Annotated in this window: 66 protein-coding genes, 3 tRNA genes and 1 other RNA gene (1 of these 70 running past the window's edge); 19 read left to right on the top strand and 51 right to left on the bottom strand. The window is 32.8% G+C overall.

The annotated features are described in order from the left end of the window. Positions 1-1,498: the 5' portion of a ribosome biogenesis/translation initiation ATPase RLI gene (locus KO361_03595; protein MCC7574650.1), read on the bottom strand. It extends 260 nt beyond the left edge of the window; 1,498 of the gene's 1,758 nt are visible here — the first part of the coding sequence; its start codon is at positions 1,496-1,498; the stop codon falls past the left edge of the window. 157 nt (positions 1,499-1,655) lie between these two features. Between KO361_03595 and KO361_03590 the strand changes: the two genes are divergently transcribed. Beyond that, positions 1,656-3,536, top strand: coding sequence for an ATP-dependent DNA helicase (locus KO361_03590; protein ID MCC7574649.1), 1,881 nt, complete (start codon positions 1,656-1,658; stop codon positions 3,534-3,536). 71 nt (positions 3,537-3,607) lie between these two features. Beyond that, positions 3,608-4,234, top strand: coding sequence for a winged helix-turn-helix domain-containing protein (locus KO361_03585; protein ID MCC7574648.1), 627 nt, complete (start codon positions 3,608-3,610; stop codon positions 4,232-4,234). 1 nt (position 4,235) lies between these two features. On the opposite strand, the gene KO361_03580 is transcribed toward KO361_03585, so the two are convergent. From KO361_03580 to KO361_03535, 10 genes are all read right to left on the bottom strand, one after another. Further along, a complete protein-coding gene (locus KO361_03580; protein MCC7574647.1) occupies positions 4,236-5,477 on the bottom strand; it encodes a hypothetical protein in 1,242 nt (413 codons plus the stop codon). Further along, positions 5,474-6,277 carry a transaldolase gene (locus KO361_03575; protein MCC7574646.1) on the bottom strand — a complete coding sequence of 268 codons (804 nt, stop codon included), beginning with the start codon at positions 6,275-6,277 and terminating at the stop codon, positions 5,474-5,476. Before KO361_03575 ends, KO361_03580 begins: the two co-directional genes overlap by 4 nt. 50 nt (positions 6,278-6,327) lie before the next feature. Further along, positions 6,328-7,176, bottom strand: coding sequence for a glucokinase (locus KO361_03570; GenBank protein MCC7574645.1), 849 nt, complete (start codon positions 7,174-7,176; stop codon positions 6,328-6,330). Between the two features lie 65 nt (positions 7,177-7,241). Then, on the bottom strand, positions 7,242-8,288 hold the full coding sequence (locus tag KO361_03565) for a transketolase family protein (protein MCC7574644.1): 1,047 nt from the start codon (positions 8,286-8,288) through the stop codon (positions 7,242-7,244). Beyond that, a complete protein-coding gene (locus KO361_03560; GenBank protein MCC7574643.1) occupies positions 8,288-9,055 on the bottom strand; it encodes a transketolase in 768 nt (255 codons plus the stop codon). The genes KO361_03565 and KO361_03560 overlap by 1 nt, the downstream gene beginning before the upstream one ends. 82 nt (positions 9,056-9,137) lie before the next feature. After that, positions 9,138-9,773 carry a hypothetical protein gene (locus KO361_03555; protein ID MCC7574642.1) on the bottom strand — a complete coding sequence of 212 codons (636 nt, stop codon included), beginning with the start codon at positions 9,771-9,773 and terminating at the stop codon, positions 9,138-9,140. A 55-nt stretch (positions 9,774-9,828) separates the two neighbouring features. Next, positions 9,829-10,800: a nicotinamide-nucleotide amidohydrolase family protein gene (locus tag KO361_03550; protein MCC7574641.1), complete on the bottom strand. Its 972-nt coding sequence runs from the start codon at positions 10,798-10,800 to the stop codon at positions 9,829-9,831. Positions 10,801-10,819: 19 nt separating this feature from the next. Continuing rightward, positions 10,820-11,293, bottom strand: coding sequence for a TIGR00270 family protein (locus tag KO361_03545; GenBank protein ID MCC7574640.1), 474 nt, complete (start codon positions 11,291-11,293; stop codon positions 10,820-10,822). A 21-nt stretch (positions 11,294-11,314) separates the two neighbouring features. Beyond that, positions 11,315-12,022 carry a P-loop NTPase gene (locus tag KO361_03540; GenBank protein MCC7574639.1) on the bottom strand — a complete coding sequence of 236 codons (708 nt, stop codon included), beginning with the start codon at positions 12,020-12,022 and terminating at the stop codon, positions 11,315-11,317. 18 nt (positions 12,023-12,040) lie between these two features. Continuing rightward, positions 12,041-12,475 carry a hypothetical protein gene (locus tag KO361_03535; protein ID MCC7574638.1) on the bottom strand — a complete coding sequence of 145 codons (435 nt, stop codon included), beginning with the start codon at positions 12,473-12,475 and terminating at the stop codon, positions 12,041-12,043. 84 nt (positions 12,476-12,559) lie between these two features. Here KO361_03535 and KO361_03530 point away from each other — a divergent pair, with 84 nt between their 5' ends. The 3 genes from KO361_03530 (at position 12,560) to KO361_03520 (ending at position 14,652) form a co-directional block, all read left to right on the top strand. After that, positions 12,560-13,516 (top strand): hypothetical protein, encoded by a 957-nt coding sequence (locus KO361_03530; protein MCC7574637.1) that lies wholly within the window; start codon positions 12,560-12,562, stop codon positions 13,514-13,516. Positions 13,517-13,666: 150 nt separating this feature from the next. After that, positions 13,667-14,092, top strand: coding sequence for a peptidylprolyl isomerase (locus tag KO361_03525; GenBank protein ID MCC7574636.1), 426 nt, complete (start codon positions 13,667-13,669; stop codon positions 14,090-14,092). A gap of 14 nt (positions 14,093-14,106) precedes the next feature. Continuing rightward, positions 14,107-14,652: a VTT domain-containing protein gene (locus tag KO361_03520; GenBank protein MCC7574635.1), complete on the top strand. Its 546-nt coding sequence runs from the start codon at positions 14,107-14,109 to the stop codon at positions 14,650-14,652. Position 14,653: 1 nt separating this feature from the next. Here KO361_03520 and KO361_03515 read toward each other — a convergent pair whose 3' ends face one another. Further along, positions 14,654-15,841: a redox-regulated ATPase YchF gene (locus KO361_03515; protein ID MCC7574634.1), complete on the bottom strand. Its 1,188-nt coding sequence runs from the start codon at positions 15,839-15,841 to the stop codon at positions 14,654-14,656. 122 nt (positions 15,842-15,963) lie between these two features. Between KO361_03515 and KO361_03510 the strand changes: the two genes are divergently transcribed. The 5 genes from KO361_03510 (at position 15,964) to rnhB (ending at position 19,415) form a co-directional block, all read left to right on the top strand. Then, entirely contained in the window at positions 15,964-16,827 is an 864-nt protein-coding gene (locus KO361_03510; GenBank protein MCC7574633.1) for a M23 family metallopeptidase, read from the top strand. A 61-nt stretch (positions 16,828-16,888) separates the two neighbouring features. Beyond that, positions 16,889-17,374 (top strand): hypothetical protein, encoded by a 486-nt coding sequence (locus KO361_03505; protein ID MCC7574632.1) that lies wholly within the window; start codon positions 16,889-16,891, stop codon positions 17,372-17,374. Next, complete coding sequence (locus tag KO361_03500; protein MCC7574631.1) at positions 17,355-17,822, top strand: hypothetical protein; 468 nt, start codon at positions 17,355-17,357, stop codon at positions 17,820-17,822. Before KO361_03505 ends, KO361_03500 begins: the two co-directional genes overlap by 20 nt. A 7-nt stretch (positions 17,823-17,829) precedes the next feature. Then, complete coding sequence (locus KO361_03495) at positions 17,830-18,762, top strand: tRNA-dihydrouridine synthase (protein MCC7574630.1); 933 nt, start codon at positions 17,830-17,832, stop codon at positions 18,760-18,762. Beyond that, positions 18,759-19,415, top strand: a complete 657-nt coding sequence (gene rnhB / locus KO361_03490) for a ribonuclease HII (protein MCC7574629.1) — start codon at positions 18,759-18,761, stop codon at positions 19,413-19,415. The genes KO361_03495 and rnhB overlap by 4 nt, the downstream gene beginning before the upstream one ends. Positions 19,416-19,425: 10 nt before the next feature. On the opposite strand, the gene KO361_03485 is transcribed toward rnhB, so the two are convergent. Beyond that, positions 19,426-19,617 carry a hypothetical protein gene (locus tag KO361_03485; protein ID MCC7574628.1) on the bottom strand — a complete coding sequence of 64 codons (192 nt, stop codon included), beginning with the start codon at positions 19,615-19,617 and terminating at the stop codon, positions 19,426-19,428. A 1-nt stretch (position 19,618) separates the two neighbouring features. Beyond that, positions 19,619-23,104, bottom strand: coding sequence for a chromosome segregation protein SMC (smc, locus tag KO361_03480; GenBank protein ID MCC7574627.1), 3,486 nt, complete (start codon positions 23,102-23,104; stop codon positions 19,619-19,621). 139 nt (positions 23,105-23,243) lie between these two features. On the opposite strand from smc, the gene KO361_03475 reads away from it, so the two are divergent. The 3 genes from KO361_03475 to KO361_03465 all read left to right on the top strand — a co-directional run bounded on the left by KO361_03475 (position 23,244) and on the right by KO361_03465 (position 24,138). Continuing rightward, positions 23,244-23,349, top strand: a tRNA-Lys gene (locus KO361_03475). A gap of 257 nt (positions 23,350-23,606) precedes the next feature. Next, positions 23,607-23,765, top strand: a complete 159-nt coding sequence (locus tag KO361_03470; GenBank protein ID MCC7574626.1) for a preprotein translocase subunit Sec61beta — start codon at positions 23,607-23,609, stop codon at positions 23,763-23,765. 25 nt (positions 23,766-23,790) lie between these two features. Continuing rightward, positions 23,791-24,138, top strand: a complete 348-nt coding sequence (locus KO361_03465; protein ID MCC7574625.1) for a nascent polypeptide-associated complex protein — start codon at positions 23,791-23,793, stop codon at positions 24,136-24,138. A gap of 8 nt (positions 24,139-24,146) precedes the next feature. On the opposite strand, the gene KO361_03460 is transcribed toward KO361_03465, so the two are convergent. The 4 genes from KO361_03460 to amrS all read right to left on the bottom strand — a co-directional run bounded on the left by KO361_03460 (position 24,147) and on the right by amrS (position 27,133). Beyond that, the gene (locus KO361_03460; protein MCC7574624.1) at positions 24,147-25,187 is read right to left on the bottom strand and encodes a helix-turn-helix transcriptional regulator; all 1,041 of its coding nucleotides are present in this window, start codon (positions 25,185-25,187) and stop codon (positions 24,147-24,149) included. A 64-nt stretch (positions 25,188-25,251) separates the two neighbouring features. Continuing rightward, positions 25,252-25,518 carry a PRC-barrel domain-containing protein gene (locus tag KO361_03455; protein MCC7574623.1) on the bottom strand — a complete coding sequence of 89 codons (267 nt, stop codon included), beginning with the start codon at positions 25,516-25,518 and terminating at the stop codon, positions 25,252-25,254. A gap of 85 nt (positions 25,519-25,603) precedes the next feature. Continuing rightward, a complete protein-coding gene (gene amrA, locus KO361_03450; GenBank protein MCC7574622.1) occupies positions 25,604-26,146 on the bottom strand; it encodes an AmmeMemoRadiSam system protein A in 543 nt (180 codons plus the stop codon). Further along, entirely contained in the window at positions 26,147-27,133 is a 987-nt protein-coding gene (gene amrS, locus KO361_03445; GenBank protein MCC7574621.1) for an AmmeMemoRadiSam system radical SAM enzyme, read from the bottom strand. Positions 27,134-27,238: 105 nt separating this feature from the next. Here amrS and amrB point away from each other — a divergent pair, with 105 nt between their 5' ends. Further along, positions 27,239-27,994, top strand: a complete 756-nt coding sequence (amrB, locus tag KO361_03440; GenBank protein MCC7574620.1) for an AmmeMemoRadiSam system protein B — start codon at positions 27,239-27,241, stop codon at positions 27,992-27,994. A gap of 10 nt (positions 27,995-28,004) precedes the next feature. Here the strand turns inward: amrB and gap are convergent, their stop codons facing one another. Further along, positions 28,005-29,081 (bottom strand): type I glyceraldehyde-3-phosphate dehydrogenase, encoded by a 1,077-nt coding sequence (gene gap, locus KO361_03435; protein MCC7574619.1) that lies wholly within the window; start codon positions 29,079-29,081, stop codon positions 28,005-28,007. Positions 29,082-29,248: 167 nt separating this feature from the next. Between gap and KO361_03430 the strand changes: the two genes are divergently transcribed. Beyond that, positions 29,249-29,512, top strand: a complete 264-nt coding sequence (locus KO361_03430; GenBank protein ID MCC7574618.1) for a DUF1653 domain-containing protein — start codon at positions 29,249-29,251, stop codon at positions 29,510-29,512. Positions 29,513-29,542: 30 nt separating this feature from the next. Here KO361_03430 and rnz read toward each other — a convergent pair whose 3' ends face one another. Beyond that, positions 29,543-30,445 carry a ribonuclease Z gene (gene rnz / locus KO361_03425; protein MCC7574617.1) on the bottom strand — a complete coding sequence of 301 codons (903 nt, stop codon included), beginning with the start codon at positions 30,443-30,445 and terminating at the stop codon, positions 29,543-29,545. A 49-nt stretch (positions 30,446-30,494) separates the two neighbouring features. Beyond that, positions 30,495-30,956: a hypothetical protein gene (locus tag KO361_03420; GenBank protein ID MCC7574616.1), complete on the bottom strand. Its 462-nt coding sequence runs from the start codon at positions 30,954-30,956 to the stop codon at positions 30,495-30,497. A gap of 116 nt (positions 30,957-31,072) precedes the next feature. Here KO361_03420 and ffs point away from each other — a divergent pair. Continuing rightward, an RNA gene (gene ffs / locus KO361_03415) (signal recognition particle sRNA) lies at positions 31,073-31,347 on the top strand. A gap of 2 nt (positions 31,348-31,349) precedes the next feature. On the opposite strand, the gene KO361_03410 is transcribed toward ffs, so the two are convergent. From KO361_03410 to KO361_03350, 13 genes are all read right to left on the bottom strand, one after another. Continuing rightward, positions 31,350-32,075, bottom strand: a complete 726-nt coding sequence (locus KO361_03410) for a hypothetical protein (GenBank protein ID MCC7574615.1) — start codon at positions 32,073-32,075, stop codon at positions 31,350-31,352. A 98-nt stretch (positions 32,076-32,173) separates the two neighbouring features. Next, positions 32,174-32,368: a DNA-directed RNA polymerase subunit N gene (locus KO361_03405; protein ID MCC7574614.1), complete on the bottom strand. Its 195-nt coding sequence runs from the start codon at positions 32,366-32,368 to the stop codon at positions 32,174-32,176. A gap of 6 nt (positions 32,369-32,374) precedes the next feature. After that, the gene (locus KO361_03400) at positions 32,375-32,776 is read right to left on the bottom strand and encodes a 30S ribosomal protein S9 (protein ID MCC7574613.1); all 402 of its coding nucleotides are present in this window, start codon (positions 32,774-32,776) and stop codon (positions 32,375-32,377) included. A gap of 10 nt (positions 32,777-32,786) precedes the next feature. Continuing rightward, the gene (locus KO361_03395; GenBank protein ID MCC7574612.1) at positions 32,787-33,203 is read right to left on the bottom strand and encodes a 50S ribosomal protein L13; all 417 of its coding nucleotides are present in this window, start codon (positions 33,201-33,203) and stop codon (positions 32,787-32,789) included. A 5-nt stretch (positions 33,204-33,208) separates the two neighbouring features. Beyond that, positions 33,209-33,568, bottom strand: coding sequence for a 50S ribosomal protein L18e (locus tag KO361_03390; protein MCC7574611.1), 360 nt, complete (start codon positions 33,566-33,568; stop codon positions 33,209-33,211). A 42-nt stretch (positions 33,569-33,610) separates the two neighbouring features. Next, positions 33,611-33,696 (bottom strand) — tRNA-Leu (locus KO361_03385). Positions 33,697-33,699: 3 nt separating this feature from the next. Beyond that, entirely contained in the window at positions 33,700-34,476 is a 777-nt protein-coding gene (locus tag KO361_03380) for a DNA-directed RNA polymerase subunit D (protein MCC7574610.1), read from the bottom strand. A gap of 9 nt (positions 34,477-34,485) precedes the next feature. Further along, entirely contained in the window at positions 34,486-34,884 is a 399-nt protein-coding gene (locus KO361_03375; protein MCC7574609.1) for a 30S ribosomal protein S11, read from the bottom strand. 8 nt (positions 34,885-34,892) lie between these two features. After that, on the bottom strand, positions 34,893-35,630 hold the full coding sequence (locus KO361_03370) for a 30S ribosomal protein S4 (protein MCC7574608.1): 738 nt from the start codon (positions 35,628-35,630) through the stop codon (positions 34,893-34,895). Between the two features lie 11 nt (positions 35,631-35,641). After that, positions 35,642-36,091 (bottom strand): 30S ribosomal protein S13, encoded by a 450-nt coding sequence (locus KO361_03365; protein MCC7574607.1) that lies wholly within the window; start codon positions 36,089-36,091, stop codon positions 35,642-35,644. Positions 36,092-36,254: 163 nt separating this feature from the next. Next, the gene (locus KO361_03360) at positions 36,255-36,491 is read right to left on the bottom strand and encodes a hypothetical protein (protein ID MCC7574606.1); all 237 of its coding nucleotides are present in this window, start codon (positions 36,489-36,491) and stop codon (positions 36,255-36,257) included. 44 nt (positions 36,492-36,535) lie between these two features. Next, entirely contained in the window at positions 36,536-36,883 is a 348-nt protein-coding gene (locus KO361_03355; GenBank protein ID MCC7574605.1) for a hypothetical protein, read from the bottom strand. A gap of 177 nt (positions 36,884-37,060) precedes the next feature. Next, complete coding sequence (locus KO361_03350) at positions 37,061-37,291, bottom strand: hypothetical protein (protein ID MCC7574604.1); 231 nt, start codon at positions 37,289-37,291, stop codon at positions 37,061-37,063. A 210-nt stretch (positions 37,292-37,501) separates the two neighbouring features. On the opposite strand from KO361_03350, the gene KO361_03345 reads away from it, so the two are divergent. Continuing rightward, positions 37,502-38,128, top strand: coding sequence for an alpha/beta hydrolase (locus tag KO361_03345; GenBank protein ID MCC7574603.1), 627 nt, complete (start codon positions 37,502-37,504; stop codon positions 38,126-38,128). On the opposite strand, the gene KO361_03340 is transcribed toward KO361_03345, so the two are convergent. The 11 genes from KO361_03340 to KO361_03290 form a co-directional block, all read right to left on the bottom strand. Next, entirely contained in the window at positions 38,129-38,536 is a 408-nt protein-coding gene (locus tag KO361_03340; protein ID MCC7574602.1) for a hypothetical protein, read from the bottom strand. Positions 38,537-38,611: 75 nt separating this feature from the next. Continuing rightward, complete coding sequence (locus KO361_03335; GenBank protein ID MCC7574601.1) at positions 38,612-39,619, bottom strand: hydroxyacid dehydrogenase; 1,008 nt, start codon at positions 39,617-39,619, stop codon at positions 38,612-38,614. 83 nt (positions 39,620-39,702) lie between these two features. Beyond that, a complete protein-coding gene (locus tag KO361_03330) occupies positions 39,703-40,878 on the bottom strand; it encodes a type II secretion system F family protein (protein MCC7574600.1) in 1,176 nt (391 codons plus the stop codon). A 9-nt stretch (positions 40,879-40,887) separates the two neighbouring features. Next, entirely contained in the window at positions 40,888-41,685 is a 798-nt protein-coding gene (locus tag KO361_03325; protein ID MCC7574599.1) for a type II secretion system F family protein, read from the bottom strand. Positions 41,686-41,709: 24 nt separating this feature from the next. Then, complete coding sequence (tadA, locus tag KO361_03320) at positions 41,710-43,395, bottom strand: Flp pilus assembly complex ATPase component TadA (GenBank protein MCC7574598.1); 1,686 nt, start codon at positions 43,393-43,395, stop codon at positions 41,710-41,712. A gap of 5 nt (positions 43,396-43,400) precedes the next feature. Further along, on the bottom strand, positions 43,401-44,549 hold the full coding sequence (locus KO361_03315; GenBank protein ID MCC7574597.1) for a hypothetical protein: 1,149 nt from the start codon (positions 44,547-44,549) through the stop codon (positions 43,401-43,403). A 118-nt stretch (positions 44,550-44,667) separates the two neighbouring features. Continuing rightward, positions 44,668-45,618, bottom strand: a complete 951-nt coding sequence (locus KO361_03310) for a hypothetical protein (GenBank protein ID MCC7574596.1) — start codon at positions 45,616-45,618, stop codon at positions 44,668-44,670. After that, entirely contained in the window at positions 45,615-48,386 is a 2,772-nt protein-coding gene (locus tag KO361_03305; GenBank protein ID MCC7574595.1) for a VWA domain-containing protein, read from the bottom strand. Before KO361_03305 ends, KO361_03310 begins: the two co-directional genes overlap by 4 nt. Continuing rightward, entirely contained in the window at positions 48,383-48,877 is a 495-nt protein-coding gene (locus KO361_03300) for a hypothetical protein (protein MCC7574594.1), read from the bottom strand. The genes KO361_03305 and KO361_03300 overlap by 4 nt, the downstream gene beginning before the upstream one ends. Further along, a complete protein-coding gene (locus tag KO361_03295) occupies positions 48,874-49,287 on the bottom strand; it encodes a hypothetical protein (protein ID MCC7574593.1) in 414 nt (137 codons plus the stop codon). Before KO361_03295 ends, KO361_03300 begins: the two co-directional genes overlap by 4 nt. Before the next feature lie 19 nt (positions 49,288-49,306). Continuing rightward, on the bottom strand, positions 49,307-49,750 hold the full coding sequence (locus KO361_03290) for a hypothetical protein (GenBank protein MCC7574592.1): 444 nt from the start codon (positions 49,748-49,750) through the stop codon (positions 49,307-49,309). 213 nt (positions 49,751-49,963) lie between these two features. On the opposite strand from KO361_03290, the gene KO361_03285 reads away from it, so the two are divergent. Next, positions 49,964-50,416 carry a hypothetical protein gene (locus KO361_03285; protein MCC7574591.1) on the top strand — a complete coding sequence of 151 codons (453 nt, stop codon included), beginning with the start codon at positions 49,964-49,966 and terminating at the stop codon, positions 50,414-50,416. Between the two features lie 77 nt (positions 50,417-50,493). Here the strand turns inward: KO361_03285 and KO361_03280 are convergent, their stop codons facing one another. Together KO361_03280 and ahcY are read right to left on the bottom strand one after the other, a co-directional pair. Next, on the bottom strand, positions 50,494-51,459 hold the full coding sequence (locus KO361_03280) for an adenosine kinase (protein ID MCC7574590.1): 966 nt from the start codon (positions 51,457-51,459) through the stop codon (positions 50,494-50,496). A gap of 40 nt (positions 51,460-51,499) precedes the next feature. Beyond that, the gene (gene ahcY / locus KO361_03275) at positions 51,500-52,903 is read right to left on the bottom strand and encodes an adenosylhomocysteinase (protein ID MCC7574589.1); all 1,404 of its coding nucleotides are present in this window, start codon (positions 52,901-52,903) and stop codon (positions 51,500-51,502) included. A gap of 105 nt (positions 52,904-53,008) precedes the next feature. Here ahcY and mgtE point away from each other — a divergent pair, with 105 nt between their 5' ends. Then, positions 53,009-54,346 (top strand): magnesium transporter, encoded by a 1,338-nt coding sequence (gene mgtE / locus KO361_03270; GenBank protein ID MCC7574588.1) that lies wholly within the window; start codon positions 53,009-53,011, stop codon positions 54,344-54,346. Positions 54,347-54,362: 16 nt separating this feature from the next. On the opposite strand, the gene KO361_03265 is transcribed toward mgtE, so the two are convergent. The 4 genes from KO361_03265 to KO361_03250 form a co-directional block, all read right to left on the bottom strand. Continuing rightward, complete coding sequence (locus tag KO361_03265) at positions 54,363-54,878, bottom strand: hypothetical protein (protein ID MCC7574587.1); 516 nt, start codon at positions 54,876-54,878, stop codon at positions 54,363-54,365. Positions 54,879-55,029: 151 nt separating this feature from the next. Further along, a tRNA-Met gene (locus KO361_03260) sits at positions 55,030-55,104 on the bottom strand. A gap of 540 nt (positions 55,105-55,644) precedes the next feature. After that, on the bottom strand, positions 55,645-56,151 hold the full coding sequence (locus tag KO361_03255; GenBank protein ID MCC7574586.1) for a hypothetical protein: 507 nt from the start codon (positions 56,149-56,151) through the stop codon (positions 55,645-55,647). Positions 56,152-56,209: 58 nt separating this feature from the next. Then, positions 56,210-57,671: hypothetical protein (locus KO361_03250; protein MCC7574585.1), on the bottom strand; the 1,462-nt coding region annotated here is incomplete at its 5' end.

The raw sequence follows: 57,671 nt of genomic DNA, 5'->3' as shown, positions 1-57,671 counted from the left end.
TACCTGAATGAGACATTAATTCACCTATGATTTTAGACATGCTAAGACGTTGCTCAACGTCTAAGTACGCGCTAGGCTCGTCCAAAACATATAGATCTGCGTCTTCACTTAAGCATTTAGCAATAGAAACGCGCTGAAGCTCACCACCAGATAACTCTGATAATTTCTTATTTAATAAGGACTTAATTTGTAAAGGACTAATTATTTGAGTATCAAACTTCAAAGCGTCACGCAGATAAACCATGACTAATTCATCGCTTTTAAACAAGTATTGAGGCTTATAAGAGATTCTTAATTCTTCTAAGACTTGCTCATCAACTTTTATTTCGCCAGTGATAAGACGCGCAAAAGTAGTTTTACCAATACCGTTCTCTCCAAGAACTCCTATGACGTCTCTACGCATAATTTCTCCTTGATTAACATTTAAAGAGAAACGACCAACATCATACTTTAAGTTCCTCCAAGAAGTCAGATGAGTCTCAGAAGCGACTTTCTCATCAGGACTATCATCAAACACTATTTTATGATTCCTAAAACGCATATTCTCATCACGAATATAACCATCTAAGTAAATATTAATTCCTGCTTTAGTAGACTTAGCCAAACTAGTAATACCATATTCTCCTTCTACACCATACATTAAATGAATCAAATCAGCTAAATAATCCAAGATGATGATGTCGTGCTCAATGACTAATACGGCGACGTCTTCAACAGCTAAGCTCTTAATGAATTTACTAATCTTAATTCTTTGCTTAATATCAAGGTAAGACGTTGGTTCGTCAAATAAGTAAAGATTTGCTTTCTTCAAAACAGTAGCAGCTATAGCGACGCGTTGAAGCTCACCACCACTAATCTTAGAAACATCACTCTCAAGAATCTTTGACAATTCAAGAACATCAACTATTTCATCTAATTTATCAGTTTCATTAACTTTATTCAACAAATCCCTAACAGACCCTTTAAATTGTTTAGGAATCAGATCTACTTGCTGAGGCTTATACGCAACTTTTATTTCGCCAGATTCTAGTTTTTCAAAAAAAACCTGAGCCTCTGTGCCTTTAAAACGCTCAATTAAGTCCTTGTAACTAGCTTCTTTATCCTTAACACCGAAGTTAGGTTTTAGTAAGCCTGCTAAAACATTCATAGCAGTAGATTTACCAACACCGTTCCTACCAATAATACCTACGACTTTTCCAAAAATAGGAATGGGTAATTTGTACAAAGAAAAACCATTAGGTAAAAATCTGTGAATAGGGTCTTGATTAAGAGCTTCAGGAAGATTAATCATGCTTAAAGCCTGAAAAGGACATTTATTAACAGCTATCCTATCCGCGTCAGTAATTACTGACTCATTAATTCTGACTTTGCCATCATCATCTTTAACAATAGCTTCTTTACCAGCCCTATTACTAGGACTGACTCTCATACACAAATAATCACCGCACCCCACAGGGTTACAACGATCCTTTTTAACAACAATGATTCTATTACGCATAAAAATAAGAGAAACAACTACTTTTTAAAAGAGTTTTTGTTTTTCTTAATAAAACACTGGACACTCACGAAGAACAAGTTTTTAAAACCAAAAAAAAGCAATAAAAAATGAAAGGCAACCATTTAAATATTAAATAAGAATTCAAAAAAATAACAAAATGATTAAACAAAAAGAAAAAAACAAAGATTTCTTCCCATACGAAAACATAAGAGGAGTACAAGACATATTAATAAAAGCAGTTAATCACGCAGTCACGTCAGGACATAACTTGATAGCACACGCACCAACAGGACTAGGAAAAACCGCTGCTAGCATAAGTCCCGCATTAAAAAAAGCTGTTGAATCAGGAAAAACAGTTTTTTTTCTAACTTCCATGCATACTCAACACTTAATAGCTCTAGAAACAGTTGAAATAATAAATGAGAAATACAACGAAAAAATAATTTGCGTAGACATAGTAGGAAAAAAACATATGTGCTTACAAGAAGGCGTAGATAATATGAGCACGAAAGACTTCGCGGAATACTGCAAAATGTTAAGAGAAGATAAAAGATGTGATTATTATTCTAAATTAAAAAGTGGAGAAGAACAATCATTCGAATCAAAAACCGCTACTTCCGAACTAATCAATAAGAGTCCTTGTTCAACTCATAAAGTCATAAATACATCAAAAAAACACGGATTGTGTCCTTACGAAGTATCAATGAACATAGGAAAAAAATCAAACATAATAGTAACAGATTATTATTATTTGTTCCACCCAAAAATAAGGGATTCATTCCTTAGAAAAACCAATAAAGAATTAGAAGACGCCATAATAATAGTTGATGAAGCTCACAACTTACCCACTAGAATAACTGATTTGGCAAGCCAAAGATTAACAAGCATATCATTAAAAAGAGCAATGAGTGAAGCTCAAGAAATAAAAGCAAATAACTTATTTGTTTCATTAAGAGAAATACAAGGAATACTATCTGATTATTCAAAGAAAAAAGAAGAAATATACATCGAAAGGAATGACTTCGTAGACAGAGTAGACAAAATAACTAATTATGAAGAACTAATAGAGGACTTAGAAGAAGCAGCTGATGAAATAAGAAAAGAAAAAAAACAATCTTATTTAGGAGCAATAGCGAGTTTCTTAAATGAATGGTTAAACAACGATGAAGGTTACACAAGGATATTCTCCATCGTTAAAGGATTCAAAGAAGACATATTAGTTCTTAACTATAAATGCTTAGATCCCTCAATAATAGCGAAACAAGTACTACCTTTTGCTCATTCAACAATACTAATGTCAGGGACACTTAATCCTACTAATATGTACTTAGACATCTTAGGATTTGAAAAAAACAGAACAGAAGAATTAGTTCTAAAAAATCCTTTTCCTGAAAATAACAAAATAAACATGATAGTTCCAAAAACATCAACTAAATACGCGACTAGGAACGAAGAACAATACAAAGAAATAGGAGAAACCGTTACTAAGATGATAAACAACATACCTGGTAACAGCGCAGTATTTTTTCCCAGCTTCAAACTAAGAGATTCAGCTTACACATACATGAAAGATTGTAACAAAACCATTTTCTTAGAACACTCAGGAATGGCGAAACACGAAAAAGAAGAATTACTAGAAAACTTCAAAAAATACAAAGACGAAGGCGCAGCACTATTAGGTGTAATAACAGGGAGTTTCGGAGAAGGAATAGATTTACCAGGAGATTACTTGAAAGGAGTCATAATCGTAGGATTACCATTACAAAAACCAGACTTAGAAACAAAAGCACTAATAGATTATTACGATAAAAAATTCGGAAAAGGATGGGACTACGGATACTTATTCCCTGCTTTCAACAAAACACTACAAAGCGCGGGGCGATGCATAAGAAGCGAAACAGACAAAGGCGTAATAATATTCTTAGATGAAAGATACTCATGGAATAATTATTATAGGTGCTTCCCCATAACTTGGAACATTAAACAAACAATGATGTACGAAAACGAAATAAAAAAATTCTTCGAAAAACACGAATAAAAAAAAAAGAGTTCTAACAAAATAGAACTTATCTTAAAGTATTTAAATCCCTGAATATTAACAAAGCTAAAATGACAACTAATTCATTCGTTTTAATGTCTTTAAAAGAAGACAAAGTCAAAAAGATGACTCAAGTACTAAATAATGATACTTGTAGAAAAATCTTAGACTACTTATCAAACAATGAACGAGCGACCGCTACAGAAATCTCGAAGAAACTAGGAATGGCCATGAGCACCGTTCATTATAACTTAAAACAATTAAAAGATAATAATTTAGTAACAAGTGACGAATATCACTATTCAGAAAAAGGAAAAGAAGTCGTACATTACGGATTAGCAAACAAATACATAATCATCGCTCCTAAAGAAGATAAAACAGTGATGGATAAATTAAGAAATTTTTTACCAATAACTTTATTCACAGCTTTCACAGGAGGACTAATATACTTATTAGAAAGCAACTGGGAAAAAATAATGAATTTGTTTCCAAGACAAAAAATGTTATCAGGTAGCTTTCAAGTAACAGACATGGTTATGACAACAGAAACAGATATGCTCGCAGAACCAGCCATGAGAGTAATGGACGCAACTATTAGTGAACCAACAACAGGTATGATTATAGCGCCATGGTTCTTAGCAGGCGCAGCATTCACGATACTAATAATGATAGCATATGAATTATCAAGAAAAAAATGATTCATTGAAGCAATTTACGAGTTTCTTTTTTATAATCTTCAACGCTAGGTTGATCAAAAGGATTAACACCTATTAAGTGAGCAAGAAGAATTATTTCAAGCATCTTCGTTTGCATAAAAAAACCAATTTCGTACTCAGACTTTTTTTCTAAAACATAATGATTAAAAGGTAACTTGTTTAATTTAAAAGCGGACAAAGTACCTTTTAAGATAGCATCCATGACTTCTTGAAAGCTTAATCCTTGAATATGTTTAAGAATCCCATCTTTATTCTTAGGAATTATTAATTTAGACTGATTCTTTAAACTAACAAAACTAGTAAATTTATCCCTAGGACCCCCAAGATAAAGCTGACCAACAGAATGCAAATCAGTACTACCAACTGAAACAGTAGGAGTAATACCTGCAAAAACTTTTTTACCAGAAACAGAAAACTTCTTACCTATGCTTTCACCCATTAATTGACGAAACCACTTACCTAAAGATTCTAAATCATTACTAAATAAAAACAAGTCATTAATAACTTTATTTTTTTTGTAATTAGTATAAATATCCAAAGCACCTAAATAAGCAAAATTAGTCTTATCAAAACTCTTCAAAGAATCATTAGCACCACGAAGCAATTCCTTAACATTAATACCTGCGAATAATAAAGGAAACAAACCAACCGAACTAAAAACAGAGAACCTACCACCAACCTTCTTAGGAATAAACAAAGAATCAAAACCTTTCTTATCCGCAAGAACAGATAAAGCAGAACCCTCATCACTAATAGTAACAACTCTTTCCTTCCTCTGCTTTAATGGAATCTTACTAAGTAAAACTTCGAAGTTAGCAACAGACTCAGTCGTAGTACCAGACTTACTAATAAAAACTAACAAGAAATTTTTCTTTTTACAAATACTTAAAATGTTGTTAATATTATCAGAATCAACCGTGTCAGCAAAAAAAACTTTTTTGTTATTAATCAATAAATAATTCTTACCCTTAACAGCTTCAAGAATAGCTAAAGCGCCAAGATTAGAACCACCTATACCTATAACTATCAAATCAGAAAACTTCTTTTTTTTCTTAACAAGAACAGAAACATCCCTTAAAATATTCTCATCCTGAGGAAGAAGCAAAGAAGAAAAATCAGAATCATAATTCTTAAACAAATCCTCTTTAATAACAGAAATAAAATCTAAAAGTTTTTTCTCATCAACACTTGAATACTTAGACGAATAATCTTTTACGAACTTCATTTTTTAGTTAAACCCTCATATTCCTTAACAGTATCCTCTGAGAACTTCTTTACGCCTTCAAAAGTTTTTTTGTGAACAACTAATTTCTTAATAACAGAAAAAGGCAAAGTAGCAATGTGAGCACCAGCCTCAGCACACTCCCGTACTTGACGAGGATTCCTAATAGACGCAGCAATAACCTCTGTGCTCAAACCATGCTTCTTAATAATCAAAGAACACCTACGAACCAAATCAACACCAGAAACAATACCTTCATCATTAAGAACTACGCCTTTACTACTAAGACCTTCAGCAGGAAAATAATCATCCTTAGAATACTTAACACTAGCAGAATCCCTAATGAAATCATCCAAACGACCAACAAAAGGACTAACAAACTTCGCGCCAGCCTTAGCAGCCAATAAAGCTTGCTCAGGAGTAAAAATAAGAGTTGCATTAACAGGAATCTTTAACTTAGAAACCTCAGAAATGGATTTCAAACCAGAAAGCAAAGAATCTTCATCATCAGACAAACAAATAGGAATCTTAATACAAACATTCCTCGCAGTATGATTAAACATCTTAAACAAAGCCTTAGCCTCAGCAACAACTTCCTCAACATTAGACTTAGTAACTTCTAAACTAACAGGAAAAGGCTTAGCCGCTTTAAGAATAGACCTAATATATAATTCTAAATCACCTTGATTTTTCTCAACGGCCTTCTTAAGCAAAGAAGGATTAGTAGTAACACCTTCCACGACGCCCCAAGAGAAAGCCTCCTCGACTTCAGACAAAACCGCACTATCTAAAAATAATTTCACTGTAAAAACCTCTTAATAAAAACACAATACTAACAAAGAACCTTTTCTTTTTAAATATTTTTATGAAAAAAAGCAGAAGCCGCACCTTTCAAACCCGCATATTTATCCTTAATCAAAGAAACACGAGGCTTCTTAGACAAAACAGACAACTCATTCAAAAATTCTTCTGACTTAATTATTTCAGGATTCTTCCTAGCAATTCCTCCAGCAATAAAAACTTTATCAGGCAACAACTCTAAAGAAGAATTCTTAACGAAACGACCATAAAACTTAGAAAAATCTTTAATAACTTTTTTATTAACAACATCCTTATTATTAGAAAAAATATCACTAGGAGAAAAATTATTACTCAAAACCCTGTTCTTCTTAACATAGTACTGTTTAAGCATGCTCAAACCCCTACCCGAAACTAAGTCCTCATAACTAGGATGACGCTTTAACTTCTTAGAAAAAAAATCCTTAATATTTTCTTCACCAGAAAAAAAAGGAAAATCAACACCTCCTCCTTCAGTACCCATGACTTTATCAGAAACAACTACTTTACCCAAACCAGTACCCGCACCAATCACCAAGCCCTTACTAGTTTTGTCCTTAACAAAGAAACCAAGAGCTTCAAAATCATTAAGCAACAAAACATCTTGCTTAACCAAATCAGATAATTTCTTAGAAGAAATAATTTTATCAACATTACTAAGACTAACCCTCCCATTAATAACAGGACCCGCAACAGCTAAACTAACACCCTTAACGTCGTACTCATCAAGAAAATTAGACAACTCCTCATATATAACAACGTTCTTAGTTTTAAATTCCTTAACCTTTAACAAATCAGAACCCTGAATGACTCCGAGAAAAGTATTAGTACCTCCAACGTCCCCAACCAATAATTTTTTAACCACGAAAAACACCTAAACAAACAACAACAAGATTAGCTCATTAATAAATTTTATTAAACAAGCAAAAGTTATTTATGTTTAACAAATCTCTTAGCGCTTTTTTTAACAACTTTCTTTTTAGAAAATGATTTCTTAACAACTCTTTTAACATTTTTTTTATTTCTTAATAACTTCAAAGCCTTAGTAACAATTCTTTCAGAATTCAAACCATGCTTCCAAAACAAATCATTAAAATCGCCTGACTCACCAAACTCATCATTAATCCCAACGAAGTCACCTTTAACAGGCTTAGACCTAATTAAAACCTCAGAAATAGCAGAACCAAGACCTCCACTGATTTGATGATCCTCAACAACCAAGAAGCAACCACACTTATTAGCAAATTTAACAACGGATTCCTCATCCAAAGGTTTAATCGTGTGAATATTAACAACAGCCACACTGAAACCCTTATTTTTTAAAATAACAGACGCTTTAATAGCTTCAACGAGAATAGGACCACAACCAAAAATTACTAAGTCCTTACCATCAACCAATACTTGAGCACTTCCTAACTTAAAAGAACTAGACGCAGTAGTAATCAAAGGAGACTTCTGACGATTCAACCTCAAATAAGACGGACCCCTTCTTTTATACAAAGAAAAAACGGCTTTCTCAGCCTGCAAAGCATCACAAGGAACCACAACTACCATGTTAGGAATAACCCTCATCAAAGCAACATCTTCAAGAGCCTGATGAGTAGCACCATCCTCACCAACACCCAAACCCGTATGAGAACCCACAACTATTACTGGTTGATCATTATACGCAATAGTAGTACGAATCTGCTCCCAATTCCTACCAGGACTAAACATCGCAAAAGAAGAAGCAAAAACAACCTTATTCATAGAAGCAATACCTGAAGCGACACAAACAAGGTTCTGCTCAGCCACACCAACTTGAACGAATCTATCAGGAAAAGAATCCTTGAAGTTATTAACACAAGTAGAACCCCCAAGATCAGCAGTTAAAACCCAAACATCATTAAACAAAGAACCAAGTCTCAACAACCCCTTACCAAAACCTCTACGAGTAGAATCAAATTCAGGACTAGAAAAAAAAGACTTCCTAATCATTAAGCAACCCTCCTCTTACTCAACTCAAAAAGAGCTTTCTCAGCCTCATCTTTACTAGGAGTCTTACCATGCCACTCATAATTATTCTCCATGAAACTAACACCTTTACCAGGAACAGTATTAGCAACAATAACCAAAGGACCCTTTCTATGATGCTTAGATTTATCAAGAGCATGAACAACCTGATCCATGTTATTACCATTAATCTCAATGACGCCCCAACCAAAAGACAAATATTTTTCCTTCAAAGACTTCAAAGGCATAATTTCTTCGGTGCTACCATCAATCTGAATCCTATTCCTATCAACAATAACCACTAAATTATTCAATTCATACTTAACACAAAACAAAACTGATTCCCAATGATTACCCTCTTGATGCTCACCATCAGAACAAACACAAACAACCCTATTAGACTTATCTTCACGCTTTAAAACCAAAGCCATACCCGAAGCCTGACCAAGACCAGAACCAAGAGGACCAGAAGAAGATTCTAAACCAGGCAAAGAAAACCTATGAGGATGACCCTGAAGCCTAGACCCAAACTTTCTAAGACTAAACAATTCATCCTTATCAAAAAAACCCTTATTAGCAAGAGCCGCATAAAGAATAGGGCAAACATGACCATTACTAAGAACTAAAAAATCACGATTCTCATCCAAAGGATTCTTAGGATTAACATTTAAAAAATCAAAATATAACGCCGCAAAAATATCAGCCAAACCAAGAGGACCCGCAGTGTGACCAGATTTAGACTCAGTTAACATATTAATAACATCATGCCTAAGCGTGTTAGCAACAAATTTTAAACCATGAATACGCGCAACCAAAAAAAACAACCTCTCTTTTTTAATTTAATAAACTTAACAAAGCCTTTTCAGGATCTTCATTATCACTTATGTACGAACCTGAATTAATATAATCAGCACCTGCTTTAAATAATTTACTGGAATTACCAGGATTAACTCCGCCATCAACTTGCACCTTAGCAGAAGGATTAACACTCTTAATAAACTTAATCCTAGAAAAAGTCGAAGGAATAAGACTTTGTTTTTCCTTACCAGGATGAACACCCATAACTAAAAAGAAATCAAAACCTCTAACTAATTCCTTAGATAAAACAGTCCCAGGATTAACAGCAAGAACAGGCCTAATTTTTTGTTTCTTTAATTTATTAAAAAAAATCAAAGCATCATTTTTATCCTCAAAAGATTCCAAGTGAAAAATTATTTTCTTAAAACCCTTACTTCTAATTTTAGTCCAAAACTTTTCAGGATCACTAACCATTAAGTGAGCTTCAAAAATATTACTGAACTTAGAAAGAACAGGAACGTGTCTTGGAAGCACGGATTTAGAAGAAACAAAAGAACCATCCATGAAATCAACTTGTAAATTCTTAGAAACCTTTAATAAAGAATCCAACCTAGAACAAAACTCTTTCTTATTATGAGAAAAAACTGTGGGAATAACACTTGATCTACGCAACTAATTCACCTAATAACAAAAAAGAAAAGAAGAATATAAAAACATTACTAAAAAATTACTCGAACAAATCCTTTCTTAACAATTCATAAATTAATTTCACAGCTTCAGAAGACGCCTTATCAATTATCTTATTTCTGTCTTTAAACTTAAAAAAAAATTCTTTAACAAAAGCCTCGCGCTTATTCGCAACAGCAATAAAAACCTTACCCGACTCCTTATCAGAAGGATCAGCGTAACCAGTAGTACCCACGGCGTAATCAGAATCAAATAATTGAAGAGCACCAAGAGCCATCTCAACCGCGGTTTCCTCACTAACAACACCTTTTTTCAAAATAGTTCTTTCATTAACACCAAGAACACTTTTTTTAATCTTAGGAGAATAAGCAACAACCCCTCCCTTAAAAAAATTAGAAGAACCAGAATAACTAATCAAAGCCCTACTAATAGCCCCACCAGTACAACTCTCAGCTGTACTAATAGTTAATTTATTAGTATTAAGCAAATAATGAACTTTCTTCCTAGAATCATGCATCTCCTTTAAACGATCAAAAGCACTAATAATCTTAAGATAATTAAAAACAGCCAAAGGCAAACCCTTCCTACTCTTAGAATTAAGAAGATTCATCCTTATATCTTTAGCCTTAATACCTTTAATCCTATCAAAACGCTCATCATATTCATGAAGCTCAACATCTTCTTTCCTAAAAAGTTTTTTAACCCAAGGATTACCCGTGAACAAAACATCGAACTTGCCCGCTTTCTTCTTAACGATACTAACCCATTCAGCATCATCAGGAACATCCGGAACAAAAAAAACTTCGTAATTAACAACACCTATTTCATCAAGGCTTCTACGAATCATCTCCACGCGCTCATCAACAGTGAAAGGATCATCACGCTGATGCGCCTTATGAATAGACCCAATAATTATTTTAACAAAGAAACCCTTATGATGATACTTCTTAATAATAGCAAGATGACCAGAATGAAACGGCTGAAACCTCCCAATAATAAGCATGTACCTCATAAAAAATCACTAAACACAATTATTTCTTCTTCCTAGTTTTAAACTGAATCAAATCACCAAGAGTGACAGGACCTTGATCCTTCAAAGATTGCTGACCCGAAACAGATTCCTTATAATTTTCTAATAATATTAAACCAAGACGCTTTTCAAGCTTCTCAGCCACCTTAAAACTAGGCTCAATTTTCTTATTTTCTATTTGCTGAATCAAAGACTCTTTCTCATTAATAGACTTTGCAAGATCCTCCTGTTTCAACCCAAGCTTTTCACGCTTATTCTTAATCAAAGAATTATAATTATCAACAACTAAAATAACAGGTTCATCAGCCTTAACAAATTTTTTAGATTCACGAAAATTAATAACAGGTTCATCATTAACAACCACTTTATTAATTTTCTTACCATAAACAGCGCACTTATCACACGCAACTAATTTAGAACCTTCCATTTCAACATTAAAAAGCTCTCCTTTACTACCACAAATATCACAATTCATAACTAACCCCCCCAAAAAAAATTAGTTCTTAATACTAAGCCTCTTAGCCAAATCACGATACTGCTTAGCAATCTTCTTACCTGGAAACATATAAACATAAGGCTTCTTCTCATGCATAGACCTAAAAAACCTAAAATCCTCAGGGATAACACTAAGCGCAGGCATACCTAAGAAACTCTGAATGTCTTCCTTATGAACAAAATACTTACCCTCTTTGTACTTATTAACAACCAAACCAGTAATTATCTTATTCATCTTCTTAGCCAAATCAAGAACTCTCTTTGATTCCATCAAAGAAGCACGATCAGGACCCGTAACAATAAAGACTTCATCACAAAGCCTTAACAACTGAGACGTATTATGACTAAGACCTGCAGAACCATCAACTATTATGTAATCAGCAAATAAATGCAAATCTTGCAAGTGCTTAAACAAAGAATCATAATTAACATTATTAGAATAAATAGAAAAATCAGCAGGAATAATCTTTAAACCAGATTCGTGCTCGTGAATTGCTTTAATCAACGCTTTATTATCATGCATGACGTCATGAAGAGTAACAGGATAAAACGCTTCACCAAGATGAAAACCAAGAGAAGGAGAATCAAAATTACCATCAATAACAATAACATCCTCACCTTCATTAACCAAAGACAAACCAAGATTAATCGCGTGAGTCGTTCTACCAACTCCTCCTTTTCCACCAAGCACAGCTATGAATTTAGCCATAAATAACCTCTTAAAACCTCAATACAAAGTGTAACCAGCATCAATACCAGTCACATTATTAATATCTTCAACAACGACTTCTTCCTTTTTTAAATAATCACAACCTTCAAAACAACTAACAGATGAAGTAACACCATCAATCTTGAAAGTAACATGATTAACAGTACCAGTTCTTATATTAGTAAATAAAATTTCGGAGTGCCAATCACCCCCTACTTTATAAGTATTAACCCTGCTATGCCTAGAACCTAGAGCCGAAGCATAAGCCGCGGAATAAGTATCAACAGCTGTTTCAGCTTGCCTCTGCAAAATCTTAGGCTCCACAACCAAAGGACACTTATCTTCATCGCGCTCAACAGAACCATCATAACAAACATATTTAGTACAACCACTAATAAGAAGCATAGCAAAAACCAAAATTAACAAATAAGTCTTAGTCAACAATCTCACCATGAAATAAATACAATATTCTTCTTTTTAAATATTTTACGACAAAAATGAATAATAATATAAATAAAGCAACAAGAAACAAGAATTATGAAGCATTCACAACAAGTACTAATAATATTCATGGTTTTATTCTTAGTATCACAAATAATAGGCTTGCTAATAGTTAATCAAGGATCAGAAGTCATAAAAATAGTAAATGAAGAAACAAAAGAAATAGAAAAAACAGAAGTGATATTTAGCAACACAACAGTAGGAGAAAGACCTGAAATAGAAGGCTCAGAAACAATTATAACAATAATACTAGGTGTGACAATAGGAACAATACTTCTTCTTCTACTATCAAAGTTTAAAAAAGTCAAATGGTGGAAGCACTGGTTTTTCTTCGCTACAATAATAACTATGAGCATATCCCTAGGAGTTATGTTTAATCATTTCGTTGCGTGGATCATAGCAATAATACTAGGCGCTTGGAAAATATACAAACCTAATTTCTTAATACATAACTTCACAGAATTATTTGTTTATCCAGGAATCGCTTTATTATTAGTTCCATTATTAAACGTTTTTTATGCATTCACATTACTAATAATAGTCAGCGCGTACGATGCTTACGCCGTTTGGAAAAGTAAACACATGATAACCATGGCGAAATTCGCGAAAGACGCGAACTTATTTCCAGGACTAGCACTTTCTTACAATGTCAAAACAGGAAAAATAAACAAAAAAACTGAAACAAACAAAAAATCAAATAAAAAAATTATGAAACAAACAAAAAAAGAAATAAGAATAGGCATACTAGGAGGAGGAGACTTAGCATTTCCCTTAATATTTGCTTCAACTTTCTTAGTTTTTATGCTACAACAAGGTTATTCAAGCGCGACAGCGATTGCTTATTCACTAATAATATCTGGCTTCGCAGGAGCATCACTTTTATTATTGTTTTTGTACGGAAAAAAAGACAAATATTATCCTGCTATGCCTTTCATAAGCGCAGGATGTTTCATAGGATACTTAGTAGCAGTTTTGCTAATTAACATTTTTTAAACATTTTAAAAAAATTAAAATAATAATGCTTTTTAAGACAAAAAACTTATAAAAAAAGCCATATTTTGGTTAAAAAAGGACAAAAAGATTCTTATTCTAAAAAAAAAAAATTTAGAAGTGAGAATAATTGTTCGGGGAGATGAAACAAAAATGGAAGTAAAAAAAGGAAATAAAATCAAGATACACTACACAGGAACATTAGATAATGGACAAGTATTTGATTCCTCAGAAGGAAGAGAACCATTAGAATTCGAAGCAGGAAGTGGAAAAGTAATCAAAGGATTCGACGCGGCAGTAATAGGTATGAAAAAAGATGAAGAAAAAGAAATAACAATAAAACCTGAAGATGCGTACGGAGAAAGAAATGAAGAATTAAAACAAAAAATACCAAGAGAAAAAATGAATATTCCTGGAGAAATAAAACCAGGAATGACTTTAGCAGTTACCGCGCCTGACGGACAACAATTCCCAGTAGTAGTTGCAGGCGTAGAAGAAGAAAACATAATAATAGATTTAAACCATCCTTTAGCAGGACAAAATTTAACGTTTAAAATAAAAGTTATTGATATACAATAAAAGAAGTAAACAACATGTTACAAAGATTAAAGTATTTGTTAAAAAAATATTATCCTTTGCTCATAATTAGCATAGGCATAATGATAGGAATAACACTTGTGACTGTACCCTTAATGGATACTTTAGCAGATAACTTAACTCTTAAATACTTCATAGTCGTGCAATACATAGGATATCTTTTTTTTATTCTTTCTTTTGTAGAACTAATGTTTATAAAGTTCATAATGGCAGGGTTTGACCCTTTAACAATATGTTTCTTCGCAGTAACGATGGCTCTATTAGCACAAACAACTGATTACTTCATAGGATACATATTTAGCAATAAAGTAACAAAGAAAATAATAGGACAAAAAAAATACGAAAAATCAAAATATAAAATAGAGAAATATGGTGACTTAACAATCTTCGTGTTTAACGTATTACCCTTATCATCACCTTTACTAGTAACAGTTGCTGGAATGCTAAGATATAAATTCAAAAAAGTACTAATATATTCATTCTTAGGATTAACAATAAAATACGTAACAATTGCTTTATTCATAAAACACTTCGTGCTATGACTTATTTATGACTAATTATTTCTACTACGTCACCAAAACTAAGAACATGCTCTTTACCAACAGTCCTCTTAGTCTTAACATCGATGGCACGAATAAAATTCTTTCCAAAATCACTATGAATCTTAAAAGCAAAATCAAGCGCGGTACTACCTTTCTTTAAAAGAAAACAATCAGGCAAAACATTACCATGCTGATCCTCTAATTTATTAACGCCGCCTGGAAAAATAGGAATATATTCTAAAACATCAAAAACAGCTTTATTAAGCGCGTCCTGAACACCAGTACCATGAATAAGCACATTATCCTTAATAAAATCCAAAGCTTTCTTTTGCTTATCACTTAAAGAACCAATAATTTCAAACTCCTTATTACCTGGAACATAATTAATCAATTTGTGTTTAGCAGCCTCCTTCAAAGCCAACTCTGATTCCGCGCTACAAGGAACAAAAAGAGTATCAGGAAAACGCTTTTTCAAAGATTCAAAATTATTTAATGCTCCTTTAACATCAATTTTATTAGCAGCCACAATCATAGGCTTCGTTTTTTTTCTAAGCTCAGACGCAAATAATAACAAATCATCCTCTGACCAAAACCGAAGTTTTTTATCAGCTAAATTAGTATCAACAATGATGCTTTTAATCATTTCTTCATCACTACCCAAACCCGAAAATTGCTTATTAAGCGCTTTATCAATTTCTTGATTAGTTTGAGTAACAGACCTAGAAAATTTATCCCATACTTTTTTTAGAATGCTTAAATACCAATAATCAAGTTCTTTTTCTAAAAATAAAACATCCTCTGCTGGATCACGAGAACCAGGAGGAACCGGCTCGCCTTTTTCATTAGTGGAACCTGAAACATCAATAACATGAATGAGTAAATCCGCTTGATTAAGATCATTTAAAAATTCAAGACCCATACCTTTACCTTCATGAGCTCCAGGAACAAGACCTGCAACGTCAATCATGTTAACAGGAACAAAACGCTTATGATTAATACAATAACCAACTCTAGGGTTACATTGCTTACTAAAAAAAGAATCCGCACAATCAATTTTAACAAACCCAATACCCGAATTAGGTTTAATAGTTGCGAAAGGATAATTAGCAATCTCAACATCTGCTAAAGTACTAGCCTTAAAAAAAGTACTTTTACCAACATTAGCTTTACCTACGACGCCTATAATCATGAGCAACAGTAACAAAGACTTTTTTAAATAATTATGCTTTAAAAAAAACACTTAAAACCTTCATGACTATTATAAAGTAGCAAAACATTTATATTTGTTTTTTTATTTTAAAAAAAAAATCAATGAAAAAACTCAAAAAAACCCTAAAAATAATAGCAATACCTTCAATTTTAACCTTGAACTTCATATTAAATAGTTATAACGCGAACAAATACGAATATTCAACAACGAGTAACGAAGTTTCTAAAGAACTAAAAACGCACAATTTAGAATCCGAAATTCATTCAGCACTGAACTATTTAAATATAAATGTATATGAAGATAATCAAAAAACAATAGGAACAAATTTCTACGACTTTTACAGATACATATACTCAGACATAGAAGATGACGCAGTACCTCCAAGATTTGAAGAAACACATAAAAAAACAAAAGAAGACATGAAAAGAGGTAAAGAAATAAGAAAAAAATTAGAACAAAAATACGATTTATTATTCGAACTAAATAACGTAAACATAAACAAAAATATTGAATGGCACGAAATGATACAAGGATATTACACAGCGCCAAGAAATAGTTATAGAAAAAGAGTTCATGAAGCCTTAGATTTATTCACAAAAGAAGGCAACAAAGTTTTAGCCCCATTTAACGGATTAATAATAGCGTCAGGAGATAATTGGGAAGGCCAATTTATAAGAAGAGAAATATCAGATTGGAACGGTAAAGGATTAACACCTAGAGCAGGAAACGCACTCATAATATACAACCCTCTAGAAAAAGGATACATGTTAATATCACATTTAGAAGAAAATATTCCTGTTAGCGCAGGACAAATAATATTCAAAGGTCAAATAATAGGAACTGTAGGAAATAGTGGTAGCGCATCAATACCCGGACACGGAAAACACATACATGTTGCATATAAATTACCAAACGAAGAAGGATTTCTAAGAGGAATAAATTTTTATGAAAGACTAAAAAAATAAAAAGTTTAATAAAAAAACACTACAAATATTTATATATACAGAAGAATTCACTTATAATCTAATGGAGAAACACCAGGAGCTTAGGGAACAAGCAAAAAGAAACATACAAGTCGCCGACCACATGATAACTATGAGCTACCCAATGTTTAAAGACCCTAAAATCTTAGTTTCAGCTGTTAAAACTTTACTAAAAGCAGGAGATAATGCAATAACGAGCATGCTAGAATATGAACGATTATTCAAAAGAATACCTATTTACCACGATTCTATTGATGTAAAAATTAATTTGTTCAAACAAAAAATTATGCCTTTGTACAAATTAAGCAATACCCACTTAAAATTATTAAATTCCTTAACAGATTTATCAAAAGCTCATAAAGAGAGTAGTGTGGAGTTTCCTAGAAAAGACAAATTCATAATGTGTTCTGAAACTTATGAAATGAGAACATTAACAATTGCTGATTTAAAATCATTAATAAAAGAAACAAAATTATTAGTAGAAGACACGTACAAGGTGACAAGTAAAAATGATAGAATCTTTAAGTGATGCAAAAGAAGAATTAAAAAGAGTAGACCATTTAATATATGTAAGTTTGAAATACACTAGAACAGCTGACGTATTCGTAAATACTATTAGTAGAATGATAGATGCTTACAATCACATGTTTGATGCACTAATAAAGTATTGTGTAGAAAACAAGATGACAAAAGAAGAAATGCCAGGCTCACCTATAGAGAAAGGAAACTTGATAAAAAGCATTTTCAAAGAAGATGAACAAATCATTGATAACGTGAATTTATATTTCTTATTAAGAAAAATATTTCGCGCGAAGATACATGAAAAAACTCAAGAATATAGACGACACGTAACGATGAAAGTCATGGTTGATGGAAGAGAAGAAATAATAAACATAGACATCATAACTAATTATTATTTTTTTCAAAATGATTTATTTAACAGAATAAAAAACATGATAATACCTCCTGAAGATTAAAAAAAAGATGTTTAATAAACCAAGAAAACAAGTATTCTTAGCGCCACTAGCAGGAATAAATGATCCAGCATTCAGATTAATGTGTGAAGAACAAGGAGCAAACGCTACATTCACAGAATTAACAAGCATAGATTTTCTTTATTCTGAAAAACAAGAAGCTCTAAAAAAAATACTTAGAGCAAAAAAAGAAAAAAAAGTTGGTTTACAATTATTCGGAAAGAATCCTGAAAAAATAAAAGAAGCAATGAATTACACTGAAAACTTTGACTTCATAGATTTCAACGCGGGCTGTCCTGCTAATAACATAATAGGACAAGAAGCAGGAGCTGACTTGCTAAGTAAACCTGTTTTGTTAAAAAAAATGCTTCAAGAAATAATAAACAACACCAATAAACCAGTAACACTGAAGTATAGATTAGGAATAAATAAGAATAATGAGACTTATTTAAAAATAGGAAAAATGGCGGAAGACTTAGGTGTAAGCATGATTACGCTACACGCAAGATACGCTGATCAAGGATATTCAGGGATTGCTAATTGGGAAAAAATAAAGAATTTAAAAGAAAAAATTAACATTCCAGTAACAGGAAACGGAGATATTAACAAAGCAGAAAAAGCTAAAGACATGTTTAAAGAAACAAGTTGTGATCACGTAATGATAGGACGATGGGCGATGGGGAATCCTTGGTGCTTTAATCAAGTAAAAAGTTACTTAGAAAAAAATAGTTATTCAACAATAACCGAAACAAAGAAACTCAAAGGATTTCTTAAATACGTTAAAGAAGCAAAAAAATACGAAGTTCCCCTACCTAGAATAAGGATTCAAGCAATGCAATTCACCAAAGGAATAAAAAAAGGCGCAGAATTAAGAAAAAACATAGCGACATCAAAAGAAGAAGAACAAATAATAAATACTATAACTGATTTTTTAATAAAATGATAATAGCAGGCGTAGAAGAAGCAGGAAGAGGCCCAGTAATAGGCCCGATGGTTATGACTATATGCGCAATAGAAGAAGAAAAAATACCTGAACTAAAAAGAATAGGTGTAAAAGATTCAAAATTAATAACACCTAGTAACAGAAAAATAATTCTTGAAAAAATAAAAAACATGTGTTATCACGAAACAATAATCATAGAACCTGGAGAAATAGATGATGCCTTAAACAACGAAGAAATGAACCTTAACAAATTAGAAGGAGTAACCTCTGCTAACCTAATAAACGAATTACAAAAAAAAATAACGATAAACAAAACAATACTAGATTGCCCCTCAAACAACATAAAAGCATACAAAGAATACGTATCAGAAAGAATAAAAAACAAAACAGAAATAATAGCAGAACACAAAGCTGATCTTAATCATGTAATCGTAGGAGCTGCGAGCATAATCGCAAAAGTAACAAGAGACGAAATCATCGAAGAAATAAAAAAACAAAACAACATAGAATTTGGAAGCGGATACCCCAGTGACCCAAGAACTATTGATTTCTTAAAAAAAAACTGGAACAAATACGACTTCTTCAGAAAAACATGGAGCACATACAAAAAAGTAGCAATGAACAAAACACAAAAAGCACTAAACGAATACTAAAAAAAGAGAATTATTTACCACGAACTTTTTCATCATTGCTTTTCTTAATTTTTTCTTGATCCTTTTCTAATTTCATAAATTCTTCATTCATACGCTTCGCTTTTTGCAAAGCCTTCTTATTAATAAAATAAATAACAAGAAGAATAGCACCAATAGAAAAAACAGCAGCCACAATTTTTATAATTAATTCCTCAAACAACATTTTAAATCTTCAAACTCGTAATTTTACTTTCGCCGTGCTCATTCATACTAATACCAAAAAGCGTATCCGCTTCACTAATCACAGCATCATTATGACTAATCATGATGTACTGAGCCCTATCACTATACTGCTTAACAAGCTTTGCTAAACGCTCAGAATTCTTCTTATCAAGCGCAGCATCCACCTCGTCCAAGATGTAAAAAGCCGCAGGATCATGCTCCTGAACCGCGAACAAAAACGCTAACGCAGTCAAAGTCTTCTCACCACCACTCAAACTACGAATATCCATGTACTTCTTACCAGACAACTTAACCTTGATATTAAGACCTCCATCAAAAACAGATTTTGGAGTTTCCAAATCAAGAGTCGCCTCACCCTTAGTAGAAAGCGTATTAAATATTTCCTTAAAATTATGATTAACAACCTCATAAGTCTTCATGAATAATTCTTTCTTCTTACTATCAACCTCGTTAATCATAACCAAAACATCCTCTTTCTCCAAGCGAAGCTTTTCTTTCTTCTCATTAAGCTTCTTATACTCAACCTCAACAGAATCATAAATCTCAAGAGCACGCATATTAACAGAACCAAAATCATTAATCATAACTTCAAAATCCTTAATCTCTTTCCTAATAACATCCAAAGACTTATCCTTATACGGACTAATACCCTCATACAATTTTGCTTCCTCACGAAGACCAGCAAGCTCAGCCTTCAAACGAGCATTATCAATATTATTAACATTAATCTTCTGCTCACGCTCCCTAACATAATCATTCTCCTTCAAAATACTATTCTCAAACTTATTAACATCATCACTCAAAGCATTACGCTTATTAAACAAATCCTTAAACTGAGCATAAAACTTCTTTTCCTTCTCCTCTTTAACACTAAGATCCTTCTCCTGCGACTTAATCAAAGAAGACAATTCCTTCTTCTCATCAACAAAACCCTTCTCCTCCTTATCAAGTTGCTTAAAAATCTTAGAAATGTTCTCCTTCTCAGGACCAAGAATACTACTAATCTGAGAATCAGAACCTTTAATGTCTAATCTCAAACCAAGAATTTGCTCCTTCAACTCAGACTTCTTCTGCTCATAACTAGTAAGCTCAGCCAACAAAGCAGGATTCCTCAACTGATTAATCTGATCACGAAGCTTCTGCTTCTCAATCTTAGCACGAGCAAGCTCAGAATTAATTTTACTAATCTCAGAAGAAACCTTTTCATACTGCTCATCAAACTTCTTAAGCTCAATATTAAGAGAACTCTTCAAATCCTTATCAGCATCCAAATCATCTGATTCAAGCCTTAAAGACTTCTCAGACTTAATGATGTCACCCTCAAGATTAGCCTTAAATTCACGTAAACGACTAATCAACTCATCATTATCCCTACGCTTCTGAGACAACCTAGCATTAACAGATTCTAAATCACTAATCTCAGATTGCAAACGAATAATTTCCTCCCTAGTCTCCTTCTCAACAAAACCCGCTTGCTTAGACCTAAACCTATGACCACCTTGCATCGCGCCACTAACATCAACCAAGTCACCAGACATAGTAACCATGCGATTACCACCAATACCTAATCTACGAGCAGCACTAATATCCTCCACTACCAAAGTATTACCAAAAACGAACTGAAAAGCCTTCTCAAACTTCTTATCAAAAGAAACCAAATCCAAAGCCAAACCAACAACACCAGAAGACTTAAGCTTCCTCAAAGAATCATTAATCTCAGGCGCCTTAATCTTATTAAGAGGAATAAAAGTAGCAACACCCACTTGGGACTTCTTAAGATGAGCAATACACTTAGCAGCAGTCTCATCAGTATCAACAACCACGCTATTAATCCTAGCGCCTGAAGCTATTTCCAAAGCCAAAGAATATTTAGAAGAAACATTACCAAGCTCAGAAATCACACCATAAACACCTTTAAGATTAAGATCAAGAACCGCCTTAATAGCCTGACCACCCGCGGTTTGTTCTCTAAGCGCAGCAGTCCTAGCCTCAAGCTTAGCAAGATCCTCTTTCCTAACCAATAACTTAGAATGAGCATTAGACAACTGAGCAACAATAGAAGAATCCTCAGACAAAGCCTGATTAAGCTCAGAAGCAGTCTTCTTAAAATCAAGCTTCATCTTCTTCAAAGCATCAAGAGCATCCCTATGCTCCTTCTTAACAGATAACAACTTACTAATTTTTTCATCAATAGAAGAAAGCTTAGACTCAACCCTGTCCTTCTCACGAACAACAACTTGTTGCTCCTCCCTAAGCTTATTAACTTGCTCTTGCAAAGACTCAATAGTCTTATCAGCATCCTCTATGCTCTTATCAATCTCAGAAGCATTCTCCAACTTATTCTTCTTACGAAACTCCTCAATTTTCTTATCAATCCTATCAATCTCAGCTTCCTTAGAACTAATCAAAGCCTCAGCATCCTTCTTAGCCTTATCAAGAATTTTTAATTTACTCTCAACATCCTTAAAACTAGCAGATAAATCCGAGCGCCTAACACTAATCTTCTCAATCTCAGCATCAACACTCTGAACCCTTTGTTTATTCAAAGCCAAATCAACCTTGAGCTTCTCAACCTCTTTATGAAGAGCAACCTGCTCCTTCTCACCCTTCTCCTCGATTTCTAAATTAATATCATCAATCTTCTTCTTACACTCATCAATTTTCTCCCTGAACTTCTGAACCTTACCCTCAGAAACCTTTATTTCAGAAGATAACTTGCTAATTAAATTATCAATATCCTTAGATTGTTTATCCTTCACAGATATCTCAGAAAAAATAATCGTAGCCTTATTTCTCTTAATCTTTTCATCCAACTCCCTAAACTTCAAAGCCTTATCCCTATCTTGCTTTAACTCTTTAAGATGAGCCTTTCTCTCAGAAAGAATAATCTCAGCTTCATTCATTTTATCCTCAACGCGTTGCAATTCACGAAGAGCCTTCTGCTTCTTCTGCTCATAAACACTAATGCCCGCGATTTCCTCAACTATTTGACGACGCTCAACACTAGACATCTCAACTAAACGAACAATGTCACCCTGCAAAATAATGTTATAACCATCAGGATTAATCCTTGCACGACTCAACAAATCAAGAATCTGATTCCTAGTAACAACTTTATCATTAAGCTTATACACTGATTGACCACTACCACGAACAATCCTAGTAATCTTCACAACATCAAACTCTTTACCAAAAACATCACTAGAATTATCAAAGAAAATAGAAACTTCACCCTCCTTAGCAGGACTCTTAGACTTACCACCATTATAAATAAGATTAGCAGTTTTCTCAGCCCTAAGACCCTTCGCACCAGCCTTACCAAGAACGAAACACAACGCATCAAGAATATTAGATTTACCAGAACCATTAGGACCAAGAACACAATTAAAATCTTCACTAAAAGGCACTTCTGTTTTTTTAGCAAACGATTTAAAACCCCTCAACTCAATTTTAAGTATTCTAGTCATCTAAAAACACACCTACACAAAGAAGAAACACTAGTAAATAGTATTTAAATGTATTCATTTTTTAAGACCACGAGCAAGTAAAAAAAAAAAAACTAAAAAAACGAAGATATAAATAAGATGAACTAATCCTACAAAGCATGGGCTTGTAGCTCAACGGCTAGAGCATTCGGCTCTTAACCGAAAGGTTGCGGGTTCGAAAAAAATAACTAACTAAGAAGTTATAAACGAAAATCCCGTCAAGCCCATACTTTTAAACATTAAGCTTCAAATAATTTTCTTTACAAGAATCATTACAAAAAGACTTACCCTGAAACAAAACAGATTCAGCGACGGAAATAGCCTTTCCACAATTACCACATCTAACAACTGGAATCATGATAAAAAGAAAAGAACTCATCATATATAACTCTTTCCCATAACTCTTAATAATACAAAGAATTACTTTTAAAATAATAAAAAAACACCATAATGTTTTTAAACAAATAAACACTCACAAATCATTATGAGCAGAAAAGATAATAAAATAAACATGCCATCATCAGGCGCAGGACTAACAAGATATTTTGATGCGGCTTATTCAAAGATAATGATAACGCCGCAAACAACAATAATCATGATAATAATGTTAGTAGTTATTGTGCTAATATTATCCAATTTATAAAATTCTTAGGAAGGAAAAATAAAAAATGATACCTGGACTAAATCCTAAACAAATGCGACAAGCAATGAAACAAATGGGTATAAAACAAGATGATTTACCCGCAACAGAAGTAATAATAAAATTAAAAGACTCAGAAATAATAATAACAGACCCTTCAGTTCAAAGAATAGTTATGCAAGGACAGGAAAGTTTTCAAGTATCAGGAAACATACAAGAAAAAGAAATAGATAATACTCCTGACATAAGCGAGGAAGACATCGAAATGGTGATGTCACAAGCAAATTGCACAAAAGAAGAAGCAAAAGCAGCTATTGAGATTTGCGAAGGAGATTTAGCTCAAGCAATCATAGAGTTGAACGACGCAAAAGAATAAAAAAAAAATTATTTGTTACGAATTCTGCCTTCAACATGATTCTGAAACCTGTTAGCGAGCTTTAAAGTTACAGGACCAGGAAAATAAGAATCACCCCCTCCTGACAATGAGTGAGATACGACTTGCACAGGATAAAAATAAAAACCAACAACGTAATCATTCTCTAAAGACATAGCAGGTCTGCCCCTATTAACAAAAGTAACATCGTGATTACTATGAAGCTTGGAAAAAGATGTTTGCTCATCAAATAAATTATTACCCAGACCTTTACTCAACAAATCAAATTCAGGAAACCGAATTAAATCCTCCGATTCTCGTCTTAATTCTTCGATTATGTCTTGTTTAATAGGTTTTTTGTATTCAACTAAGACTTTGTTAAAATCATCACTGTAACTAGGAAAATCAAGATTAGGCTTTCTAGGACTTCGTCCTTCAACGAAACGTTTTCTCCAAGAAGAAGAATCAGTGCTTATAGATTTAACAGTGAGTGGAAGAAATTCGTCAACTACGAAGTAATTCATCACGCCATTAATTTTCTCATTCTTAATGAATCTGTAAGGACCTATATTTTCATGATGAAGAACAACGAAAGGATTCTTAAGATTCGCGAATTCATTAAATTCAGATTCTGAAGAAATACTAAGAAAAGGATTCATAGAAGCAACAGTGAAATAATTAGAAACATTAGTTAAAATAGTGCTAAGACGTCCTTTGACATGAATGGATTCATAAGAATAAGAAACTAATTCAGCTAATTGATTAAAAGAAACAGAGTCATAAAGATTTAAACGTTTCACAAATTCTTTGTTATTAGATAGAGTTTCAGAAGCAAAAAGTAAAGGTTGAACTCCTTTATTATCAACTAAATAATCACTTATTTCATTAAGAGGAACATTGTATTCTTTACTTATTTTAAGCAATAAGCTTCTAGAAGCAGGAACAAAACCATCAATTAACAACTCTAAGTATTCAGGAGAAATCCCTAATTTCTTCGCGTTTCCACCCTTAGGAAAATAAAGGCACTTCAATCTTTTAAAAGATTTAACCATTAAGCAATGAGAACATAACTAATGTATAATATTTACCTAAAAAAAAAATATTTAGAAAAAAAACTTAGTCATCATCAGGATTATAACTAGGAACCGCTGATTTACTAATAATCATTATATCCCCTATATTCTTAACGAGTTGATGAGGAACAATAACTCCTTTAGCTGATCCTAAGACCTTAGCCAAGAAAGAATTCTTAGTCGCACGAACTTTCCAACCAAAAATCTTGGTTTCAGTCACAATTACTTCTTCTACGTCTCCGAAGTAATCCCCAGTATCAGTAAAAACTCTCATATCATAAGTTTCAGTAATTCTTTTCATTTTAAGCATTTGAATACCACCTGCCTCTTTGGATAAAAATAATAGAGGAGTAATTAGTATATAAAGCTTTTGTTTCTTCACCCCTCAAAAAGTGTTACTCCGAAAATTTTTCAACACCATAAACAAATATGTCAGGATCGTCACGCCACGCATCACCATGAAGCCCCGCTTTAAGACTTAGATTTTTAAGGAACTCAATTTTGTCAGGAATCATCTCCCACACTTGTGGAAGAAACGTGGATTGATAAAAACCCTTCTTAAAAATAACGCCTTGACCAATCCTTAACTTATTTAATAAATCATTATAATCATCATAAATTAAAGGCACAGCGCTAGAAATAACTGATATTTCTATTTTTATCTTGTTGAATTCGGAACGAGACAAAGGCTTAAACCTAGAATCTTTAAAAGCTGCGTTAACCGCATTATTAATAACGTTCTTATACAAAGGCTCAAAAGGTTCTAAGTTCCCAATGCAACCACGAAGTTCACCATCTAAATTCAAAGTAACAAAGCAACAACCAATGCTTTTAAGATCGGAAGGAATCTTATCAGGAACAAAAGATTCACCATTAAAAACAGACTTAATAGATTTCCTAGCATAATTCAACAATAATTTTTTGTTCTTCTCATTCACTTAAAAAACACCTCTGATTATTTTTCCACAATCACACTCACCCTTATCAAAATTAATAATAATTCCTAAATCACTACGAATAATTAATTCTTTACCACAATTAAAACAAACAGTAACAGCGTCTTCACAAACATTACCTTTGTAAACAAAATTTAAACCTTTAGATTTGCCTATTCTAACAGCTTCATCAATAGAACTCAAAGAAGTTAAAGTTCTATTTGAAAATTTGTGCATAGGAAAAAAACGAGAAATATGCCAAGGAATATTAACATCAACAGAAGAAATAAAACCAGCCATTTTATTTAATTCATCAACAGAATCATTCATATCAGGAATTAACAAAGTCGTAACTTCCACCCATATTCCTTTATTATGAAAAAACTTAATAGAATCAAGAACTGGCTTCAAGGAAGCTTTGCAATTCTTTTTATAAAATTCATCATTAAATGATTTTAAATCAATATTCACAGCGTCAACTAATTCACAAAAAGCATTTAAAGATTCTTGAGAAAAAAAACCATTAGTTACTAAAACATTTTTTAATCCTTTTTTCTTAGCCAAACGAGCAGTATCCAAAACATATTCAGCAAAAACAGCAGGCTCATTATACGTATAAGAAATAGATTCGCAATTATTCTTCAAAGCTAAAGAAACAGCTTCTTCAGGACTAAGATTTTTCTTGAAAATGAAACTCTTAGGCATACTTATTTCAAAGTTTTGACAAAACCCGCATTTAAAATTACAACCTAGAGTTCCAAAAGAAAAAGTTAAAGAACCAGGTAAAAAATGATACAAAGGTTTCTTTTCTATTTTATCAACACCAACAGAAGCAGCAGAACCATACGCATCAAGAAACAAAACACCTTCTTTGTTACTTCTAATCAAGCATTTACCTTTTCCATTAATAGGAATAACGCATTTATGAGCACAAGCCAAACACTTAACTAAGCCATCATCTAGTTTTTCAAATAAGTATGCTTCCTTCATAAAAAAATCACTTAAACCTAATTAATTAAAGATTTATTTAAAAATTTCCTTTAAAAAAATAATATTTATAAACAACAAAAACAAAAACAACAAAATAAGAATAAAATGAATACAAGAAAATCAAGCGTTTCAGGAACTTTTTATAGTAACAATTCTTCAGAATTAGAAAATGAACTTAAGTACATAAAAGAATCAAAAGAAAAAATAAGAGCCACAGCCATAATAGTTCCTCACGCAGGATACATTTATTCAGGAAAAACTGCTGGGGAAGCATACAAATTAATAAGTCCTGAATTTGAAAAAATCATAATATTAGCACCTAACCATACTGTTTATACAAAAAAAGCAGTTTTAGACACGAATGATTACTGGGAAACGCCTTTAGGAAAAGTAAAAATTTGGAAACCGAAAATAAATAATGATGCCTTCTTAGAAAACGAAGTAGTTCACAAACAAGAACACGCAGTAGAAACACATCTGCCTTTTTTACAAGTAAAATTAAAAAAATTCGAAGTATTACCTATAATCATAGGAGATATAAACGAATTAGATCTTAACAAGATATTCAAAGAAATAATCAAGTTAATAGATAAAAGAACGTTACTAATAATAAGCACAGACCTTAGCCATTTCTTAACAGAAAGAGACGCAAAAGAAGTAGATAATGAAACCATTAACGACATACTTAATTTAAGAGATGTTAATCCAGAATATGCGTGCGGAGCCAATCCATTAAAAATAGGAAATAGAATTTTTAAAGAAATAAATAAAAAACCAAGATTACTAAAATATACGACTTCAGCAGAAACATCAAATAATAAAAACAACGTAGTAGGATATGCAAGCTTCATAATAGAATAAAAAAAAAAAATTATTTCTTAGAAATTATTTTTATTATATCAATCATTCTATGACTATAACCCACTTCGTTATCATACCAAGAAACTACTTTAACTAAAGTACCATCAATAACATTAGTGCTTAAAGCATCAAATATGCTAGAATGATGATTACCAATTATGTCAGAACTAACCAAAGGATCTTCAGAATACTGCAAAACCCCTCTTAATTCGTGTTGAGCAACGTTTCTAAACAAATTATTAATTTCTTCCTTAGTAACTTCTTTTCTAAGAACGCAACTAAAATCAGTTATTGAACCAGTAGGAACAGGAACACGAATAGCATTACCATCAAGTTTCCCTTTAAGATGCGGCACAACTTCACCTACTGCGCTAGCAGCACCCGTAGTAGTAGGAATAATATTAACAGCTGCACTCCTAGCTCTTCTCAAATCATTATGAGGCGCATCTAACAATCTTTGATCACCAGTATAAGCATGAATAGTAGTCATGAATCCACGTTCAACACCGAAGTTATCATCCAGTACTTTAACCAAAGGAGCTAAACAATTAGTAGTACAAGAAGCATTACTAACAATTAATTCCCCATTATAAAAATGTTCATTCACTCCCTTAACCATGGTAAAAATATCCTTGCCCGGAGCACTCAAAACAACTTTTTTTGCTCCAGCTTCCAAATGCATAGATGCTTTTTCTTTAGAAGTAAAAAAACCAGTACTTTCAACTACTACGTCAACATCATATTCTTTCCAAGGTAATTTAAAAGGATCACGTTCAGAAAAAACAGATATTTTGTTTCCGTTAACAATTATGTGATTATCATCAAAAGAAACATCTTCTTCGAATCTTCCTTGAGTAGAATCATGTTTTAATAAATGAGCCAAAGTCCTAGTGTCTGTTAAATCATTTATTGCAACGAAATCAATGCTAGGATCTTTGTATCCTGCACGAAAAACCATTCTACCTATTCTACCAAAACCATTTATAGCCACTTTTACCAAAGTAATCCCTCCGCGAACATAAAAGACTGCAAGACCACAGTCCTGCAAGTCACCTCTCTTTTTCCCCGACTCACGTCGCACGCACATAGTAGATTAATTACTTATTATATAAATATTTCTGAATAAAAAAAAATTAGTAAAAAAATTTATAAAAAGCTAATAAAAGAAAATGATGATGAACAAAATATCACTTCTGGATTCTAATCCTTACAAAAAGAAGGATGTAATGATTGGTTTAAGCAATTAAAAAAAATATGTTTATAACATTTACAACATGTTTAAAAGACTTGAAGAAAAATTATTTTAAGATTGAACGGAGGCGAAAAATAGTGGAAATAAAAAAAGGAAAATATCAACACTACAATGGTAATTATTACAACGTGATAGGCGTCGCTAGACACAGCGAGACTTTAGAAGAACTAGTTGTTTATCAAGCGTTGTATGAATCAGAGTTTGGTAAAGACCAATTATGGGTTAGGCCTAAAGAAATGTTTATGGAAACAGTAACTATTAACTGAGAAGAAGTTCCAAGATTTAAATTAGTAAAGTCATAATTTTATTTTCATGAAATCAAATGCGAGAACTGTCTCGGGAAAAACGTTTTTAGCTTGATCTAGTAAGTCATCTAAAGATTTGTATCTTTGAGAAAAATGTGTTAATATTAATTTCTTTGCGCCCGCATTACTCGCTATTAATGCTGCTTGTTCAGATGTTAAATGCATAAATTGTTCTGCTTTTTCTTCTTCTTTAGAAGCATATGTTGCTTCGCATATTAAAATGTCTGCTTCATTAGCTAATGATTGCGCGTTAGCATTAGAAGATGTATCAGCTATTATTGTTAATTTTTTTCCTTTCTTCACAACTGAAACATCATCAGGATTAATTATTTTATTATTAATTTTTACAGGTAAATTTTTTTGAATATTACCAAGTAAAGGTCCTTCTTCTAATCCTAAGCGTTTGGCTTTTTCAACGAGTATTCTTCTTTTATCTTTCTCTACAAATGAATATCCTAGACAAGGCGTGCTATGATTTAAAGGAGTTGATTCTAAATAATAATTTTCGTTTTCAAAAAAAACTTTTTTCTTAGTTATATCAAGTTCGTTTATTTCTATTTCTACAGCTAATTCGAACACGCAACTATTAAGTAAGTTATTCATGAATCTTTTTGTTCCTTTAGGACCATAAATTTCTAATTTAGACGCGTATTTAGAATTTCCCAAGGTTTGTATTAAACCTATTAATCCAGAAACGTGATCACCGTGCCAATGAGTTATTAATATTTTTTTTACTTTAGTCCTGTTTATTCCAGCGATGTTCATTTGGCGCTGTGTTCCTTCACCACAATCAAAAAGTATTCCTTCTCCGTTGTAATCTAAGTAAATGCTTTGCACGTTCCTATCTTTTGTGGGAACCATGCTACTTGTTCCTAAAATAGTTATGTTAATCATTATTTGTTAAAGAAATTGTTTTAGTATAAATAAGTTTTTGAATTATTGTTTAAAGATTGTGTCTTTTTAGTATTGATTCATTTCTTTCATAGAACTCATTAAATCTTACTAGTTTTTTATTAAAAGAATTCTTGTATGAATCTAACATTCTGTTAAATAATCTTGAAACTCTTGCATCGTCATAATTAGATATGTCTTGAGGTGTTTTTCCTTGTCCTCTGAATTTCGCGTATAAACGTCTTAGCACCATTTTTTTTTGTTCAGGAACAGTGTCAGCATATTTGTTTAATGTATTAAATTTTTTAAATGCTTCATCTGTTTCTATTCTTATATCTACGTATTCCCCTATGACTTTATCTTCTAGAGCTTCTATTTGTTTTGATGCATCAATTTGTTGGTTTTGAGATTGATATTTGTATGATTTTTGAGGTATGTCTCTATCGTAATGTTTAGGCGTTCTTTCAGGAAACAATCTTAGTTGTTCTGGTTCTTTAGATTTCTTATTATCCATATTAAATATTATAGTTAAACAAATATATAAATTTTTCGTTTTTTGCCACTTATAAGTAATTAAACGTTATTTGTTTCGAGGAGACCCAAATCATTTATAAATAAAGAAACACTACTAAAACTGCTAGTCCGGGGCGTTAGCCGTGCCTTGTAACCCAAAACCGGCTTCACGTGGGGGACGAAGCCGAGAAGGAGGTCTGCTTCAGCGAAGCAGTCTTCGAGGAACCGTCGATAACCTGTCCCTCTTGATCGACACTCCTGGGAACCTGGTCAGGTCAGGAATGAAGCAGCCATAACCTTGAGTGTTGGTGTTTGAGGGGTTGCAGGAAGGAGGAACCTTGAAGAACACACTGTTTCACTGATGTACGATCCACTTCTCGGCGCGCATTTCACCCTAAGAAAAATATTTAGAAACCCTATATTCTAATAATTTATCATGATAACCTTCCTTAAACCAACCAATAGGCTCAAGTATGTTTTCATTATCAAAACTAAAAGATACCCTAGGAATATTTTCAGGAACAAAACTACCAAGAAATAAAGAATTATGAGACCTAATCAAATCATTAAATTTCAAATTATAATCACCAGATAATTTATTATTAGGCATAAGTTCAATAGCAGTTTCAAACAAACCCCAAAGTTTTTCAGATACAATTTCTAAATTCTCAGGAGAAGAAATTCTTTTATAAATATCCCCTATAACTTTATCATTCGATAAAATCATCAAAGGCTGAGTAGACTCTATACGCGCCCACTCATTAACATGAAAAATAAAAGAATCATAAAAATTAGTTAAAACTTGAGCTTCTTCCAATTTAGAACTTAACTTTTCTTCAAACAACTCGTTTTTGAATTCTGAATCTTTACCATAACGAATCAAATCTATTTGTGATTGAAGCCTCATACAAGAAAGAAACAGACTTGTCTGAGATAAAACATGAGGCGCACCTCTAAAATAAAAATCAAGAGAATCATTAATTTCAGGAATAGATTTTCTGAATTTAAATTCATCCCTCCTTAAATTAAGATGATCTTTTATTTCATGATTAATTAAAACATAAAAATCATTCAAATTAAATAAATACTTTTTTAATTTTTTAATATCTTGTTCATCCATACAACTAAAGAATACAAAACAATATTTAAATTTTGTTGTTACTTGTTAGTAAATATTGTTTTTTTGTAAGTTGTGAAAAATAAAAGAAAAAAAAATAATTAATTCTTCTTAAACTGAGCAACAGTTTCCAATAAATCAACATGACCTAAAAAAACGCCACGACAACACATACGCTCAACACCCAAATCATCAAGAGCCTTCTTCTTAGTACCAGACTTAATCTTCTCCTGATACTGCTCCCATAAATGACCTATAGGTTTACCACAACTAAAACATCTAACTGGAATAATCATATTTGCTCACCTGTACGATTTTTGCCTCTTAGCCCTAGCTTTACCATGACTATTAGGCTTACGAGATTCTCTCCTACGAACATCAGCAACTAATAACTGACGATCATAATCCAAAAAAACCTGCCTTAAACTCTCATTGTAATCAGCCAAAGCCTTAGCAATAGCCAACCTAACAGCGTCCGCTTGACTAGTCATGCCACCACCATAAACATTCACACTAATAGATAATTTCTTAACAACATCACCAGCCAACAATAAAGGCTCCTGAATCCTAAGCTTAGCCATCCTAGGCTCATAAATATCTAAAGAAACATTGTTAATCTTAACCCAAGGCTTACCTTCTTTAATCGTAGCCCTAGCAATAGCCATCTTCCTTTTTCCACTCGCATTAATTATTTTTTTTGACATTTTTCAACCCTTAAAATTTAGCTCCAAGCTCTTTACTAATTTCAGCAATATAAATATATTGTGCATGAGTCTTATCAACACTCATCTTAGGAAAAGAAACAGCTTCTTTATCCTTCAAAGACTCAGGAACACCTATATGACACCTAATCCTAGCAAAAGCAGATTTACCACTAGGCTTATTATAATCAAGCATCCCGCGCATAGCTCTTTTAACAATTCTATCAGGCATCCTAGGAAAAAAAGGACCAACCATAGGCGCACCCCTTTCCCTTCTCTGCTTATACAAAGCAATCGTGTTCCTCTTATTACCAGTAATAACTACTTTTTCAGCATTAACCACATGAACAGTCTCACCAAGCAAAGCCTGCTTCACAACGTAAGCAGATAACCTTCCAAGTATCAAATCCTTAGCATCTATCACAATCATTTTAATCAACCTATTATCCTGATATTTTTACCCTCAGGATTATTTTTCATAACTTCTTTAATAGTTAAAGCCTTACCTTTCTCAGAAATCTTCTTAAAAGCATCATCCGAGAAACTATAAGCAGCCACACTAACAGAATGAGCCAAATCCCCAGTTCCAAGAACCTTACCAGGCACAACTACGAACTCATCATTCTTAGTATACTTATTAAGCTTATAAATATTAACAATACGCCTACTCCTAGTAGGTTTCTCTAAATCCTCAGCTAGTCGCTTCCAAATCTTTACTTTCTTCTCTATTGATAACTTCTTAAGCTCCGCTATCAACCCAGCGAGTTCATTGTTTTTATGATTTATTTTTGCCATTTTTCCATTCTCTAAATATTTTTTGATTATTAACCATTGAAATGCGAGGGACGTGATTTGAACACGCGCACCCACTAAGGGACTAGCCCCTCAAGCTAGCGCATTTGACCAGGCTCTGCCACCCTCGCGCGCTAAGCCTCTTTGAAAAGCTTTTTCAACTCATCAAGCTGTGAATCAAAACGCTTCAAGCCCTCCTCAACAATATCCTCAACAGATAATTGACCCCAAGGCTCAATCGTGAACACGAATTCAGATTGAGAATCATCATAAGTAATACTTACAACTTCTGGATCAACATCCCTACACGCATCAATTAACTGAGGAGAGTTAATCTTTGAAACATCAATTTCGCCTTTAGCATTAAAAACTTGGTTAGGAAACTTATCCTTAGAGTCCTTAAAACTAGGCGCTTTGTTATTAACCTTAATTGAAGGCTTATAATAATATGAAACTAAACCAGGAGACCACTTAGCATGATCCTTTCCGAAACCAAGATGAGCCGTAGCTAACAACTCCAACTCCTGACCCTCTAATAACTTAACAATAATAGTATCAGGATGAACAGGCACAACACCCTTATCCTTAGATTTCAAATCTGAAGCATAAACAACTTTAGGACCTACAACTTTCAAAGTAAAAGTACAATGAGTAGCAGGACCTTCTTTATCACCAACCTTAGGAACATTATACGAAGATAAATCAGTCTTTAAAACAACTAAGCCAAGTCTATGAGCAATCATTTCATCATACAAAGCAGACGAATTCTTCTTAAATTCGACAGTGCTAATAGCCATAGTAGGAACTTCAGAAGCAAAAAATCTCCTTAATGAATTAACATACGCAGGAGAAACATCTTTAACTTCGAATGTTTGCCTTACATCGCCTTTCTCAATTAATGATAACTTCATTTTTTCACCCTAAACTCTTCTTCCTCTTCTACCGCCTTTCTTACGACAACCACCATGAGGTAACGGAGTAACATCTTCAATTAAACCAATCCTTAGACCACGTCTTGAAAGAGCACGAACAGCTGCTTGAGCGCCCGGACCAGGATTAGTAGGACCATTATGCCCACCAGGAGCACGAATCTTAACATGAATAGCATTAACACCCTTATCAATAGCTAACTCAGCCGCTTTCTTAGCAGCAGCCATGGCAGTGGTAGGACTACTTTCTAATCTGTCAGACTTAACCATTTGACCCCCTGAAGCGAGAGCAATAGTTTCAGACCCAGTAATATCAGTTATGTGAATAATAGTATTATTATAAGACGCATAAACATGCGCAACTCCCCATCTAATCTTATGTTCAGCCATTTTAAACCTCAAGCATCAACGCTTTTTTCCTCTTTAACTTCTTCAACATCAGCAACCTTTGATTCATCAGAATCAACCTTAACTTCTTCTTTAGAAGATTTTTTATCATCAGATTCGGATTCTTTAGCTACTTCCTTAGCTAACTCTTCTTTAAGTTCTTCCTTAGCATCTGAAGACTCAGCAGGAACCTTTTTTGATTCCTTAACAACTTCTTTAACTTTAACTGGTTCTTCAACAGCAACAGCTCTCTCAGGATGAGACTCATCAGAAAAACTAGAACTAGGCATAAAAATAACAGAAGCTTCCTCAGAAACTTTAACCAAGTAACCAGGAGCAGTAATTTTTATTCCATTAACAGCGATGTGCCTATGAGTAATCATTTGTCTAGCTTGCTTAATAGTTCTAGCCAAACCTTTTTTAAAAACAACGGTTTGAAGACGCCTATCAAGTAATTGCTGAATATCTAATCCAAGAATTTCATCAAGAACATCACTAGTAATCAAACCATAAGATTTCATACGATCAACCATTTGCTTCTTCTCAGCAATTGCTTGCTCACTCTTAGAAGCAACTAATTTCTTAGCATTATCCTTAAAATTCTTAAGCTTAGAAGAAACCTTCCACAATTCTTTCTTATTAACTAAACCATACTCCTTCATTAAAGGCTTCTCAGCCTCCAACCTTAGTTTCTCCCAAGGATGAATAGGAGTGCTGTACTTGTTTTTCATACGTCTAGGATCGCCCATTTTCAATTACCTTATTTTTTCCTCTTAACACCAAGGCCTTTACCTTTATTTTTTCTAAAGTTAGACTTGGTTCTTTGACCACGAACAGTTAAACCCCATTGGTGCCTTAGACCTTTATAGGATTTATTTTTCTTCATTCTTTTAAGATCAGAATCTTTTTCAAAATCAAGATCAGCACCAAGCAAGTGCTTATCATCACCCGTTTCATAATCTTTACGCCTATTAATTAACCAATTAGGAACATTATATTTATCAGGATTTTTTAATGCATCTTCAATTTTTTTAATCTCAGAATCCATTAATTCCCCTGTTTTCCTAGTTTTATCAACGCCCGCAACAGATAAAGCCATATTAGCATACATGACATCAACGCCTTTAATTTTCTTCATAGCGTAAAGTATTGTCTTTTCACCTTTAAGATCAGTATCCGCTATCCTTACAATGTGTCTGAATTCAGCCATTTTAATTATCCTCTGAAAATCCTCTATTTGAGTAAACCATCCAATGTGCATAGAAACCGAACAAATTCAGTTAAAAACTGAAAATAAACAGTCGCCCTATGCGCTCCTAACTCGGACGTAAACAATGGAAACAAAGATTGCTTTATAAATATTATTGTTTAAATTAAAGCTTTTCCTTAGCCCTCTCAATGAAGGGAATAATAGCTTCTAACTCCGCCTTAGTCAAACGACCCATCTTAGCAAAGGTCCAATCCCCTGAATCCATGTTTCTATTCTCACGAGAAATCTGAAGCTTAGGCGTACCATCATTGTACGAAAAAACACTAACTCTCAGACGAGTAGTTTCAAATTCTGCAGTCTCACCAAATAATTCCTTATCTAAACTTTTGTCAAATGCCATAAAATCAAAGAAAAATCATTGTTTTTTAAATTTATGGGTGAACATTAATTAAAAAAATAAACAATTTTATCTTTTTTAACTACAGAACCGTCTTCGCCGAACGTGAAAGAAGCTCTAACCTTTTTATTATTTAACACCTCAGGTAACCAATATTTATCATCAGGCCACATATTATCATAAGGAACATCTTTAATCTTAAAAAATTTAGGAAGCATCTCATCACTTTCTTTAGGAACACCACTATACTTAAAGGTTTTATACACATAAACTTGCTGATCCCAATCCTCAGGCTTGTTAGTAAAATAAAAATTTAAAATTTCACATAACTCCAAAGAACTAGGATTCACAACGATATTAGCCTCCTCAGATATTTCTCTGCAAGCACAATCCATAAGTGTTTCCTCAATTTCAGGCTTACCCCCAAAACCATTCCAAAATCATTTACCAAAACCCTTCTTTTTCATACCTAAAAGAACTTCATCACCAGAAATAATCACGGATAATGTAACTTTACGCAAATTAACCATTGAAACCACCCAAAAAAAAATAAAAAAAAATTAAAAAAAAAATTATCTTTTACTCTTAACTTTTCGCTCAACTATTTCTTTAACAGGCGGATTCTTAGCGAATCTTAAAAAGCGATCAATTTTGTTTTCATCATCCCTTTTCTGTTTTTGTTGCTCCTCTGATAAGTCAGGCATAGTAATATTAAGAACCCCAGGTTTATCCTTTCTAAACTTAGAATATCTTTCTTTTTTAACACTGACCTTCTTAGGCTTGTTCTTATTCTTTTTACCCATAAAATCACCTATTGAAATAAACAATAATTAAATAGGAGAAAAAAAGATTTATTTATAATACTTTTTGTTAAAGCACAAACACCAAAACTTTTATTAAACATAAAAAAGTACTAATTAGTACCTGTGATGAAGTTATTCCCGGCTGAGACGTGAAGAAAAAGAGTAACTGCTGAGGTAACTTTTTTTAAAACGCAAAAAAAAGGTGTGAACATGACTCTTAACGAAATCAAACCAGAAAAAATATCTTTAAAAACCAAAGATAATTATATTCTAAAAGCTAACTTTTACAATAAGCCAAAACAAAAAAAATGCGTATTATTACTACATCAATATTCTAAAAACAAAGAATCCTGGAATGAATTAATACCTAGACTAATAAGTAACAAACACGCAGTTCTAGCACTAGACCTGCGAGGACATGGTGAAAGCACAGGTAATTACAAAAATTTTGAAGAAAAAGATTTTGAAAACATGGAATTAGATGTAAAAACCGCGATGAAATTCTTAGAAGAGCAAAAATTTGAAAAAAATGATATAAGCCTTATAGGCTCCAGCATAGGCGCTAACTTAGCACAAAATTATGCAGCCAGCAACCCAAACAATAAAACTATTTTATTATCCCCTGGATTTAACTATAAAGGAATCGTTCTAATAATAAAAGATACAAAAGCACTAATAATAGTGAGTAAAGAAGACGAATATTCCTATAAAACAGTTAAAGATATAGAAAAAAAATGTCCTTTCACAGAGTGCATATACTTAGAAAATAAAGGACATGGAATATATATGTTGGACAAAGAATTAATAAGCAGTATAAACTTGTTCTTAAACGAATAACTAATGAATAAACCCCTCTTGCTTAATAACAGAATCAACCAAGTAATATTCGAAACTTATTTTTTTTCTTTTTAGATCTTTCAAAAATAATTTTTGTTCATCAACAGATAAAAATAAGTATTCGACAAATAATCCTTTATCTAAACGAACAGAATTATTAACAAGAAAAGGCTTAAAACGAGAAGAAACAACAAGACCTTGAACCGCGTCAAGAAAAAAAATAATCAGACGTTTAAAACCTAAAGATTCAAAATCAATCACCGAAACAAATTTAGTAACGTCCTTTTTAACTTTTCCAAATTCATAATGTGCTTTCTTAACAGATACACCTTTATTCCTAGAAAAAGAAGACAAACTAAGACGAGCATCTTCTCTTAAAGAACAAATAATATCTTTGTTTAAATCCATAAAGAAATAAAAAGAACAATACTAATATAAATGCTTCTGAGCATAATATGGAAGAATTCCGAAGAAAACAAAAAACTAATTAATTAAATTATTAAATTCTCTATTCTCCAAAAAATCAAACAAGTTTTCAAGCGTAGTATTAAGAATTCTTATCAAACCTTCCTTGCTATAAAAAGCCAAATGAGGCGTAACAATGACATTATGCATCTTCATCAAAGCATGATTCTCTAATAATAAACGCATTTGCTCCCTAGGCAAGTTATTAAGTGAATGAGTCATTTCTTTTTCATCCTTAATTAACAATTCACCTTCAAGAACATCAAGACCCGCACCACCAATGATTCCTGATTCTAACCCTTTAATCAACGCGCGAGTATCAATAATACTTCCACGCGCAGTATTAATAATCAAAACGCCTTTTTTCATTTTATTAATCGCGGACTCATTAATCAAATGAAACGTGCCTTTATTAAGAGGAACATGAATAGAAATAACATCAGAAGAAGCCAATAATTCATCCATAGAAACATAACTAAAACCTAAATTAGCTACTAAATCATTATTAGGGAAAGGATCATAAGCAACAACATTCATCTCAAACCCTTTAGCCATACGAATCAAGTTCCTACCAATTTTGCCTGTGCCAAGAACCCCAAGAGTTTTATTTTTAAGATCAAATCCTATCAAGCCCTCAAAAGAAAAATTTTCTTGGGACGTCCTAATATAAGCTTTATGAATATTCCTAGATAAATTAAGAATTAAACCAAACGCGTGCTCAGCCACAGTGTTTTCACCATAAGCTGGAACATTACACACTTTTATGTTTCTACGCTTACACTCATCTAAATCTATGTGATCAAAACCAGTACTAAGAGTAAGAACTAATTTAAGATTAGGCATATTATTAAGAATTTCTTTAGAAACAGGAGAAAACACAAACACACCTATAACATCAGCATCTTTATATTCATCTAAAGGAACATTTTTCATCTCTTCACTAAAATACTTAACATCATGATTAACTATTTTTTCTTTCAAATAATCAATTTCCCATTCTTCCAAATCAAAAAAAACTATTTTCATAAAAACAAACCTCTTTTTCTAAAACAAAGAAAAGAAAAACAAACCAATATAAATATATTTCTAAGAAAAAAAAAGAAAAAAAATTAGAATAAACCCCCTAGCAACAAACTAAATAATATAGCTGCGGCGAAATACAACACATAAGACACTGCTAAATAAGCAGGAATAAACTTTAATCCTTCTTTAGGCGAACCCTTCCTAATAACACCTATTATTAAAGAAGAAAAGAAAGAAGAAAAGAATAACATCACCAAAGAAAAAATACGAAAATCCTCTAACGAAATACTATCCCCTGATAAATCAAGAGAAAAAAAACTACTAGAAGAACCACCAGTATCCAAACCAGTAGTAAGAGAAGAAATAATAACTAGTAATTGTCCGCTCAAAGCAAGAAGAAGAGGAGCACCGATTATTGCAGCAACAGTAATAAAAATAACGTACGTAGTAACACTAGAACTAATTTCTTGTTTCATCAACCTTATATCTTGCATGTTAGAAGAAATCTGATTCAACAAATAACCAATTTCACCACCAGCACGCATACCCTCAATCAAAAGATTCATAGCTTCCTTAAGAGAATCAGAATCATACTTGTTAGCAAAATCCAATAATGCCTTTTCTAAATCATCACCTGCGATAGTGAACTTAGCAACTTCTTCAATCTCCTTAGCTAAAACACCAAATTTAGGACGCACAGCGAACCACAAAGCCCTATCAATAGTCATACCCGCACTAATATTAGCAGAAGTCAATTGCAAAAATTCAGGAAGAACATCCTCTATTTCCTTAGTTCTTTGATAAATTTTATAATCAAAATAAAAAAAAACAAATAACAAAGAAATCAAATAAACACCTATTAAAATAACAGTCCAAATAGATAATAAAACCAATAATAAATGACTAAACCAAGAACCAAGAACAATACCTGTAATGATTAAAGCAACACTTAACAAACCACAAAAAATTAAAGAAAAAATAATTACTAACCTATTAACTTGATAAGGAGAAGATTCAGAACCTGCTTTAACTAAGAACTCAGAAAAAATTTGTCTAATAGATCTCTTCTTATTTTCTTTCTTATCAAATTTACTCTTAATTTTCTTAGAACTCTTAACATCACCAGAATCAGAACCCTCATCTTTTTTAGTTTCAGACATCTTATTAATTTCTGTATCAACTACGCGACTATTTCCTAATTTTGAAACATCACTTCTAGAAGAAACCTTCTTAATTTTTTTACGTGACTTTTTTTTAACCATTAAAAACACCTACGCACTAATACTAGGCCTCGCAGATTTAATAATACTAAGGAACATGAATTGAATAAAACCAAGGAAACCCGCAATCACTAACAAAAAAGGTAAACCTACTTGCAAACCAAGAAAAGTAGCAAGAACAACAATCATAGTAACTCCAAGAGATGGAATAATAATAGCGATCATCATGTAAAACATAGCCAAAGGATTAAGCTTCTTACCATAATCCTGAACACTAATCTTTTGCTCCTTCATTATTTGATCAATAACCGCGTTAAGACTCACACCTATATCCCCTCCTGTCTTTATGGAATTAAGAATTTGCCAAAGAATCTTCCTAAGATTATTAGATGGAGTAGTAATCATAGTTTCGTTAAGAGCATCCTCCAAACTAGTACCAAGATAAACCTTATTAACAATATCCCCAAAATAAGTACCAATAACCTTATAATTTTTCTCAATGTTATAAATCGCGTCATACAAAGGAACACCTGACTCAATCTCAATAATCAAGAAACGACCCGCATAAACAATTTCACGATCAATATCTTTCTTAATCTGTTCAATCTTAACATCGACGTAGCCAAGAAAATAAAAATAAAACAAAAAAGCAAAAAAAGGAACAATCAAAAAAACAACAGGAGACAACAAAAACATGAACGTGATAAACGCTAAACCACTAGAAAGAAGCAAAGAATTAAAAATAGTTTTCTTAACATAATCCTCTGCGCTATCTTGAATACCTGCCTGAACGAGCTTAGTCTTCAACCCAGGATTCCTTCTCGCAAGCAATTTATACAATTTTTCCATACATCAACCCTCAACAAAAAAAGATTATTCATCTTCAAACAACTTATTCTTACTAACGTACTTCATAAGATTGTCCTTAGCAGTATAATACTCAGCCATTATTCTACCAACACCATCGACAGTATCAATATCATTATTAACCAAGTACTTCAAAACCTTAATTTTTTCCTCAATATCTTTATTAAATTCTTTATCAGTCAAACCCGTAAAAAGCTTAAGATTCGCCAAGAAAGAAACAGACTTATTAGCTTCAACTAAAACATCTTTCTTAGGATCATACTGCATAATAACATTAGCATCCCCATCAGAAGTAATCTCAGAAATCTGAAAAGTCCTACGCTTACCAGTTCTACGATTACGAAACTGAACAATAATCAAAGAAATAGCAGGCAACATAATCTTAGGAACATTAAGAGGAGAATTAGTTAAACGCTCAACGGTTTCCTTAGCATTATTAGCGTGAAAAGTAGCATAAGCAGAATGCCCCGTGTGAATAGCTTCAAACAAAGTGTCAGTTTCCTTACTACGACGAACCTCACCCACAAGGATACGATCAGGACGCATCCTTAAAGAATTAACTAATAAATCCTGCATAGTAATCTCACCTTTACCCTCAGGATTAGCAATAACTGTATTCAAAGGAACCCAATGCAAGAATTTAGGAAGTTGAATTTCACGTGTATCCTCAATACTAATAATACGTTGATTAGGTGGAAAAAAACAAGCAAAAACACTAAGAGCAGAAGTCTTACCAGACGCTGTACCTCCTGCTATGATAGCAGACATCTCATATTGAATCGCCGTCCAAATAATAGCAGCAGCCTTAAAAGAAATAGTGTTCATCTTCAAAAACTTAGTAATAGTCCAAGGATCCTTACTAAACTTACGAATCGTGATAGTATTACCCTCAGTACTAACAGGATAAAGAGTAGCATTAACCCTATCCCCCTTATCAAGATGAGCATCCAATAAAGGATTTAAAACAGTGATTTGACGACCAACCTTTCTACCAATGATGCTAGCATAATGCTTAATTTGCTCCTCATCCTTTAACAAAACAGTTGTTTTAAGCCAACCATGCTTCTTATGATAAACCCAAACAGGCTCAGAACCTTGATTAATAACAATTTCCTCTAACAACTCATCAGCCATTAACAGTTCCAAATTACCAAGACCAAGACTCTTCATCTTCAAATAAGTAGATAAAAACTTCTCAGTCTCCTCATCACTCTCAGGAAAATATTTCTTAATAAGAACCAAAATCATGTGCTCAAACTTCTCCTCAACGAGATTAGCATGCTTATAATCATTAATTTCCGCAATACCAAGATTCACACGCCTAATAAGTTCCTGACGAACCCCTTCAAGAATAACTTCAGTAGTAGGACTAATCGCGGAAATCTCCAAATTATAAATAGGAACAAAGTCACCATCCTTCTTATCAACAACCACGTTAATAGTAATACCCTCTGCTAAGTACTGATAAGAATCAATAACCTTAGACGAAACAGAATCCTTCTTAGAAGAATCCTTAACAACAGAAGATAATTTCCTAGATTTACCAACAACACCCTTCTTAGATTTCTTAACAACCTTAACCTTTTTAGAAACAACACCTTTAGAAGACTTAGGCTTCTTAGAAGAAACACTTTTTTTAACAACCTTAGAACTCTTAATATTTTTCTTCTTAACAACCTTTTTTTTCACCATAACAATCACAACCTCAAATCATCCAACAAAGACTTCATCTTACCAAGAAGCTTCTTCTTAGACTCTTCCTGCTTCTTAATCTCAGCCTCAACTTCCTGAGCTTGCTTCTTCAAAGAAGCATTATTACTCATAATACTCAAAGCCTTAGCCTTATCCCTAATATTCAAAAGATTCTTCTCCAAAGCAGACTTCTCAACATCAATCTCCTCGATCTTCTTAGAAATTCTTAAAGTCTTACTAAAGAAACCTTCAAAGCTACCTTTAATTTTTTTACCAAGATCACCCAAACTCTGCAACTTAGCAATCTTAGCCTTCGCATCTTTTAACAAAACATCTTGACGAGCAGACAACTTACCAGATTCCTTATTCAACGCGTTAGTCAAACCAGAAATCTTTCTTTCTTTTTCATCAATAACTTTTTTACCAAAAACCTCAAACTCATCCATTAATTTATCAAAAGACTTTAATTTCTTATTCATCTCAGACTCTTCATGACTCAAATCCTCTTTTAACTTAACCAAAACAGCATTAGCAGAACTAATAGAATCAGTAATTTCTTTCTGAGCTTTATGAAGAGACAACAATCTATTCTTATGAACCGCGATACCTTCTTTTTCTTTAGATATCTTAGCATACAAACTAACAAACTCAGCCTCTTTCTTCTTAATATCCTTAGTTAACTCATCAACCTCTAACAAATACTTCTTTTTCTGATCCTCAATCTCCTTATCAACATCACTCTTCAACTTATTATACTTCTCTAACTCAACGAGTTCACGCTCCACAGTTTTAATCTCATCTTTAACCTCGCCATGAATACTGTTAAACTTCTTCTTAATCTGAGAAAAATTAACAGATTCCTTCTCAAGAGAAGCCAAAGCATACTCAACTTTCCTAACAAAAGCATCTTTTTCAAAAACAAATTCCTTAGCAGAATCCTTAATTTCAGAAGAAGAAAATTTACGTTCAGTAAAAAAAACTTTAGAAAAAGAATAATCAATACTAATAAGCTTCTCTTTCTCAAGAAACTCAGCCCACTCCTGAACCAAATCCTTGCTTACACCAAGCGCTTTAGCCGCGTCATCCAAACTAATCTTCTTAGATTCTTGAATTAACTCTATCAAACTATCCGCGCCAGTCTTAATTCTTTTCATTAAAAACCTCTTTTTTAAATGAAGACACCCTCAACAAAAAAATAAGGAACGTCATTGCTTAAATAGTTTTCGCAGAACCAAACAACAATTTTAATTCTGCGAAGTAAATAACCTTAATTTAAGGACAACTACTTGATGGATTTAAACCATCAACATAATACATTGATAATCTGTTACTAGGCAAGACTAATTTATAATCAGGATTAACACCATCAAAATCACAACGCTTATCAGATGCTAAATTATTAAAATAAATATAATCAATTTTGACTCTGTTAGCATAAACAGGGATGTCCTGATCAGAAATCAACATGATATTAACCAAGCTCTCAATACCCGCAGGACTAGGAGAAACATTATTACTAAACCTCTGAATAAAACTAGGCGCGAACTCAGAAGCAACATAAAGAGAACCACCCATTAAAGTCTCAATGTTAGAAACAGGATCACCCATACTTAAATCACCAGAATACTGCCTAATAGTATTATAAAATCGGTTCTGAGTATGAACAGCGTACAAAGGATCTCTAAGATTCGCAATAGGCACCTCTGATTTATAAGCCTCAGAAAAAGTCCAAGAAGCAAAACCAGAAACATCAAAAACAGAAACATTAGCCACAACAACAACGTTAACATACCAAGGATTAGACTGCGACAACAATATTTCATCCACGCTAACAGAAACCTCTAAACCAAACCTTTGACCAATAACATTAATCCTGTTAAGATACTCAACGATACTAGAATTAGTCATGATTATGGCAGGAACACCATTAATAGTCCCATTATAAACAGTCTCAGCGAATTGAGCCTCAGTATTATTAAGAAACTGACCAGAAATAGCAATATACTCTTCTAAAGCAATCAAAGACCTAAAAGAAGCAATACGAATAGCCCGCTCCAAATCCTGATTAAAACCCCTAACGAAATCATTACCAAAATCTAATCTACGCTGATCAGCAAAAGATTTATCAGAATAAGAATACTGATCAAAAGTTAAAAAAACAAGCAACAAAACAGCTATTATAATAACAGACGAAATCACGAATATGAATCCTCTCTTATTCACGAAACCACCTCTACTTCAGCAATAGTAGGACCCCACATGTAAGGAATACTACCCACAACGGTTAAACGAATCTCTAAATCAGAAGCATCAAGATCAACAATGATTTTACCTTGATTCAAAGGATCTAACTGACGCATCAAATTAAACATAGCAGAATCATAAGCATCCCTAGAATTATAATCTCCATAACTAAAAGAAGAATTATAATAACAAATCTTACTACCAGAATAATCTTCAGGAATCTTCATTTCAAGAACAGAACCAGTAATTGTTTCAACGAACCAAGTACAACCCTCTGCGAACTCCAAAGAATCAGTTCTATCAGTGACTGCAGGCAACAAAGCAGTATAAACTAATTTATTATAAACACTACACCCAGTTCTATTATCTGGAGAATCACCTGTTTCAACAGTTATAACATTAGAACCACCAGTTAATAAATTAACAGGCAACCTAACAGAGAAAGGATCTCCTAAACGAACATAAGGAACAAAATAATCAGATAAATTAAAAGCAGTAACACCATTAACAACTACTTGATCAGTCCAATGAGGACCAGAATAACTCGTAACTTCTGCTTTAACAATTTCAAGATTAGGATATAAGTTAATTGAACTAGTACAACTAGAATTACTAAGATCCTCTTCAAAAACAATACTTATTTTTCCAGGATTAGGCGGACTAATCAAAGGATCATAAGTAAAATTAATATGTGAATCACCAAACAAAGTAGATAAAGTAACATCTCCCTGAACAGAAACTGTTTGATTAACCTGATCAATCCTAGTAAGAATCTCATAAGAAATATTTTCATAAATCTCAATTAATTCAGAAGTATTACTACTATGCTGATAAGTCCCATTACCAATCACAGCTAATTCTTGAAGAAGATCATGAGCACGATCACATTCATCAATTAAACCAAAACCAATAGTAAAAACAGTCGCACTAAGATTACTAACAAGACGCTCAGTAGAAAAAACAGTGTTATCCTCAGCTAAAACACAACGAGTATCATTTTCCTCGCAACCAACCATTTCATTATCCTTACAACCACTCATACCAGAAGTATCACAATAACCAACACACTGCATCGCGCCATAAGTACTAGAAATACTACTACAAGAACCTTGCGCGCAATGAGTAGGCGCACCATCACTCATCAAAACAACGAACTTAGGCCTATCATCAGAACCATACTCGTTAAGAATCTCATAAGCTTTATTAACCGCGCAAGCAATACAAGTTTCACCTTTTCCTTGAGGACCAAAACCCAGAATGTAACTCCTAACAGCAGTTTTATCATCAGGATTATTATACCAAGAAATCTTATTATCATGAAAAAAAACAGGCCAAACCCTGTTCCCAGTATAATTCATAACGACATCAACTAAGTTAGCAGCTAAACAACGAGCAAGATGAGTCTTCCTAGCCCTATCAGATTGAAGCACCGTGTCACAATTAGGAACACCAAATCCTTGATCATTCCAATCACTAACAGACTTCATCATACTACCACTAAAATCAGTTATCACGATTACGTCAGCATTACCACCTTCAAATATTTCACTAGTAACTTCGTATGCAGCGAAACGCAAAGGAACAGTATTAACACTTAATTGTTCATAATCAAAATTCGCTCCATTAAGCAAAAAATCATTATCAATCCACACTTTGAAAACATCATTATCTTTCTCATAAGTAACATTATTAAGAATATCAAAATCATCACCCGTATTCATAACTAAGATACGCTCACCAATACTAATGTACGCTGTTTGATCAGTTTCAAAATGCAAGAATATATTCATCTCCTCCAAAGTACCAGGAATAAAAAAAGAATCATAAATATTCGCAACACCATCCACTCCATGAAAATAATAATTATCAACCCCATAATTAATAGGTTGTTGCAACTCATCCGTTCTATAATCAATTCTTAAAAATCCTCCCGAAACCGAAGCCCTATTAATACCATCTAAAAAATTAATAGTAAAATTATTTCTATCACTAATAATTAAGTTAGAACAATGAGGTAAATCCCAAGAATCAACAAACAAATCATTACTAGTAACAAAACTAGAATTCCCTGGTTCTCGCTCACAAAGAACGTTGTTAACATAAAGCAAGAAATCCCCTTGAAAATCACCCTCTAAATAAATATTATCAACCCTAGAAATACCCGACGCGTTCAAATCATCAGGCAAATCATCAATAAAAAAACTAATAGTACCCTGACCAATAAAACCACCAAAATAATGATAAGAACTAGTTCTCTTATCACGAATACGCCTCAAATAAGCAGAAGCACTAGTACCCGCCAAAGGCTTACCCTTATCAATACCCGCGATCATGCGCCTAGACACAGATATATCACCACTTCTACCCTGACCAAAATAAAGTATGTTATCATTACCCATTTTCAAAGTAATTCTTTTCCTAGAAAGATTAAGCGAATCTAAAACTAATTCTGATAAATACTCTGCTTTAAAACCATAATCAAGAGCCCAATATTTCCCGATCTGCTCCAAAACACTAATATTAGGATCGTCAATCTCCGCACTATTAATCTCAGAAGTAATAAAAGAATCATTCAGATCAGAAATTTTCAAAGTAGACAAAGCATTCAGCAAGTCCTGACTTAAATAATTCTTAGAAGCATAAGAAGAATCATAAAAAGGATTAACAATGATAAGTGCTAACGCGCCAGTAACTAATACACCTGCGAGAATCGCGTCAATAGTATAATAAATAGCTTTTTTATTCATCTCCAACCCACCACCACTAAACTAACAATTTGAGAATCAAGAAGAACAATACGTTCAGTCCAAGCACGATCAGAATGCCTAGCAGTTACTTCAGGAATTTCACAACCTTCAAAATCAAAACCTCTAACGCATTTCCCATTAACTTCTATTATGCCAGAAGCATTCTTAAAATAAAACCAATATTCACCAGTAACTCTTAACAAAGCCTTAGAACGCGTATAACTAAACGAATCAAATAATTGAAGCTTAGCCATATCAACTTCGTTATTAGATAATAAACCTGGAACAACAACAGAAGAAGAATTCCAATACTCAGGGAAACCAGGAGACATCAAAGCAACAGAAACAAAATCAACCTCTCTATTAATAACTTCGTAACTAGACTTAGCATCAACAGACTTCAACAAATTAACAGATAAAAATAATAAAAAAACAAACATCAAGAAACCCACAATGAAATCAAAAATCCACGTTTGAGCTTTAGAATTCAAGGAAGCACCTCCACAAAAACATCAGCTTCTCGCTTAGAAATCTTAATCCTGCCCGGTTCAATAGTGCCAGAAGTAAGAGGAATAATTTCAAAGAAAACAGAGTTATCAATCTCTAATTCAAAATAACCTGTGTTTATACTAGTAACACCTAAAGTTATTTCATAATTCGCACCTTCAATGTTTTTAGGCAAATTAACAATTCTAGAATAACCCTTCTCCGCATTAGAAGCAAAACTAATCTCTTGCTTAATACTCAAAGCTAAATCCTCAGCTAAAATAAATCTTTTTTCATCTTGCTTAGAAGACATAATATTAAAAAGAACTAATGAAAAAACGATGAGCGTAGAAAAAGCAACCATAGTAACTAAAACAAATTCTAAACCCACTTGCCCTTTTTTTTTAAAAAACATAATTACACCTCAAAAAAAATTATTTATCCTCTATGTAAACCGCGTTCTCAAAAGATTGAAATGTAATCAAATGACTACCTTGAAAACTTTTTAAAGTACCTTCAAGAACCGCGGAAGTATCCTTTCTAATCTCAAAAGTACCATCAATTGTTTTAAGTACAAAAATAACCGCGTTCGGTTCAATAATTACTTCATCCACTCCTTTAGGAAATTGAACTCTAAGCGTCTTCTTAGCAGGAGGTCCTTGAAAATATATTTCTTCAGCAGAATCAATAATTCTAGATAACGCGTTTTCTGTTTGTGCATAAGCAATATCAGCTTCTATATTATTTGTTTGAGAAGCGAAAATAATTACTAAAGGAATAATCATAAGAGCTGCAACAGAGAAAATTGCAAGATACTCAATACTAACCTGACCCCTTTTTTTAACTAAATACATTACTTTTAGATTGAAATTAGTCATATATAAACTTTTACAAAACAATCACACATAAACCAAAAAAAAGAAAAAAAGTAAATAGTATATAAATATACAAAAAAGCTCAAAAATAGAAATCTTTATATATGAATGGCGTCATTAAACAACTATCTTTGGTCAATAAAAGAGAATAAACCAAAAAAAATAACGATTTCCAAAGAAAAAAAAAACTAAGAAACACTTTAGAGGTGAAAAAAAATGAATAAAAAAGGACAAGCAGCCATGGAATTCTTAATGACATACGGCTGGGCAATACTAGTAGTACTAGCAGCAATCGCAGCACTAGCATATTTCGGTGTATTAAGCCCTGCTAATCTAGCTCCAGAAAGAACAACATTCGCAGCACCACTACCAAGCGTAGACACTGCAGCAGTACTAGAAGATGGCGTAACAATAGAAGTAGCGTTTATAAACAACGTAGGACACACAATCAACATAACCACAAACAGAATAGGTGATTGTGAAGCAACAAATGATGAAATGAAAACAGTTCAAAACGGAGAACCATTCTTAGTACAATGGGACTGTACAGGACAATTAACAGAAGGAGAAAGAATGGACTTAGAACTAGGATTCGAATATTACAACCAAGGAACAACCCAAACAAGAATCCACAGAGGAACAGTAACAGGAAAAGTACCAAAACAATAACTCCTAACCGAACAATAAAATCAAACCTTTTTTATTTTTTTATTTTTTTAATTCTAATTTCTTAAACAACAAATAAGTTAAAACAATTCATCTAATTTATTCTTTAAAGAAACCTGAACAGAAGCCTCTTCAACCAAAACAGTTTCCCTAGCAAGAAAAGAAGCTAACTCCGCGCAATCACTCAAACTAAGATTCTTAGACAACCCCGTAAGGAAACCCGCAGCGTAAGCATCCCCCGCACCATTAGTATTAACAGGAACAACGACCTCAACAGGAACCTCAATTAAGTTCTTACCAGACACAACGACGCTACCCTTCTCACCGAGCTTAACCACTGCTATTTCACAAACCTTACTAAGAATCCGCGCGGCGCCCCCACCACTTTCACCAGTAAAAGCTTCAGCCTCAGCTTCATTAGCAAAAACCACATCAACCAAATCCAAGAACTCAACAAGCACAGGCTTAATCCTTTGAATCAAAGAAGCATCAGACAAATCAAAAGAAATCTTAACACCTTTACTCTTAGCTTCATTCACTAAATCAATAATCAAATCCTTAACCACGATATTCTCCAACAAATAAGCTTCAACATGCAAAAAATTTGCATCAGGAAACCCAGATAAATCATCAACAGATAAAGAACTAGCAGCGCCAAGATACGTAGAAAAAGTACGCTCACCATCCTCACTAATCAAAGTAATAGCGGAACCAGTACTTAATTTAATATCTTTATTAAGTCTAGGAATAACACCTTTACTAATTAAAAAGTCTTCAAAAAACGAACCATTATCATCCACACCTACACCACCAATAAAACAACTCTTAGCACCAAGACAAGCAACACCTAACGCGACATTAGAAGCAGAACCACCAGTAGAAAGCGTTGAACGCATACCCATAATAGAAGATAATAAAAATTTCTGAGAAACATCATCAACCAAAGACATAGAACCCTTCTTCAAACCAGCACCAACAATAAAAGAATCATCAACATTAACAGTTATATCAACCAAAGCATTTCCAATGCAAACAACATCAAACATACAACAACACCCCAAAAAAATATTTAAAAAAAAAAAAAAATTAGTACCTGTAATGAGCAGGCTTAAACGGACCATTCTTCTCAATACTCAAATACTCCGCTTGCTCACTCGTCAACTCAGTAAGCTTAATACCAAGTTTAGCAATGTGAAGACGCGCAACCTCCTCATCCAATTCTTTAGGTAACATGTAAACACCTAATTCATAAGATTTCTGCCACAATTCCAATTGCGCCAAAACCTGATTCGTAAAAGAATTACTCATAACGAAACTAGGATGACCATTCGCATTACCAAGATTTACTAAACGACCCTTAGACAACAAAATTATACTCCTACCAGTATCCTTAAACGTGTACTTATCAACCTGAGGCTTAATATTCATCTCCAAAACATCTTTATCTTTTTCAAGCCTTGAAACTTGGATTTCATTATCAAAATGACCAATGTTACAAACAATCGCATTATCCTTCATGTTTTTCATATGCTCCAAAGTTATAACATCCCTATTACCCGTAGCCGTAACGAAAATATCCACATCCCTTATAACGTCCTCAACGGTTTTAACTTCGAAACCCTCCATCGCGGCCTGCAAAGCACAAATAGGATCAACCTCCGTGACAATGACACGAGCACCAAAACCCTTCATTGACTGAGCACAACCCTTACCAACATCACCATAACCACAAACAAGAACAACCTTGCCCGCAATCATAACGTCCGTAGCACGCTTAATACCATCAGCTAAACTCTCACGACAACCATACAAATTATCAAACTTGGACTTAGTTACAGAGTCATTCACGTTAATAGCAGGAAACAACAATTCACCACGCTTAAGCATCTCATAAAGCCTATGAACACCAGTCGTAGTTTCCTCAGAAACACCCTTGATGTTCTTCGAAATTTTTGTCCAAAACCCTTTATCTTCATCATAAGTTTCTTTAAGCAAAGACATTAACTCATAAAAATCCTCACCCTCCCCACTATAATCTTTCTCGAGCAAAACAGGATTCTTTTCAATTTCAACACCTTTATGAACAATAAGAGTAGCATCACCACCATCATCCACAATCAAATCAGGACCAACACCATTAAAATTAAGAGCCTGCTTCGTACACCACCAATAATCCTTAAGAGTTTCACCCTTCCAAGCAAAAACACTAACACCTGATTTAACAATCGCAGCAGCAGCCTCATCATTCGTAGAATAAATATTACAAGAAACCCAACGAACTTCAGCACCAAGCGCAACCAAAGTCTCAATTAATACAGCAGTCTCAACAGTCATATGAAGACTACCCATAATCTTAGCACCTTTAAAAGGCTTAGAACCAGAATACTTATCACGAAGAGCCATCAAACCCGGCATCTCTTTCTCAGCAAGATCAATTTGTTTCCTACCCTGCATAGCTAAATTAATATCTTTAATCTTAAAATCACTCATCAAAAACACCCTCCAATAATAAAAAAGAAAAGAACAACGATATAAAAAAGTAACTGAAAAAAATATTAAGTTAAACATATAAATAAAAAAACATTTCTTAAAAAAATGGTTTACTACGACAAAGAAGAAATTATAGAAACAATAAAAGAAAGAGACCTAAAAAAAATAAAAGAAAAAATAACGGATTGGCAAGTACAAGACATAGCAGAACTAATAACAACACTAGAAGAATCAGACTCAATACTATTATTCAGATCATTACCAAAAAAAATATCAGGAGATGTATTCTCATACCTGGACTTAGAAAGCCAAGAAGAACTATTAAGCGCTTTCACAAACAAAGAAGCAAGTCAAATCTTAACGAATATGAGTCCTGACGACAGAGCATTACTATTCGACGAACTACCTGGAATAATAACAAGAAGACTTTTCAAATTACTAAGACCAGAAGACCTAAAAGAAACAAAAAGCTTACTAGGATACCCTGAAGAAAGCGTAGGAAGAATGATGACACCTGACTACGTGTCAATATACAAAGAAATGACAGTAAAAGAAGCACTACAAAGAATAAGACGAAGAGGAAAAGACTCAGAAACACTAAATAGAGTATACATAATAGATTCTAATAAAAGATTACTAGACAGCATAAAACTAAGAACAATAATACTAGCAGATGAAGAAGACAAAATAGAAAACTTCTTAGAATACAACCCTGTAAGCCTAAACGCACACGACGACAGAGAAGAAGCAGTAAAAATAATGCAAAAATATGACTTATCATCAATCCCAGTAATAGACTCGGAAGGCGTACTAATAGGAATAGTAACATTCGACGACTTACTAGACGTAGCCGAAGAAAAAACAACAGAAGACATACAAAAAATAGGAGCAGTAACACCACTACAAACAAGCTACAAACAAGCAAGCATATTTACACTATACCATAAAAGAATATTCTGGTTATCACTACTAGTATTTGTAAGCTTATTCTCATCAGGCGTACTCGCAATGTTTGAAAACACATTAAGCTCAGCAATAGCACTAGCTTTCTTCATACCCTTACTAATAGGAAGCGGAGGAAACATAGGCTCACAATCCGCAACACTAATGATAAGAGCAATAGCAACAGAAGACGTAAAACTAAACGAATGGTTCAAAGTACTACTAAAAGAAATAATGATGGGACTAATACTAGGCTTAACACTAGGAATACTAGCAAGCATAATAGGATACTTCAGAGGAGGATACACCATAGGACTAATAGTAGGCCTAGCAATGCTAACAATAATACTAGTCTCAAACCTAATAGGCGCAGCGCTACCATTCATATTATCAAAATTAAGAATAGACCCCGCAGTAGCAAGCTCACCACTAATAACAACCATAGTAGACGCGCTCGGACTAATAATATACTTCACCATCGCTATAATGATATTACCTTAAACCCCACCAAAAAAAATTATGATTTCTTAATAGGCTTACGAGAAAAGAAAACAGTTTTATTCTCAGAAGAATCATAAACACGAAGAAAAGTATCATTATAATCATGAACATTAAAACTAAAACGCCACGCCTCAAACAACAAAATACCAACTAAAAAAACACCAGAACCACGAATAGAAACATTCTTCATAAACTCATAATTAGAAAAACAAGTTTCAAAATATTTACGCTTAGAATCATGACGCCTTGTTTTAACCTCATAGAAATTCAAATTTAATACCTTCCTAGAAATAATATCATCAACAACAAATTCAACCAAGTCACACAAAATCCCACAAGACTGAACAAAACCAACTAAATCTTTAATCTCAGAACAATCAAACCTATACTTATCAATAATTTCAAACAAAGAATCAAATCTCTTCACAAGAAAAATAAAATTATTCTTGTTTTTTCTACGAAGCAAAATCAAAGATCCGTGCTCAAACATCGCGCCACGAACAGTAACTTCACTAATAAGATTCAATAACATAAAAATAAACAAATAATAAAAAATTAAAAAAAATTACGAAAAAAAACACGAAAAAACAAAATAAAAAAACAACAAAAATCGAAAAAAACTCTACTCGAAGGACTCATAACCACGAATACAAAATCAAAACACACAAACGAGAAAATAAAGGTAGCGGGGGAAAGATTTGAACTTCCGACCTCAGGGTTATGAGCCCTGCGAGCACTCCTGCCTGCTCCACCCCGCTGTAATACAGCGGAACACCACTTTATTTATAAAGTTTTTGAGAAGAAAATTTTTTGAAATTTTCTTGTTAATGCACGACGAAGTCGTTAAATAAATTAAATAAGCAAGCAGAAAATTAAAAGAAAAAAATGAAGTGTTTCAAAAGAAATAGTTTAAAATCTAGTTAATGAAAAAGAAAAAAAATGATTTATTATTTTCTAAGCAGCTACGAAGTTCAACGAATACACAGGTTTGTAAACAGGCACTTTGGAATGCGTTTTTAATCTGTAGTTGTTGAACCTATTTGAAAGCGTCCTAGAAAAAATGTCTTGTTTCAATAGTTTTGGTTTCAGATTTCTCACCCAGTATACATATACCTAAATTAAGGAATGCAGTTTAATTTATAAATTTTTCGTAATTATTAATGTTTTTGACGAGGAAAAATGTTGTTTTTTATAATTAATTTATGAATTTTTTTTAACAACCTAAAAAACTTCCTGAAACAAAATGGTTCAAATCTGAAACAAAGAATGTTTTTTATAAAAAAAACTACAACAAATAATTACTTTAATAAAGAAACAACGTCAGTCTTAGAAGTCTTAACATAAATAACTTTTTTATTTAATGATTTAATTTTTTCTTTTAACAAAGGAATATGTTTAAACGTGTAAATTTTATTCCAAACAAGAAGCCTAAATAAATTAATCCATAATTCTTTCTTTTTTCTTTTTTCAAAACCTAATTTGCACATAAAAAAACGTTTAATAATCCTAAAAGAAGAAACCAAGAAACCAGGCTCTAAAAAAATAATGACTTCTGCTTTTTCAAAACAATGCCAAGCCCAATTAAAATAAACACCTTCTGTGATCCACTTCTTTTTAGATAAAACTTTTTTCAAATTATTATCACGAACAATTAAATCTTCTTTTTCTTTGAATGAATAATCATCGCTTTTCCAATAAAAATTATCTAAATCAAAAACAGGCAAGCCAAATTCTTTAGATAACGTTAAAGAAAGAGTTGTTTTACCAGAACCAGGGCCTCCAACAATATGAATTTTTTTAAACATAACTAAACAAATCTTAATTAGTATATAAAATTAATTTAAACAAAAAAGTCAAATAATACTAATTAGAGTTATAATTTTTAGCAGCATTTAAAATAGTTCCATAGTGTTGTCTAATAAAATTATCAGCACACGCTAAACCTTCTCCACCCATAGCCACCAAGTTTAATTTTCTATCTGAAAAATGACCTGTAAAAAAAGGATTAATCATGTTGTCTTTTTTAACATCATTTTTTATAACATCATTTTCAGATAAAACATCATGTTTTGAGCCTTCAATAAACAAATTTATGTTTCCGCAATCATATGTTTTAAATTCAATATCAGGACCTACTTTTAGTCTTTCTTGATTTGAATATTCTATGTGAGGCAAATCTTTAATCTCGCCGTTTTCATACTTTACAACTATGTCAATTTTTTTACCAAAAACACCTATAGCTCTATATTTTAAAATTACTTGATCATCTTTAACTTTAATAGAAACTCCGACTTTTGCTCTTTCTCTTTTATTATCTCCTTTTTTAAAATCAATAGCAGTTCTTATTTCTCCACGATCCTCATCTAATCTATAATTACTAGAATCAAGAGCTTTTTCCAATTGGCTTAAATCCAAATCAGAACCAGGATGATATGCTTCAAGAGACTCCATGCTGTTCGCAAAAATATGATTCTTATAAGACATGGAATTTAACAAACACAGTTTTTCTGCAACAACAGCACTCATAGCGAAATAAGTTTTTAAAGTTTCACGATTAAACTTATCTACACGAATTAATTTTTTAGGATTAACAACATCTCTTATCAAAGTACTTTCGCCTTTAAAAGTTTGAACTTCCCATAACGCGTTTAAACTAGCATTCAAATATTCTTTTAATAATGAATCTTTGTTAACATTTTCATTATTAATTAAAGATTTTTGAATAGCATAAAACAAAACGATATCACCATTAGAATCTATCTTAGCACGATTAGCAATAACTTTACTTACAAGATCTATTTTTTTCTTGTTAATATTTTTTAAATTAAAAGTACGATCTAATCCTTCTTGAACATATTTTTTAATATAAAAATGTTCAATGTCTTCATGAAGATTTTCAGCTATATGTTTTAATTTTTCTAAACGTTTATTTTGATCTTTGGCTTTTCTAAGTAAAGCTTCATAATCAGAAGATTTAATTTTTTTTAGTTTTTCTTCTAATTTTGATGCGCTTATTTGTTTATCTTCATAATTCTTTTCTAAATTGTTCCAAGACTTAGTTTTAGATAACTCTTCATTGGAAAATGCATCAATAGGCATTCTCACAATTATATCTAGTGCTTGTTTTCTTCTAGCATCAAACAAATTATTGAAATATAACCCGTAATCTATAGCTAACAAATTTTCAGTCATTAGATTTTGAATTTGTTCCTGAGAAATTGTACTTTGTAAACTATTGTCAGTACACAAATCATCTAATTTATTTTGTTTATCTAAACTAATATCCCTATTAATAAAGTAGATTTCAAAATATATAAATGTTTCG

It is taken from the genome of Candidatus Woesearchaeota archaeon (assembly GCA_020854775.1).
GTDB lineage: Archaea > Nanobdellota > Nanobdellia > Woesearchaeales > 21-14-0-10-32-9 > 21-14-0-10-32-9.
This window is presented reverse-complemented; position numbering and strand designations above follow the sequence as displayed.

Excerpts from the sequence above, each read along its gene's own strand:
- KO361_03590 (MCC7574649.1), top strand. The coding sequence starts at position 1,656 with ATGATTAAACAAAAAGAAAAAAACAAAGATTTCTTCCCATACGAAAAC.
- KO361_03585 (MCC7574648.1), top strand. The coding sequence starts at position 3,608 with ATGACAACTAATTCATTCGTTTTAATGTCTTTAAAAGAAGACAAAGTC.
- KO361_03580 (MCC7574647.1), bottom strand. The coding sequence starts at position 5,477 with ATGAAGTTCGTAAAAGATTATTCGTCTAAGTATTCAAGTGTTGATGAG.
- KO361_03565 (MCC7574644.1), bottom strand. The coding sequence starts at position 8,288 with ATGATTAGGAAGTCTTTTTTTTCTAGTCCTGAATTTGATTCTACTCGT.
- KO361_03560 (MCC7574643.1), bottom strand. The coding sequence starts at position 9,055 with ATGTTAACTGAGTCTAAATCTGGTCACACTGCGGGTCCTCTTGGTTTG.
- KO361_03550 (MCC7574641.1), bottom strand. The coding sequence starts at position 10,800 with ATGAGGTACATGCTTATTATTGGGAGGTTTCAGCCGTTTCATTCTGGT.
- KO361_03545 (MCC7574640.1), bottom strand. The coding sequence starts at position 11,293 with ATGAATTGTGATATTTGTGGTAGTAAAGGAGAGCTTTTTAATGTTGAA.
- KO361_03540 (MCC7574639.1), bottom strand. The coding sequence starts at position 12,022 with ATGGCTAAATTCATAGCTGTGCTTGGTGGAAAAGGAGGAGTTGGTAGA.
- KO361_03535 (MCC7574638.1), bottom strand. The coding sequence starts at position 12,475 with ATGGTGAGATTGTTGACTAAGACTTATTTGTTAATTTTGGTTTTTGCT.
- KO361_03530 (MCC7574637.1), top strand. The coding sequence starts at position 12,560 with ATGAAGCATTCACAACAAGTACTAATAATATTCATGGTTTTATTCTTA.
- KO361_03525 (MCC7574636.1), top strand. The coding sequence starts at position 13,667 with ATGGAAGTAAAAAAAGGAAATAAAATCAAGATACACTACACAGGAACA.
- KO361_03520 (MCC7574635.1), top strand. The coding sequence starts at position 14,107 with ATGTTACAAAGATTAAAGTATTTGTTAAAAAAATATTATCCTTTGCTC.
- KO361_03515 (MCC7574634.1), bottom strand. The coding sequence starts at position 15,841 with ATGATTATAGGCGTCGTAGGTAAAGCTAATGTTGGTAAAAGTACTTTT.
- KO361_03510 (MCC7574633.1), top strand. The coding sequence starts at position 15,964 with ATGAAAAAACTCAAAAAAACCCTAAAAATAATAGCAATACCTTCAATT.
- KO361_03505 (MCC7574632.1), top strand. The coding sequence starts at position 16,889 with ATGGAGAAACACCAGGAGCTTAGGGAACAAGCAAAAAGAAACATACAA.
- KO361_03500 (MCC7574631.1), top strand. The coding sequence starts at position 17,355 with ATGATAGAATCTTTAAGTGATGCAAAAGAAGAATTAAAAAGAGTAGAC.
- KO361_03495 (MCC7574630.1), top strand. The coding sequence starts at position 17,830 with ATGTTTAATAAACCAAGAAAACAAGTATTCTTAGCGCCACTAGCAGGA.
- rnhB (MCC7574629.1), top strand. The coding sequence starts at position 18,759 with ATGATAATAGCAGGCGTAGAAGAAGCAGGAAGAGGCCCAGTAATAGGC.
- KO361_03485 (MCC7574628.1), bottom strand. The coding sequence starts at position 19,617 with ATGTTGTTTGAGGAATTAATTATAAAAATTGTGGCTGCTGTTTTTTCT.
- smc (MCC7574627.1), bottom strand. The coding sequence starts at position 23,104 with ATGACTAGAATACTTAAAATTGAGTTGAGGGGTTTTAAATCGTTTGCT.
- KO361_03470 (MCC7574626.1), top strand. The coding sequence starts at position 23,607 with ATGAGCAGAAAAGATAATAAAATAAACATGCCATCATCAGGCGCAGGA.
- KO361_03465 (MCC7574625.1), top strand. The coding sequence starts at position 23,791 with ATGATACCTGGACTAAATCCTAAACAAATGCGACAAGCAATGAAACAA.
- KO361_03460 (MCC7574624.1), bottom strand. The coding sequence starts at position 25,187 with ATGGTTAAATCTTTTAAAAGATTGAAGTGCCTTTATTTTCCTAAGGGT.
- KO361_03455 (MCC7574623.1), bottom strand. The coding sequence starts at position 25,518 with ATGCTTAAAATGAAAAGAATTACTGAAACTTATGATATGAGAGTTTTT.
- amrS (MCC7574621.1), bottom strand. The coding sequence starts at position 27,133 with ATGAAGGAAGCATACTTATTTGAAAAACTAGATGATGGCTTAGTTAAG.
- amrB (MCC7574620.1), top strand. The coding sequence starts at position 27,239 with ATGAATACAAGAAAATCAAGCGTTTCAGGAACTTTTTATAGTAACAAT.
- gap (MCC7574619.1), bottom strand. The coding sequence starts at position 29,081 with ATGTGCGTGCGACGTGAGTCGGGGAAAAAGAGAGGTGACTTGCAGGAC.
- KO361_03430 (MCC7574618.1), top strand. The coding sequence starts at position 29,249 with ATGTTTATAACATTTACAACATGTTTAAAAGACTTGAAGAAAAATTAT.
- rnz (MCC7574617.1), bottom strand. The coding sequence starts at position 30,445 with ATGATTAACATAACTATTTTAGGAACAAGTAGCATGGTTCCCACAAAA.
- KO361_03420 (MCC7574616.1), bottom strand. The coding sequence starts at position 30,956 with ATGGATAATAAGAAATCTAAAGAACCAGAACAACTAAGATTGTTTCCT.
- KO361_03410 (MCC7574615.1), bottom strand. The coding sequence starts at position 32,075 with ATGGATGAACAAGATATTAAAAAATTAAAAAAGTATTTATTTAATTTG.
- KO361_03405 (MCC7574614.1), bottom strand. The coding sequence starts at position 32,368 with ATGATTATTCCAGTTAGATGTTTTAGTTGTGGTAAACCTATAGGTCAT.
- KO361_03400 (MCC7574613.1), bottom strand. The coding sequence starts at position 32,776 with ATGTCAAAAAAAATAATTAATGCGAGTGGAAAAAGGAAGATGGCTATT.
- KO361_03395 (MCC7574612.1), bottom strand. The coding sequence starts at position 33,203 with ATGATTGTGATAGATGCTAAGGATTTGATACTTGGAAGGTTATCTGCT.
- KO361_03390 (MCC7574611.1), bottom strand. The coding sequence starts at position 33,568 with ATGGCAAAAATAAATCATAAAAACAATGAACTCGCTGGGTTGATAGCG.
- KO361_03380 (MCC7574610.1), bottom strand. The coding sequence starts at position 34,476 with ATGAAGTTATCATTAATTGAGAAAGGCGATGTAAGGCAAACATTCGAA.
- KO361_03375 (MCC7574609.1), bottom strand. The coding sequence starts at position 34,884 with ATGGCTGAACATAAGATTAGATGGGGAGTTGCGCATGTTTATGCGTCT.
- KO361_03370 (MCC7574608.1), bottom strand. The coding sequence starts at position 35,630 with ATGGGCGATCCTAGACGTATGAAAAACAAGTACAGCACTCCTATTCAT.
- KO361_03365 (MCC7574607.1), bottom strand. The coding sequence starts at position 36,091 with ATGGCTGAATTCAGACACATTGTAAGGATAGCGGATACTGATCTTAAA.
- KO361_03360 (MCC7574606.1), bottom strand. The coding sequence starts at position 36,491 with ATGGCATTTGACAAAAGTTTAGATAAGGAATTATTTGGTGAGACTGCA.
- KO361_03355 (MCC7574605.1), bottom strand. The coding sequence starts at position 36,883 with ATGGATTGTGCTTGCAGAGAAATATCTGAGGAGGCTAATATCGTTGTG.
- KO361_03350 (MCC7574604.1), bottom strand. The coding sequence starts at position 37,291 with ATGGGTAAAAAGAATAAGAACAAGCCTAAGAAGGTCAGTGTTAAAAAA.
- KO361_03345 (MCC7574603.1), top strand. The coding sequence starts at position 37,502 with ATGACTCTTAACGAAATCAAACCAGAAAAAATATCTTTAAAAACCAAA.
- KO361_03340 (MCC7574602.1), bottom strand. The coding sequence starts at position 38,536 with ATGGATTTAAACAAAGATATTATTTGTTCTTTAAGAGAAGATGCTCGT.
- KO361_03335 (MCC7574601.1), bottom strand. The coding sequence starts at position 39,619 with ATGAAAATAGTTTTTTTTGATTTGGAAGAATGGGAAATTGATTATTTG.
- KO361_03330 (MCC7574600.1), bottom strand. The coding sequence starts at position 40,878 with ATGGTTAAAAAAAAGTCACGTAAAAAAATTAAGAAGGTTTCTTCTAGA.
- KO361_03325 (MCC7574599.1), bottom strand. The coding sequence starts at position 41,685 with ATGGAAAAATTGTATAAATTGCTTGCGAGAAGGAATCCTGGGTTGAAG.
- tadA (MCC7574598.1), bottom strand. The coding sequence starts at position 43,395 with ATGGTGAAAAAAAAGGTTGTTAAGAAGAAAAATATTAAGAGTTCTAAG.
- KO361_03315 (MCC7574597.1), bottom strand. The coding sequence starts at position 44,549 with ATGAAAAGAATTAAGACTGGCGCGGATAGTTTGATAGAGTTAATTCAA.
- KO361_03305 (MCC7574595.1), bottom strand. The coding sequence starts at position 48,386 with ATGAATAAAAAAGCTATTTATTATACTATTGACGCGATTCTCGCAGGT.
- KO361_03295 (MCC7574593.1), bottom strand. The coding sequence starts at position 49,287 with ATGTTTTTTAAAAAAAAAGGGCAAGTGGGTTTAGAATTTGTTTTAGTT.
- KO361_03290 (MCC7574592.1), bottom strand. The coding sequence starts at position 49,750 with ATGACTAATTTCAATCTAAAAGTAATGTATTTAGTTAAAAAAAGGGGT.
- KO361_03285 (MCC7574591.1), top strand. The coding sequence starts at position 49,964 with ATGAATAAAAAAGGACAAGCAGCCATGGAATTCTTAATGACATACGGC.
- KO361_03280 (MCC7574590.1), bottom strand. The coding sequence starts at position 51,459 with ATGTTTGATGTTGTTTGCATTGGAAATGCTTTGGTTGATATAACTGTT.
- ahcY (MCC7574589.1), bottom strand. The coding sequence starts at position 52,903 with ATGAGTGATTTTAAGATTAAAGATATTAATTTAGCTATGCAGGGTAGG.
- mgtE (MCC7574588.1), top strand. The coding sequence starts at position 53,009 with ATGGTTTACTACGACAAAGAAGAAATTATAGAAACAATAAAAGAAAGA.
- KO361_03265 (MCC7574587.1), bottom strand. The coding sequence starts at position 54,878 with ATGTTATTGAATCTTATTAGTGAAGTTACTGTTCGTGGCGCGATGTTT.
- KO361_03255 (MCC7574586.1), bottom strand. The coding sequence starts at position 56,151 with ATGTTTAAAAAAATTCATATTGTTGGAGGCCCTGGTTCTGGTAAAACA.